The organism is Niabella aquatica (assembly GCF_054779315.1).
The window spans coordinates 430998-488668 of the sequence record NZ_BAAGYM010000038.1 but is presented as its reverse complement, the minus strand read 5'-3'; the positions used below and the strand labels follow the sequence as shown (position 1 = coordinate 488668).

Here is a 57671-nt window from a genome sequence, read left to right as displayed (position 1 = left end):
GCAGATACCTACGAATTTTCCGGTATGCAGCTGGTAGTGCTGGCTATTGTAAATGCCTATATTAATATGATCCTGGACCAGGATGAGGCCTATGCACCTTTTACCATAACAGGACTGGAGGAAAAGGTAACCGCCGAAATACCTTTCGAATTAAATGGCGCACCGCAAAGTATCCGGGTTAAAGGTATTATTGACAGAATTGATGAAAAGAACGGCATTACCAGAATTGTAGATTATAAAACCGGCAGTGATAAGCTGGAGTTTCATACAGATACCGGAAAACTTTTTGACACCAATGACAAACATATTAATAAGGCACTTATACAAACCATGATTTATTCTCACATATATGAGCAAACAAAAAACAAGACCAATATACAACCCGTATTATATGTTGTAAAAACTATGAATAAAGAGGGCATTTATTTCAAAAACAAAAACGGCGCTCTCGGGCCCGAAGCGCTTGCCGAACTGAAGCCCCTGTTTATGCAGGAACTCGGAAATAAGCTGGCTGAGCTTTTTGATGAAAACACGCCTTTTTGTTCAAGTGAATTACCCGATAACTATACTTATTCTATTTATAAAACGCTTTTTGGCGGATAGTACGCTGGTTGCGCTGCAAAGCCCTATCTAATTTAACAAATCCTTCTGCGCGATAAATATTTACTTCGATCATTAATAATATAACTTTATATATGCTTATCAGGGCTTATATTTTATTGTTTCTAACGCTCCTTATTTCAGCTTCATCTTCGGGTCAGGGCCGGCTGATAGGAAAAGTTAATAACTATATGTACGACAGTATTGCTCCGTTGCCTTTTGCAACAGTTACCAATACCACATCAGGTGAAACAGCCCGGTCAGATCAAAACGGGTATTACAGCATAAAGGCCCGGGAAAAGGACCAGGTGATCTTTTCCAATATTAATTTTACCAGCGATACTATAACAGTTGAAGAGCAGCTGCTTGTTTCAGGTTACGATGCAGCGCTTATCGAAAAAAGTTTGTTTTTAAGCAATGTAACCGTACAGTCAAGCTACAGTATCGACTCTATGCAAAGACGAAAAGAGTATCAGCATGCTTTTGAAAAACCCGTTGGCATTACAGGCAGTAACACCCCCGCTGCCGGCGCTGGTATAGTACTGAGCCCTATTAGTCACTTTTCCAAAGAAGCCAAACAGGACCGGCGTCTCAGAAAAAGGCTATTAAAAGAAGAGGAGGAGCATTATATTGACTATGTTTTTTCAGCAGCCAGGGTAAGCGCATTAACGGGCCTCCAAAACGATTCCCTCCAAACCTTTATGTACACCTATCGCCCTTCCTATAAACTAGCCCGGAAGCTTGACCATACGGGTATGACGGTTTACATTAACAATAAGTTCCAGGAATTTAAAAAGCGCAACTCTGTCAAAACTGAAAAATAAATGGCAGAGAAACAGCAGGCAAGCAGTAAAAAATTTATACATCCGCTGATTATAGCAGGGTTTCAGCCTTTCTGCGCCTTTGCAGCTCTTTCCGTATCAAGCTGAGCTCCCTTCCTGTTTGTCCTTTTACAGAAGTGTTCTCCTGCGCCCTGCGCATCAGGTAGGGGATTACATCTTCAATCGGTCCAAAAGGTAAATACTTACTTACATTACATCCTGCCCTGGCAAGGTTAAATGTAATATTATCGCTCATACCATAAAGCTGGCTAAAGCTTACGTGCGGGTGGTTAAGAGGAAGGTGCAGCTCCTGCATTTTCTTCACAGCACGCATATTACTGTTTTCGTTATGAGAAGCCACCAGCATTCCCACATGTTCTAAATTATTGATACATAAATTTACACCTGCATCAAAATCCCTGTCGCAGCTGGCCTTGTCTGGTTGTATAGGCGAAGGATAGCCTTTTACTTCAGCACGCTGCCGCTCCTTTTCCATATAAGCACCCCTCACCAGTTTTACACCCAGTAAAAAGTTTCTCTCCTTTGCAGCATCAATACAATCCTTTAAAAAATAAAGCCTGCCATGCCGGTAATGCTGTACTGTGTTATAAATAACAATACGCTCTTTATTAAACGTATCCATCATCAGCATTACCAGGGCATCAACCGGGTCCTGTATCCAGGATTCCTCGGCATCTATCAGCACCCCTATATTCTTCTCAGCTGCTTTTTCGCAAACCCGCTTCATCCTCAGCCTTACCCGGTGCCATTCTTCACGGTCGGCAATGGGAAGCTGCTCCAGCGCGCCCAAATATCTTTTTATTAATGATCCCTGCTTTTTATGCATCAGCTCATCCAGCTTTTCCAGTAAAGGAAACCGGGTAAGCCCGGTAACTTTTACACTCATAAAGGGAATATTAGGCTGTGTAGCTGCATACTCAATGACTTTAATAAACTCAGTAGCTGCATGATCGTATTCAGCATCACCGCCTTCTCCGCCTTCCACGCCATAATCAAGAATAACATCCACATTATACTGAGCCAGCACCTGCGCCACACCGGCTGTTTGCTCTAATGTTTCGCCACCGGCAAATTGCCTGAAGATGGTATTCCGGATAAGGCCCTTTACAGGTAGCTTAGCTTTGATCGCCCAGGGAACAAGACAGGTTCCCAGCTTTACCAGCAAAGGGTTGCTCATCATTCCAAATAACCTGCGTGCTTCTTTCAGCTCTTTACCGGTCTTGTATTGAAAAGCAAACTCGGTATTATTAAAGGAGATTACGGGTACGCTCATATAAACAAAAATAATGCGAAGCAGCAATATCTTTTATGTAATTTTTATCACATAAGAAGCTGATGGATATCAGCTATGAGATACATTATATTGCCCTGGTCCGAAATAATACGCTTTAGGATAGCCGAAAGCCAGTTTGATTTATTTGTATTGTTCAATATCCGATCCAAATGAGTACTCCGAGCCTATGGAGCGCTTGCCGGATTACTAATCATTGAACCGTTAGCCTTCGCTAGCAACTCTTCTGCTTGAAAGTCTTTCCGGCTAGCTGAGTATAACATCAGGCCGCCAGGAACAGCATCTTTCAGCAATATATGATTAGCCTACATTAAATCAAACCCGCCAGTTCCAGGCTTTTCTTCCTGATCTTCCGCTCTTCCACGCTTTCCAGGATGGCATCAGGCTCCAGTATCAGCGAAGTGCCATTTTCTTTCCACCAGGTACTGCCTTTCAGCTTCCTTAAGGCTATTACGCCCGACAGGTATTTCCGGTTTTCCTGGGCGTGCCATTGTTCGATCCATTCAAAATCATCGGTGGGGATATTTTTAATATCACTAAAACTTATATACACTCTTAAAAAAACATCTTCATTTAGCTGGTTAGGTTCATGGTGATACCGCTTTTTGTATTCGTATTTGTAGCCATAGCGCAACGCAGATAAATCGCTTAACACAGCCGACGCGGTAGGAAAGCTGCCGGCGCCCTTACCATAAAAAAACTGCTGATCAGCAAAGCCACTCTCAATCACTACGCCGTTATACTCATTTTTCACAAAAGATAACGGGCTGTCGGCCGGTACAAACTGGGGTAAAACAAAAGCCGCCACACCGCCATCCACCAGTTTTTTTGCCTGGGCTACCAACCGTATCTGCTGCCCGCGCGCCTGGGCTACTGCAGCATCTGAGTGATGAATATTCTGGATACCTGTAAATAAAATTTTATCAGGTTCTGCTACAATGCCGTAAGCATGGCAAAGGAAAATGGTCCACTTATTCAGCGCGTCAAATCCCTCCACATCCAGGGTAGGGTTACTTTCTGCAAAGCCTAACTGCTGTGCCAGCAATAAAGCCTCCCTAAAGTTAAGATGATCGTCAAACATCTTTGTTAAGATAAAATTCGTACTGCCGTTTACAATAGCCCTGATACTGTGCAGCAGGTCATTATCATAATATTCTTCCAGGTTCCTGATAGCGGGTATAGAGGCACAGGCAGAAGACTCATACAAAAACGAGCGACCCGTTTTTTGCTGCAGGTCTAAAAGCTCCTGCAAATGCTCGGCTATCATTTTTTTGCTGGAGCTTACTACTTCTTTTCCATGCTCCAGGGCTGTTCTTACAATATCAAATGCTGCCTCAGAATCATCAATCACCTCTACAATTACATTAATCTCTTTATCCTCCAGTAATTCATTTTTATCTGTAGTAAATAAAAATTCAGGCGCATTCCTCTTTTTCGAGGGATGCTTGATACACACCCTCCTGATAGTAGCATTTAATGACGGCGTCTGCTCCAGCACTTTGTAAAGTCCTTCTCCTACTACACCAAACCCGAACATACCTATTACTAATTTTCTATGCTTGCTCATTTTATTACGAATTGTTAATGATTCATTTTTAATCAATGACTGGTCATCAATAGCAAGTAGCAGTTATAACCTGACGCACTATTTTATTATTTACTATTCTCACTGCTTCCTTTACCGACCCAGGAAATTTTTGATTGCTTCCGTTAATTGTTCAAACTCCAATAAAAAGCCATCGTGTCCATAATTCGACAAGATCAGCTTTACATGTGCATCAGGAATATTCCCTGCTATAAACTCCTGCTCATAAGGCGGAAATAAAATATCGCCTTCCATGCTTAAAGCAAGGGTTTTAGCCTTAATAGTATTTAATGCCTGAACCACTCCTCCTCTACCTCTTCCAAGATTATGCGAATCCATGCTTTTGGTAAGCACATAATAGCTAAACGCATTAAACCTTGCCGATAGCTTTGAACCCTGGTACCGTTGGTAGCTTTCACTTTTAAACCCTTCAATAAGATCGTCGGTAGCTTCAGACTGGGTTTTATTATATGCCATATCTGTTCTGTATGAAAGCAGTGCTATGCTTCTTGCCACTTCCAGTCCTCTACGTCCTGCATCAACGGTTTTATTGAGCCAGGTAGCGTCTGCCTCTATCGCAAACCTTTGAGAAGCATTGAAAGCCTTGCCCCAGGGCGAATGCATGGCATTGGTAGCTATGGGGAAAATATATTCAAATAGCTCAGGGGCCTGTACCGCCCACTCCATCAGTTGCTGGCCTCCGGTACTGCCGCCAATACCAATCTTTATCTTGGTTATACCCAGGTCTGCCTGTAACAAACGATAGGCATGCACCATATCCCTTATTGTAAAAAAAGGAAAATCGTGATAATATGAATTACCCGTTTTAGGATTCACATCCAAAGGGCTGATGCTTCCGTAACAGCTGCCGGGCATATTTACACAAATGATAAAATGCTTTCCTGGATCAAATACTTTCCCGGCTCCTATCATTTCGGGCCACCACTCATGTGGACAACTATTGGCCGTAAGCGCATGAAATATCCAAACCACATTATCCCCGGCCTCATTGAGCGTTCCATAAGTTGTATATGCCAGGTGCAGATGATGCAAAACCGCTCCGCTCTCTAAAGTAAATGGCGCAGTATATCTAAAAACCTCTTGATTCATATTCATAAAAAACTGTTCCGGTACAGAGTAACGACCGGAACAGTTTTGATTTTATTTTACGCAAAAACTGCTGCAAAAGCCTGCTCAAAATCGGCCTTTATATCCTCTATATATTCAATACCTACGCTTATGCGGATCAGGTTATCTAAAACACCTGCATTCTTTCTTTCTTCTTCCGTTAATTGCTCGTGCGTGGTAGATGCGGGATGTATGGCCAGTGTTTTGGCATCACCCACGTTTGCCAGGTGGCTTACCAGTTTTAACGAATTGATGAACTTCCGCCCGTTTTCCAGTCCTCCTTTTATACCAAACTGTAATACGCCTCCAAAACCATTAGTGAAATATTTTTTCGCCAGCTGGTGGTATTCGCTGCTTTCCAGGCCAGGATACCATACAAAGTCTACGTTCTTATGCTCTTCCAGCCATTGTGCCAGCGCCAGGGTATTATCTACAGTACGCTGTACCCTTAATGAAAGGGTTTCCACACCCTGCAGCAACAGGAAAGAATTGAACGGGCTGATAGCAGGTCCCAGATCCCTCAATCCTTCCACACGCGCCCGTATTGCAAAAGCAATATTAGGCAGGCCCAAAGGATTCCCTTCACCAAATACTTCCCAGAATTTCAGCCCGTGATATCCTTCAGAAGGTTCGGTAAACTGGGGAAATTTCCCGTTGCCCCAATTATAATTACCCCCGTCAATGATAATACCGCCAACGCTGGTACCGTGTCCGCCGATCCATTTAGTTGCCGAATGCACTACCACGTTGGCGCCATGTTTAATAGGCTGGAATAAATAGCCGCCAGCTCCAAAAGTGTTATCCACTATTAACGGTAAATCCACTTCTTTTGCCAGTGCAGCAATTTTTTCAAAATCCGGGACATTCAGTTTGGGATTACCCAACGTTTCAATATAGATGGCTTTCGTTTTTTCATCAATGAGTTTTTTGAAATGCTCGGGGTTATCATCTTCTGCAAAACGCACTTCTATACCAAGGCGCTTAAAGGCAACTTTGAATTGATTATAGGTACCTCCATACAGGTAAGGAGAAGTAACAAAATTTTCTCCCGCCTGCAACATATTAGCAATAGTAAGGAACTGAGCTGCCTGTCCGGAAGAAGTAGCCAGTCCTGCTACCCCGCCTTCCAGAGCGGCTATGCGTTGCTCAAATACATCGGTGGTAGGATTCATAATGCGGGTATAAATATTGCCGAACTCCCGCAGGCCAAAAAGATTCGCTGCTTGTGCTGCATCTTTAAACTGGTAAGAAGTGGTTTGGTAAAGAGGCACAGCACGGCTGCCCGTTGTTGGATCCGGTTGCTGACCGGCGTGTACCTGAAGCGTATCAAAATGTAACGCGTTGCTCATAAAATAAAAAATTTAATCATTAAATAATAAGTATGTTAACCGTTAAAGTACCAAAAAGGCTGATAAAGCCGGTAGAAAATATATTATGCCCCGAAAGGCATACAATGCCTGTTACCATACGTTGTAAGTACAGTACCAGCAGGGGTTGTATGATATTGCAGTTGTAACATTTCTCTAAAATTTTCTCACTTCCTGTTATTTCAAATTCGTATAAGATGATTCTACTAGCTCCCGAATACGTACCAGGCATATACAAAAAAGCCCCCCTGTAAGCAGGAGGGCTTCGCATTTATTTTTAATATATTTATTAAACTGAAACTTCCGGCTTATCTTTCTACGTTTACAAACGTAGTAGGAATTGGCACCTTGTTCCAATGTTAAGAGAACAGGTTGCCAAGGCTTCACAGGGCCCATACCCTCTGCCTTTCTTGATAAGTATTTTAAAGAACCTTGCCTGTTATTGGCGAAACGCAAATATATAACAGTGCCGTCAAATAAAAAAGTATTACCAAAATAACATATTTTCATTCCAATTGTTTCAGAACTTGTACTGCAAGATAGCTGTAATACTTTTTAGAATTTGTACCCAAAAGAAATTCCAAAGCCGATATTTTTTAATATATCCCCGGTTTTGTTATCGTCAACTTTTGGGGCAATATTTATTAATCCTAATTGCCCGTTTAACTGAAACGATAGTTTTTTAGCAAACTCATATCCTGTAAGAACGTTTGCTCCAAAATCTAATGGCTTCCCATAGGTAAACTTCGCACCGGGTGAAATCCGGTAATAATTATCAGTTGCAGCAGCATCAGTAAATTGTAAATTTCCGTTCCACTCCGGCTGGATATTAGGCCAGTTATTTTCATTGGGCGGTGTACTCCATCTTCCTCCTAGCCCATAACCCAGGTAAGGCCCGGCGCCCAATAAAATGATTCCTTCACCGAGCTGAAGCTTATAAACAAAATTTAACGGCAACTCCAAATAATAGGCGGTTGCATTTAATTTAACCGCCTCAGCATCCTTGTAGCCCTTAGAACTGAAGAGCAAAGCTGGTTGAATATAAATCTTATCTGTTATCGGTATATCAACATTTCCACCCACATGAAACCCCGCTTTTATTTTTGGTGCAACATTCTGGTTGCTTTTTGTAAAACTTACATTTGTAAAATTCACCCCTGCACGTATCCCCCATTGAGCCTGCGAATAAACCTTAACAGTCATTAGTATCATGGCCGGCATTAAGCATAAAATCATTTTTTTCCTCATAAAAATCAAGTTTAATATAAGGCTAAAATATAAGATATTACATGAAAAAGCCGCTTTAAATAAGCGGCTTTTAACATTACGGATCAGTATTTCTTTAGAATTTATACCCTATAGTAACCCCAAAAGAGGTATTATTAATGGTCTTCGGATTATCTGTATCCGGCAATTTAACCAAGCCAAGATTCGCATTCAGGTTTAAAGATAAACCATTGCTTAACTGGTAGCCCGCTAACAGCTTTCCACCTGCATCCAATTTCTTAAGTCCTGCATCATCCCAGTCTCCCTTTCCAGAGAAGTTACCGATGTCTCCTTTTACTTTTCCAACGCCCATGCCCACATAAGGTCCAACGCCTAATAACAGGTTACCATTACCTAACTCCGGCTGGTATTGAAAGGTAACAGGCAGCTGCAGGTAATTCAAGTGAAGTTTGGAATCTACCAATCCTTCATATTTAGCCCCGTTTTGCACATAGCTTAAACCAGGCTGAATTACAAAATCATCTGCAATGCCAATATCATAGGTTATACCAGCCTGGAACCCGGTTTTTAACTTATTGTCATCAGGAGCATCTTTTCCTGTAATATTCGAGAAGTTCACACCGGCATTAACACCGAAGCGACCAGCCTGCGCATGAGATTCCACAGCAGCAAAACTGAACGCTGCAAATAACACCCCACCAAACAATAATTTCTTCATTTTCATAAATATAGATTTAAAATTTTAATAAATTAGATAGGTAAACGAATACCATAATCATTTACTTTAATGGTAAGCCGGAATTTATTTAGTGCCGGCTTCTTTTGCGGCATCTGATTTCATTTTTTCATTGGCAGTGATCAGGAACTCAACGCGACGGTTCTGAGCACGGCCTTCAGGTGTATCATTGGTGTATTTAGGGTTTCTTAAACCATATCCCACTGTGCTTAATCTTTGTAAGCCAATACCCTGGTCGCTTAAATAGTTAGATACTACAGAAGCTCTTCTTTCAGACAGTGCCTGGTTATACTTTTCGGTACCTGTATTATCTGTATGGCCCTGGATCTCCACATCTGTATCGGGATATTTATTCAATATAGTGATCAGGTCATTTAAAGTGGATTTAGACTGTGGAGTAAGAGCTGCCTGATCAAATCCGAAAAGCACAGCGCTGCTGAATTCTACTACAATACCCTCTTCCACCCGCTCTACTTTTGCCCCGGGTACTTCCTGTTTGATCTCTTCGGCCTGCTTATCCATTTTTTTACCAATGATAGCTCCTGCGGTGCCTCCTACTGCCGCACCAATAATGGCTCCCAGGCCTGCGTTACCGGCGGCTTTACCAATAACAGCGCCTACCGCCGCACCACCACCCACACCTATAGCAGCACCTTTCTGTGTTCGGGTAGCTGTTTCGCAGCCAGCTAGCGCAAGTCCTGCAAAAGCAGCAGCAAATAATGTTGTTTTTACGATTTTCATTAGTATTGTTTTAAAAAATTTAAAAGATTTATGACTGCAAAGTAAATCACTATATCCTGATAAACATCAGTTTACTTTCAAATCAGCCAAACTCATCAGCCATTTATCAAAATATATGCCAACGAATTTTACTATAGACAGGCCGTTACGTAAAAAGGCTGCCTCTAAGGCAACCTTTTTTTATTTCTTAACCCGGATCAAGCCTTATTACCGGCTTTTAGGGGCAGCGGCCAGATCTACGATTTTGGTAAGGATGTAATTCGTTCCCTTTTCACCTACCTGTTTTTTCGTATTTTTTTTATCTTGATTTTTGGCTATAGCTGCTGAGCTGTCATATGCGGCATCTGCCGAAACTACTTCTGAACTGTCAGTTTCTTCAATTTCAGGAAAAACAACAGCAGGATCGTCCTCGTTAAACCTGCCGCCAAGATTTACATATAATTTATTGCTGGCAGAATCGAATATTATAGTTCCTTCTTTTAACGACTTGCCGGAGTAGCGGGCACCGGTGTGAGCGGTTGCAGTATGGTCTTCCTGCATTGCCGGCTCTTCCCCTGCATCGTTAAGCAATGTTTTCTGTACAGGAATTTTATACGTAGCCGGCGAAGCTTTGAGATCTGCCTTAAAGCGGCCCTGCGGCATACCATTTATCCATATCACCCCTTTATTTTCACTATCCCTCGTTACTGTTACCGGCGAAACTTCTCCTTCTTTATCGGTGTATTCATATCTGCCCAGTACGGGAAAGATCATTTCATCCGTAAGCTCACCAGGCATAGGGAGCAGTTCTTTAGCCTGCGGTTTATAATTTTTAGGTACTTCGGGAGCAGTAGATACCTGCGCCAGCGATACTGTAGTTATTGACACAGAAAGCGCCATCATCAATAAGTAATTTTTTTTCATCTGTTTGTTTTTTTATGCCTGCCGGATTATCCGGGTAAGGCGAGGTTTAAATGGTTGGCCTGATATATGATTATATAGGTGCGCCGGTAAATTCAGATTCGGGATGATAAAAAGAAATTATTATGCCAAAATTTATTTATAGGCTATTAAACCTTTATTTTAGATTTTAGTTATGAATGAGACCGATCTTAAACTTATATGACCAGATCTTCAAAAACAGCAATCAAAAAATTGGAAACGAAAGATTTACAAACAATAACCGTAACAGGTGCCAGGGTACACAACCTGAAAAATATAGATATATCTATTCCTAAAAATCAGCTGGTGGTGATCACAGGTATCAGCGGAAGCGGTAAATCATCGCTGGCTTTTGATACTATTTACTCCGAAGGGCAGCGCCGTTACATGGAAACCTTCGGGGCGTATGCGCGGCAGTTCATCGGCGATATGGAACGGCCCGATGTGGACCAGATCACTGGCCTTTCGCCGGTTATTTCTATAGAGCAAAAAACCACCAACAAAAATCCCCGATCCACAGTGGGCACCGTTACCGAAGTGTACGATTTTTTCCGTTTACTATTTGCACGCGTTGGAGAAGCCTATTCGTATAACACCGGCAAAAAAATGGTAAAATGGAGCGAGGAAGAAATTGTTGAAAATATTTTCCAAAGATTCTGTAACCAGAAAATAAACATACTGGCACCGTTGGTACGTGGCCGTAAAGGGCATTACCGGGAGCTGTTCGAAGACGTGCGCAAGAAAGGCTTTCTCAAAGTGCGTGTAGATGGAGAAATAAAAGATATCACGGCTAAAATGCAGGTAGACCGTTATAAGATCCACGATATAGAACTGGTAGTAGATCGCCTGCAGGTAACAGACGACCTGAAAGCAAGACTGAGCCAAAGCGTACAGCAGTCGCTGAAACTGGGTAAAGACCTGATCTTCGTTTTAGAGAACGGCCAAACCGAAATAACGCAATATTCCAAAATGCTGATGTGTGAAGATACAGGCATCAGCTACGAAGAGCCTTCGCCCAACTCTTTTTCCTTTAACTCTCCCTATGGAGCCTGTCCTTATTGCCGGGGCCTGGGCACAAGCTCGGTTATTAACATGGATGCAGTATTGCCCGATATGTCAAAAAACATTAAAGAAGGGGGTATTGCACCTTTGGGGGAAGAACGCAGCGCCAGCGTGTATCAGCAGGTAGAAGCCTTTGCCCGGAAATATAAAATAAGCTTAAGCAAGCCATTAAAAGATATATCACAGGATCAGCTCGACCTGTTGTTATACGGAGATGGAGGCGCACAAAAAATATTATATCTCGACGGCACCGATGAGTCCATCCCTGATTATTATACCGGTAGCTATGAAGGCATCATCCCTATGCTCAAGCGCTGGTACCTTTCTACACAAAGCACCGAGGTGCTGCGCGACTGGGTAGAAAAATTTATGGAGTTGCAGCCCTGCCCTGCCTGCAATGGCGACCGCCTGAAGAAAGAAAGCCTCTGGTTCAAGATCGATGGTAAAAATATTGCCTATCTCAGCCATCTTAATTTAGATAACCTGGCGGCATGGCTCGATGGCATTGAGCTGCGCCTGAGTAAAAAACAAAATGCCATTGCAAAAGATATTTTAAAAGAAATAAGGGAACGCCTGGGATTTTTGCTGGATGTGGGGCTTACCTATTTATCACTAAACCGGCCCAGCCGTACATTGAGCGGCGGCGAATCGCAGCGCATCAGGCTGGCCACACAAATAGGATCGCAGCTGCAGGGCATTACCTATATACTGGATGAGCCTTCTATTGGCTTACATCAAAGAGACAACCAGCGCCTTATTACCTCGCTGCAAAACCTGCGCGATATCGGCAACAGCGTATTGGTGGTAGAGCATGATAAAGACATTATGCTGGCGGCCGATTATTTAATCGACATCGGGCCCAAAGCCGGTTATCACGGAGGTCGTATTGTAGCCCAGGGCACCCCCAAACAAATTTTAAAATTAGATACCATTACAGCAGGTTACCTGAACGGGCATTTAAAGATCGAAACGCCCGTGGAAAGAAGAAAGGGCAACGGGAAATTTATTGAATTAAAAGGGGTAACCGGCAACAACCTGCAAAACGTAAACATACAATTCCCCCTGGGTAAAATGATCGTTGTTACAGGAGTGAGCGGCAGTGGCAAATCGACACTGATTAATGAAACCCTGTATCCTGTTTTAAGCAATCATTGTTTCCCGGCAAGTAAAATGCAGCCCATGCCTCATAAATCAGTAAAAGGCCTGGAGTATATTGATAAAGTGGTGGAAATAGACCAGTCGCCTATCGGCCGTACGCCGAGAAGCAACCCCGCTACCTACTGCGGCTTTTTTACAGATATAAGATCATTGTTTGCGTCGGTACCGGAAGCAAAAATACGCGGCTATAATGCAGGCCGTTTTTCGTTTAATGTAAAAACCGGCCGCTGCGATGTGTGCGAGGGCGGTGGTATGCGGGTAATTGAAATGAATTTTTTACCAGACGTGTATGTGCCCTGCGAAAAATGTAATGGGAAAAGATACAACCGCGAAACGCTGGAAATCCGCTATAAAGGAAAATCCATTTCTGATGTGCTGGATATGACGGTAGACGATGCAGTAGCATTTTTCCAGGCAGTTCCCAGTATTTACAGGAAAATAAAAACCTTGCAGGACGTAGGCCTGGGTTACATCACTTTAGGACAAAGCGCAGTAACCCTTAGTGGCGGCGAGGCCCAGCGGGTAAAACTGAGCACCGAGCTTTCAAAGAAAGATACCGGCAAAACTTTTTATATCTTAGATGAGCCAACTACCGGCCTGCATTTTGAAGACATCAGGCACCTGCTCGGGGTATTAGACAAATTAACTGACAGGGGAAATACGGTTTTAGTAATAGAACATAATATGGATGTGATTAAAGTAGCAGATCATATTATTGACCTGGGCCCTGAAGGCGGCGATGGCGGCGGCCAGATCTTGTTTGAAGGCACACCGGAAGAGCTGGTAAAAAATAAAGAAAGCTATACCGGGTTTTATTTGAAACAGGAACTCAATTAATAGATTATGCGCATTGATACATTAAGCGATTTACCGGATTGGGAAGATGATCCATTTGGCAGGGAAGATGAAGAAGGCGAAGAATGGAAGCCTAATCCTACCCGAGAAGCCTGTAAGGCCCTTTACCTGAAATGGAAGGAAATAGTAATGATGCTGAACGGCGTGCTGGAAACAGGCGGAGATAAAGAAGATACAGAAGACCTCACCGAACTTTCTTATTTAACAGCACACAAGCAAATGCTTTTAGGAGATGCTTATGAAACAGGTGCCAAAATAAGAAGCTCGGAAGCAGGAGGCATATATGTATTGCGTATGGAGAATGCCGCCATCATCAGGAAGAATGCGCAGCACATCGCCAGCTCACTGTTGCTTTTTGGTACTGAAGACCAGGTGGACGACCACTACGTAGAGCTGATACGCACCGAAATTGACCAGTTCAGGGAGCTTTTTAAGGCATGGGTCAATACCTTTGAAAAAGATGAATATACCGATGACTGGGGGCTGTTTGCATAAAGAATTGCCGGCATTACCACTAGTCATTAAAAAGCTCATTGATCGCACAACCAACCCGGTAAAACAACAAAGGCCAGGCACAAGAAGGATGCTCCTTTTCGGGCAGCGATATTTTACGCGATTTTTGTTCGACTTTACACCTGTTTTATTTAAATCCGGGATCTTACACGCCGTTTATTGCATGAGTCAGAAGCAAGGCTATAATGAACTGGCTTTTTCAGATTTCTCTATAAGGCTGTTCCAGACCACCGCACTTAGTATGGCTCCCAAAACCGGTGCCACTATAAAAAGCCAGAGCTGAGAAATCGCTTCCCCTCCAGCCAGCAAAGCAGGCCCGATGCTTCTGGCCGGATTAACAGATACCCCTGTTACCGGGATGCCTACAATATGGATCAATACCAGGCTTAGTCCAATACTTAGCCCGGCAAAGCCCCCGTTGATATTTTTAGTGGATGTTGAGCCAAATATAACCAACAGGAAAATAAATGTGAACACTACTTCAGCAATAAGCCCGCTTACTAAATTATACTTCTGAGGAGAAAGCTCGCCATAACCATTCTGTCCCAGACCTCCGGCATAGTCGGCCTTTCCCGAAGCGATAAGGTATAGAACACCCGCTCCTATGAGACCTCCTACTATCTGCGCTACAATATAATATGCCGCTTCCCCTGCTTTCATACGGCCGGCCAGTACCATTCCTATAGATATGGCGGGGTTAATATGGCAGCCGGAAATATGTCCTATCGCATAGGCCATTGCCACAACGCTAAGGCCGAACGCAAAGGCTATACCTAACAGTCCAACCCCGGTTGTTCCATCGGCGCCGGCAATTACAGCACTTCCGCAACCCATAAGTACCAACACCATTGTACCGATCATTTCGGCAATAAATTTTGAAGTAGTAGTTGCTTTCATTTTTTTAGTTTTGTTTTATGCATTTAAATATACTACAAAAATCAAATATATTAGCCGTATTATTCAGGGGATGCCATTTAAATTTTCGCAGGCAGCAAATACACAGCCGGTGAAAACACCGGCTGCAGATGCATTCGATTATTGCTTTTTAAAAATAAACCCGTCTTTTATATACCATTCTTTTTGATAGCCCATTAGCATTCTGCCTGTAATAACTTAGCCACCTTATTTTCCAGGTCTTCCAGATTAAAGGGTTTGGCGAGGAAAGCCTGGGCATTGGCCTGCTCGGCAAGTGAACGTATCTCTCGGTTTGCAGAACAATAGATAACAGGAATATGTTTGCAGTCAGGATCAGCCTTCAGCATTTGTGTAGCCTTAAGCCCTCCAACCCCAGGTATCCAGTTGTCCATAATAATAATATCCGGATTCACCGACCTGGTTTTTTCAATAATATTGTCGGAGGTCTGGCTTAATTCTACGCGGTATCCTGAAGCTTCAAGAACAATTCTAAATATGTCCAGGATGTTAGCATCATCATCAAAAACAAGTACTGTTTTATGATTCATAAATCTATTGTTTAGTATTCAGCTGATTAATAAAATGAGCCATATTTTCAGGCGTTAATATTTGGTGTACTTTCATATGAAGCAATACCTGTTTAGGCATATAGTCTACTTCGGCAGTACGGGGGTCCTGCAAAAGCACTGTTCCTCCATACCCGGCCACATAACCCAATCCTTCCACGCCGTCGTTATTCGCTCCGGATAATAATAAAGCAGTAGTATTGGCTTTAAATATGTATGCTGCTGACCGGAAACTAACATCTATTGATGGCCTGGAATAATTGACCTTTTCTGAAAGATCTAATACGACCTCCGTCTTGTCCTCAAATAAAAGATGATAGTCGGCCGGGGCCAGATAGATGCGGCTGCGAGAAATGTTCAGTTTATCATATGCTTCAATAACAGGCAGGCTGCTGTAAGCGCTCAATAATTCTTGCAGGATGCCTTCATTACCTGCTTTTCTGTGTAAAACGATCACAACAGGGAAAGGAAGCTCTTTATCCAGGTAAGGCAGCAATTTTAAAAGCACCGAAATGCTGCCTGCGGAACCGCCGATCATCAATATTTCCGTTTGGTTGTAATTTTTTGTCATCAGGGTTCCGGACTGATTTTTTTCCATATTTTCTCGTTGTTCAACTGTTTGTATTTATGGTTAAGAAGAGAAAAACGGAGTGTTTCTTTTGCTCCCAGCGCAAGATAACCCAATGGCTGCAAGCTGTCATCAAATAATTTAAAAACACGGTTTTGAAGGTCCTTATCAAAATAAATGAGCACATTCCTGCACAGGATCAATTGAAATTCATTAAATGATGCATCAGATACCAGGTTATGGGTAGAAAAAATCATTTTGGTATTGAATTCGGAATGGAACCGGACCCGGTCATATAACGCAACATAATAGGATGAAAAATCTTTGCTGCCTCCGGACAGTATATAATTCTCAGCATATTGTTTCATAGGACCGACAGGGAAAATTCCTTTGGATGCTTTTTCCAGCACTCCCGGATTGATGTCGGTGGCATAAATAAGCGACCGGTCGTATAAACCCGCTTCTTTTAGCAGGATAGCCAGCGAATACACCTCTTCTCCTGTTGAACATCCTGCGATCCATATCCGTATAAAGGGATGGGTTCCCAATACCGGCAGTATATCTTTTCTTAATGTTTTATAGAAGTACGGGTCTCTGAACATCTCGGTAACATTCACTGTAATCTCTTCTATAAAATGGGGCAGATAAGATGCATCATTGACCAGCCTGTATCTCAGCTCTGCAAAGCTTGTAAACTTATCGATGATGCAGAGCCTGTTCAGGCGCCTTTTGATAGAAGCCCTGCTATATTGTGTAAAGTCATAGTCATATATGCTGGAAATATCATTCAGTAATATTTCCATCTCTATATCTTTAACAATATCCGGTTCCATCATTATAACCATTTTTCAATTACTGCGACCAGCTTATCAACATCTATCGGCTTTGCAATGTATTCATCAGCTCCGGCTTCCAAACATTTTTCTTTATCGCCATTCATTGCGTTTGCTGTAACAGCAATAACAGGTATAGCGGCATACCTTCCGGAAGAGCGGATCTTCCGTATTGTTTCATATCCGTCCATTTCAGGCATCATCATGTCCATTAATACCAACCCAATTCCCGGATCATTTTGCAACAACTGTAACCCTTCCCAAGCACTCTGGCAGGATATATAATTATAGTTCCTGGCTTTCAGCGTTAATTGCAGCGCAAATATATTACGGCTGTCGTCGTCAATAATCAAAATTGTTTTTACTTTATTCATTCTTCTTTTTCTACATTAATTTTCGTATAGCCAAACACGCAGCAGCGATAAAAGCTGATCTCTGTCTACCGGTTTGGAAATGTAATCTGATGCGCCTGACCGAATGCACTTTTCCCTGTCTCCTGTCATCGCTTTTGCAGTAATGGCAATAATAGGGATTCTGGCATGCTGTGGCATGCTCCTGATGCGCTGCATGGTCTCATACCCGTCCATTTCAGGCATCATTATATCCATCAGGATAGCCGAAATTTCAGGATGAAGGTGCAGCTGCTGCAAAGCTTCTTTGCCATCTGTGGCAGAAACTACTTTCATCTGATAATCTTCGAGGGTTTTTGTTATGGAGAAAATATTTCTCACATCATCATCGGCAATTAATATGGTTTTACCTTTCAATATTTCAACAAGAGATCCGGATTTAGTTACCTTCTTTTTCTCCGGTAATGTATGTTCTTCTACCAGGTGCAGGAACAATCCTACTTCATCAAGAATCCGCTGAAAAGAATGAGCCGTTTTAATAACAATTGAACCGGCATATTGCTTTATCCGCAATTCTTCTGCATGAGAAAGCTTATTTCCGGTAAAAATAATGATGGGCAGATCTTCCAGCCCGGGTTCGTGCTTAATAGCCTCTAATGTTTCATAGCCGGTTTTGTCAGGAACGCCCATATCCAGGATCACACAATTCACCCTGTCTGACAGTAAAGAGGTAATGCTGTCCTGTACATTATTTTTGATTTCTGATGCAATATTAAAGTTGCTGAGAAAGTAAGAAAGTGCCGTAGCGTGCTTGGCATTTTCTTCTACAATGAGCACTTTCCTGGGATTGGTGGTAAGCGCTTCTTCTATTTTTTTAAACACTTTTCCAAGCTCTTCCACAGCAACCGGCTTATTGATAAAATCAATCGCCCCTTTCATCAGGCTTTCTTTTTTTACCTGTATAGACGACATCACATGTACGGGTATATGCCGGGTTTTAGGGTTTTGCTTAATTTCGTCCATTACTTCCCAGCCGTTTTTTACCGGCAGCTGGATATCCAGCAAAATAGCAAGTGGCTGGTATTGTTCTGCGGCCTGCGCTGCCATATCTCCCCTTACAATAACAATTCCTTTATACCCCTGCTGGTTACTGAATTTTAAAAGAGCGCCGGCAAAGTGTATATCATCCTCGACGATCAATATCACTTTATCATTTGGATGAATATTGTTTCTGTCATCAGGAATCTCTTCTGGAATACCGGCAACGGTCCACTGCTGTTTTTCCTGTTCAGGTGGTATCGAATCATTCCTGCTTCCGGCTATAACACCAGGTTCGTTATCCGGCTTTACAGAAGCAGGAATAGTAAGGGTAAACGTACTGCCAACTTCCGGCCTACTTTCTACAGTTATTTCACCGCCAAGCAAACGGGCAAGCTCCCGGCTTATAGATAAGCCAAGTCCTGTACCGCCAAACTTGCGCCGGGTAGAGCCATCAGCCTGCTGGAAGGCCTCAAATATGATTTTCTGGTTCTCTTCACTAATACCGATACCTGTATCCCGGACAATAAACTGTACATCATCTGCAGCATCTGCATATTTTATGCTTAAAGAAACCCCGCCGTTTTGTGTGAATTTTATAGCATTGGAAAGCAGGTTACGCAGTACTTGCTCCAGCCGTTGCTTGTCAGTTACCAGGTTTTTACCTGCGCCTGCGGCAACATCAATCGTTAGATAAAGCCCTTTATTTCGGGCAAGCGGCTCGAACATGCTGAGCAGATCTTTTTCCAGCGCCTCCAGAGAAACATCATGGTAGTCGAGCTCCATTTTCCCTGCTTCGATCTTGGATAGATCAAGGATCTCATCAATCAGGCTCAACAGGCTGCTGCCGGAGCTTTGAATCACTTTTGCAGATTCTACCTGGTCCTCGTTCAGATTCTTGTCTGCATTTTCCGCCATGAGCCTGGATAATAACAGGATGGAATTTAAAGGAGTTCGCAACTCGTGAGACATATTGGCCAGGAATTCTGATTTGTATTTAGTACTTAATTCAAGCTCTTCTGCTTTTTTTTGTATTTCCCTGTTGCGAATGCTGATAAGCTCGTTCTTTTCTTCCAACATTTTTGAACGTTCTTCCAATTCCTGGTTAGACTGTAATAGTTCTTCCTGCTGTACACGCAGCTCTTCTTCAGAAGCCTGCAGTTTCTGGGTTTGCGCTTCCAGCTCGGTATTCAGATTTTCGAGTTCTGCATGCTGGGCCTGCAGCTCTTCGGCCTGCGACTGTGTTTCTTCCAGTAGCATTTGCACCTGCTTTCTTCTCCTGGCTGCCAGTATCTCAAGCGTAATGGCGTTGCAGGCATCCTGCAGAAAATTAATTTCCACATCCTTAAAGCTTTCTGAGCTGCCCAGCTCAATCACACCAATACAAAGCCCCTCCACATGCAGCGGGAGCCATAACAGATGGCTTATCCGGATCTGGCCGGTGGAGCAGGTGGTTACATAATCCGAACCGGATAAATTTTCAATTCTTTTTATTTTTTTACTTTCATATACCTGGCCTATAATGCCTTCGCCCGGGGCATATTGTTTTTTCATGTATGCCTCTAACGCATATGTACTTTGCAGCTGCAACAATTCATCATTTATAAGATAGAATGCTCCGTTCAAGTATTTTCCATAATTTACCAAATGCCTGAGTGTTTCGCGGCTCAAGATTTCTTCCGTTTTATTTCCTGCGGTCATTTCACTTAACTTAATCAAACCGCTCTGCCGCCATTCATTATCATTAATTTTTTCAAAAGAGCGCTGCAGAGAGATAGCCATTTCATTCAGCGAAGCTGCAATACTTCCAAGATCATCTTTTTGATCATCGGTTACCCTTACTGTATAATCGCCTGATGAAATTTTTTGAGCTATATGCTGAACTATATTGAGCCTTTTTGTAATGCCTTCATCTTTGTCTTTTAATGCACGCTGCATTTTTTCTCTCTGCTTGAATTCACTACGGATCTGTATATAAAAATAGATGGTAATTAATAAAGAAGCAATTGCAGCGCATATGATAAAAAGGGAAGTGGCATTTGAGCTGCGGTGCATTTGCTCACTAATCTTCTCAAGTATGACTGATTCTTCATTTGTAAAATGATCAATAAGCTTACGGCAGTTGTCCATATATTCTTTTCCATGCTCCAGTTCTTCTATGCTTATTGCTTTGCCCTCTTTTTTTGCATCAATAATTTCCTTCAGAGAGGTTAGCTGTTTGTTTACAATATGATCTAAGCTATCTATTTGCTGTATGTGATGTGTATTATTACGAACAAGGGAACGAACTTCTTTCAGCGAGAATGGCAGGGCACTTACACTATAATAATAGGGTTCAAGAAAGCTGCTCCTGCCCGTTAATAAATAACCCCGCTGGCCAGTTTCGGCATTTTGCAGATCGGTTAATATTTGATTTACCGATTGAATAAGCTGTTGGGTATGAATGACCTGGCTACGGGTAGCCATCTGCTTTTTTATACTAAGAAAGGATGCTGATGATGTTGACAGCAAAACGAAAAGTGAAAAACCAAATCCTATCTGTAATTTGCGAATAAGTTTTTTAGGCATATTGATTTAACTAAATGGTAAGGTAAAATAAAAGGTGGTTCCATGTTCGGGAGTACTTTCAACGCCGTAAGTTCCGTGATGTTGTTTGATTATTTCCGCACAAATATACAGGCCTATACCCAGCCCCTGAAATTCCACAGCCGATTCTTCGGCCCGGTAAAATTTGTCAAATACACGATCTTTCTTGTGTGCAGGAATGCCAATGCCAAAGTCCTGCACAGCTACATAAATATGATCATCTTTAACAGCGGTGTGCAATATGATTTTTTCAGCACCGGGAGCGTATTTTATAGCATTTGTAAAAAAATTGATCAACACCTGTTCAATACGTATAGCGTCTCCAATTATTTCTTTTGTTATTCGAGCCCCTTTTCTTTCTATATGAATCTTTGTATGACTGTTGGTGTTACCGATTGTTTCCACTACATTGTTAATTAATAGCTCTACATTGAATAGTTTTTTATTCATCTTGAGCTTACCATTTTCAATCTTGGATACATCCAGCAGGTCTGCAATCAAATTTTCCAGTTTACCAACCTGGTCATGCGCCCGGCTGATGTAAGAAGCCATAACACTGTCGGACTTTTTGCTTTCAATCCGCTCTAATAACTGTATGTAAGCCTTAATACTGGTTAAAGGTGTTTTAAGTTCATGACTGGCAATGCTTAAAAACTCATCTTTTTTACGCTCTTCCCGTTTTTGATCGTCAATATCAGTAAAAGTTCCTACCCAGCTTTTAACACCGGTTTTGCTTCTTATGGGCATTATACGCAGTAAATGATAACGATAGGTTGCCGAACGGATTTCCCTGATCCGCACTTCACACTCAAGAGGCTCCCCGTTTTTTATGGCATCTATCCATACATTTTCTATGCAAACGTCATCGGGATGCGTTTCAGGAAATTTATCCGCACTTTTGGAATATTGGAACCATTTACCATTGGCAAAAGTTATGCGTCCATCCATATCGGCCCGGAAAGCAATCTGAGGGAGGCTTTCTAAAGTAGAATTCAGGTCTTCTACTTTTTCTTTTAACTCCTGCTGCGCTTTTTTACGTATTTCGATTTCCTTTTCCAGTACTTTTTGAGCTTCATTAAGCGCCAGGGTTTGCTCATACAGGCGATGAAACGTAGTTACCTTTAAAAGCAGGATATCGGGATCAACCGGTTTGGTTATATAATCAATTCCTCCTGAAGCATAGCCCTTTGTAATAAATTTTTTTTCGGTATTAACAGCAGAAAGAAAAATTATGGGAATTTCTTTGGTTTTACTATACCCTGCCAAAGTCTCAGCCACTTCAAAGCCATCAATGCCGGGCATTTGCACGTCCAGAATAATTAAAGCATAATCATTTTTCAGTACTTTTCGCAGCGCTTCCTCTCCCGAAGTAGCTGTATCAACCTCAAAGTCCTGCGATTCCAGCAGCTTTTTCAAAGAAAAAATATTCCCGGGCTGATCATCAACTATTAAAACCATGAATAATTATTTATATTTTTTACAAGAGCTATCCATCGTTTTTGCAGGTCACAAAACCGTTTAAAGACAAAATCCGAAAATAGAAAAAAAAGAGAACTTTCTGATAATATTGACCATACAATCTTTTTAGAAATAATAAAGCCGATAGATTTTTACGATAAGAATTTTCTCAATATGCGCGTTTACCAGATGGACGCGATTAATGATCTGCACTGTTTCAACGCCGGCTAATTTGGTATAGTTTTAGAGCCAATTCACATTATTTACAAAATATCATCTACCACGGCTAAAAAGCCGGAAAACCCTATTCCAACCAATATGAAACCCAAGAAAATTCCCGGTGTTCCTAAACATACCAAAGGTGGCTATCACGACACCGAAAGCTGTAAATGCTTTGAACATGAAGAACGCGTTCTGGAGGAATTTGATTTATTAAAACAGCGGTTTTTCAACATCAATCACTGGAAGGAGTATGCCGGCAAAGGCAGCGCTGCCTTTTGTATGTATAACGTTGAAGGCAAACCTGCCGATAGAGCTCCTGTACAAGGTGATTATATCCGGATTGATATTCCCGCCCCCGGAAATATTGAGGCCAAAGGGTACGATTGGGTTCAGATAAAAAAAATCAGTAATGCATTTCCAAAAAAAACTGAAAAGGAGAACCTGCTGATAGAGTGCGCTCCGTCTATTGACCCTACCGGATCTGATCCTATAAATATCGCTCATTTTTACAACGAAGCGGCTACTTCCACTTTTATGATTTCGAGAAGCGAAAAATGTATCTATGCCGGTATTTATGGCAGGAACGAACAACCTAATTTTAAAAGAGCCAGCCTTCCGGATAAACTTAGAAACAGTATTATTGCTGTTGGAGGCATAATAGGATTCTCGAAAATGGAATGGAAGCCTTTGACAGAGGGACTGCTTTCATTTCAGTGAACAGCCCAATGCTGAAAATTGCTTGTAAGCAGAAATACTGCCTGATTTTTATTTTTCTTTATTCCATCTTCTTTTTAACAAACACAGCACCCCCAGCTCTTCTATCGAAAGCTTTTCATTTGTTTTGAGCAGCTTGTTGATTTCCCTTTTAAAATAGCTTAATGTTTTGCCTTGTATATAATTATCAATTATGCGCGGGTCAATATATGAGCTTCGGGCAATGGCGGGTGTATTTCCTAATTTTTCACTAACCCTGACTACAGCTTCACGGATATTTTTACTCACTCTTTTTTGCTCGCTGGCTTCTACAGCGCCTATTTCATCCAGCGCCATTGCAGCAATAACTGTTCCTGCCCATGTACGGAAATCCTTAGCCGAAAATTCTTCTCCCATTATTTCGCGGATGTATTCATTAAGATCATTACTCTTTACATCGTGAATATTTTCAGTTTCATCCACATATTTGAAAATTTCATACCCGGGCATCTCATCCAGCTCCTGTACAATTTTTGTAAGCCGTGCATCCAGTACATGCTTTTCCTGCTGCTGCCCCGACTTTCCTCTGTAAGAAAAAATCATTTCGTTGCCTACGATATCGAGGTGCTTACTTCGCAATGTGGTAAGGCCATAACTTTTATTTTCCTTAGCATAAAATTCATTACCCGGCCGGAAAAAAGCAGCTTCCAACAAGCGTACCATGGTAGCCAGTACCTTTTCGCGGCCGGGCTTTCGCTTTCGCAAATGCTGACCCGTTACACGGCGCATATGTTCCAGCTGAGCCGCAAAGCGAAGGATGCGATCAAATTTTTCCTGTTCCTGCTTTTTACGAAATTTGGTGTTATAAATATATTGTTTTCGTCCTTTTCCATCGAAGCCTGAAGCCCATATTTTAGCACGTGGTGAAGTATTAATCTCAACCTTTTCCCAAGCAGGAGGAATAACCAGTGATTTGAAATATACTTTCAATCCGGCATCCGTAACTATACAACCATCTGTATCGGTATATACAAAGCCCTTCCCTCTTTTATTTCTGTAATAGCGCATAATACAGCAGCTTTTCCTGATTATTTCACTTTATATTGTAATAGACCAAGCCTCTCAATCCAGTGGTTTACGGCCAGAAATAATATTGTATAGCACCACAATGATAGCTATAACTAACAGAATATGAATCAGGTTACCCATACCCATTCCACCACCTACGCCCATTAACCCTAATATCCAAACAATAATACATATAACGGCAACAAGCCATAATAAACTTCTCATGATTCTTTTTTTTAAATATTAAAAATATATTCTTGCTCTTTACGTGTAAGGTATCTGCTGTTATTAGTTTAGGCGACCATTGCCTGTTTACATTCATCGGCACATGCTTCACAGATTTTGGCACAGGCCTGGCAATGTTCGTGTGAGTGCTTACTACATTCTACCGCACACATCCTGCAAATTTCTTCGCACAACTGAAGGGCACCTTGTTCTGCTATTTCATGTTCCAGCAGTAAAGCTGTACTTCGGCAAACCGAAGAACAAACTATATCTGAACGGATGCATTCAGACAAGTGATGTACTTCTTCCTCTTTCAAACAGGCTGCAGCACAATAGTCGCAAGTGGCGGCGCATTGATTAAGCACACTAATTAATTGACTATGCATTTTATTGTTTTTATTTTAAAAATTCGATTGTACTATAGGCAAGATGCTGACAAGACAATCTGAACTTCCCTGAAAGAATGATAAATTAAAGCTGATTGCTGTGTTTTTTATCTTTCGCCTGATATCTTTTCAACATACATTTCAAATTTCCTGCCATTTCTGCACCGGGAATGCAGTACAGACGTATTCAATTTAATTTTTATCAAAGCAGTGATAGCAATTGCCATTGCTATAGCCCTTCCCCGTTTTCAAAGGTTCAGTATCTGCCGTATGTATGCCGTGAAAGAATATCAGCAAACAAAACATAAAAAATGGTCTTTTTTATAGACCGTCTCAATAAACGATTGAAATTACTTATGATTCAACTGCCTTCGTTTATACAAAAGATTTAAGGTCATTAATGAAATATTAATCACCAAAGAAATAGTATTGGCAGTAATAATAATGGGATCTTTCAACATTATTCCATAAACCACCCAAAATACCAGGCCAATTATAAGAATAATTAATACCCAATAAGAAATATCAGAAGCCTTCTTTTCTTTGATAGTTTTTATAAGCTGCGGAAGAAGTGATATTGCCGTGCAAGCGCTGGCAATAATACCAATAATTGTTATTGTTTGCATTTGTTAAAAATAATCTATATCCGCTTACATTAATGGAAGTTGCGGATCATACCTTTCGCTATGCAAATACTTCGTGAGCTTTAATGAGCATGCAGGAGTATAGATATTTTATAGCCTTTGTGCTGATACGAATACGATCTTTCAAACACACGGGGCCACAGAATACAAATTCTAAAGAAGTTTAATAAAAAAGATTGACTCTTCTTATTTTTTGGAAAGACCTATTCATACCCACGTTTACAAAAAAGACAGAAATTTCGGGTTGAATTTAAAACGGTTAAAAAAAGAGTTGCAGTGTTTACTGCAACTCACTGATTACCAGGTGGAGGATATCGGAGTCGAACCGACGACCTCTTGCATGCCATGCAAGCGCTCTAGCCAGCTGAGCTAATCCCCCTGCTCTTAAGCGAGGGCGAAATTAAAGGAAACGCACTATTTCTCCAACAACCGGCATTATTTTATTTTCCCGCATTTTTTTCTCCTGACAGATCAGGCATTTTTGCTGCACGTATCTTGCTTGCGGTACTCCTGAGCGCCTGTGCAATTTTTTTATCGGTTTTTACTCCCATCGTACGTACGGTTACTTCTCTAACAATAAAAGGAATAACAAGACGCGGTAACCAACCGGCACGCTTTAATAAAACTTTCCCTATCAAAAATTCGCTGGCCCGCCTGATCCCAAACTTCACAAGAGGATTAGTAGTACCGGACTGAAACATACTGCCAGCCTTTTTTTTAACACCGGAAAATGGGTTTATTTCCTGTTTGATAGCTTCAAAAGAATAACTGATTACGGCTTTGCTGGTTTTTAAACGTTCTTTAAGCCGCTTTTTTTCCGCCATCAGGTCGTCATAGTTATTAATTTCGGATTTAGTCATACATTTTGTTTATGATAATATTTCGTATGAAATTGATAATATTTTTTCTTAGTAATACTATTAAAAGCAATATAACCAGTAGGCCTCCTGCAACAATAAAGAAACCTGACACCTGACTATTTAATTGCTCTCCTATCCACCAGCTTAAACCAAGACAGCCAAAAAAGAGTGCAAAAAGCAATACGATAAAAAGGAACAGGGATATTAATAAAGATGCCCCCAGCTTACTTACTTTATCAGTAATGTTTACTACAGAGATCCTGTAATAGGTTTTTGCAATTTCTTCTATATTTTCTGCTATATCTTCTACCTTATCTTTTATTTCGAACATAGAAATACATTTATGCAGTTAAATAAAAAGGTTGCCTGCAATATCATCACAATACGATTATCATGAAAAATCTGCGGGCAACCCTTTTAAGTTAATTCAATAATTAACTCAATTTATTTTCATATTCATCAGTCAGATCAGAATAGGCATCCTGTGACTTACTTTTCACTTTTTTGAGTTTTTCTTTGGCTTTCTGAGAAAGATCAGATAAATTTTCTTTACCAGATTCTATAAGGCTCCCCAACGAATCGGCCCAGTCGTTTGTAGTATTTTTAATCCGCTTCCTTGTCTTCTTCCCTTCTTCTGTGTAAAACAATAAACCTATTGCTACGCCGGCTGCCGCAGCGCCCAAAATACCTAACAAAATCTTGTCCTTATTTTTCATAATTTAACTATTTTAGTATGAACGAATTAATTGTTTAAATTATGTACCCAAAAAATCGTACCAAAAAACTCCAGGAAACAAATAAATAATTATTTATCTGAAATAGTACCCCAATTAGTCGCCCAAATTTTGCACTTCTTTGTTCAACCAACGCTTTATGGCTGCTGTTGTTACAGATTTAGGCCTTTCCAAAGGCATGCCTAAGGCTCTGTCCCAACAAAGGCTCGAAAGCACACCCAATGCACGGCTTACTGCAAAAAGCACGGTGTAATATTCATACTCTACCATACCGTAATGTACTAATAATGCCCCGCTATGAGCATCTACATTAGGCCAGGGATTTTTTACCTTGCCCAGGCTCTCTAAAATTGGGGGTACTGTTTCGTAAATCCGCCAAACAGTGTTTACCAGGTGATCGTTGGGCATGTATTTTTTGCCAAACTCCATCTGGGCTGTAAAACGGGGATCTGTTTTACGTAATACCGCATGTCCATACCCCGGAACCACCTTACCTTCGGCCAGTGTTTTTTTCACATATTCCGCAATTTGCTCATTAGTGGGACTCTCTGTCTTGAGGTATTGCTGCATTTCAAATATCCATTTAATCACCTCCTGGTTGGCCAGGCCATGCAGCGGACCAGCCAGGCCGTTCATGCCTGCTGCATAACTCAGGTAAGGATCACTAAGCGCAGAACCTACCAGATGAGTGGTATGTGCCGATACATTACCGCCCTCATGGTCGGCATGTATCACCATATACAGGCGCATCAGGTCTTTAAATTCTTCACCCTCGTATCCCAGCATATGGGCGAAATTGCCTGCCCAGTCCAGCAGCCCGTCTGGTTGTACAGGCTTTCCATGTTTATATTTCCGATGATATACGTATGCCGCAATATGAGGGATGCGGGCGATCAGGTCCAGCGCATCTTCAAAAGTCGCAGCCCAATAGTCTTTCTTGCTCATCCCGTTTGCATATCTCCTGGCAAAATGGCTCTCACCCTGTAATGCCATTACACCCACCACAAACATTGTCATTGGATGTGTTTCTTTAGGAAGCGCGCTCATGGTGTCAAATACATAGATCGGCACATGGCTGCGACGCTGTATAATAGAAGTTAAATGTTCTACTTCTTCTTCGTTAGGTATTTCGCCGATCAGCATCAGGTAAAGCAACGCTTCCGGTAAAGGCTCGTTACCATTCTTTGCCTTTGGAAGTTTCTCCCGTAGCTCGTCAATTGAGTGCCTTCTGAACCGTATCCCTTCCTGGGCATCGAGCAACGAGGTTTCCGTGATCAGCGCCGTCATTCCTCTCATACCCTGATAAATCTGTGCGAGTGTGGTTTGCCCGATCACAGTGTCTCCATGTTCTTTTAATATAACCTTGATTTCTTCGCCCAACTTATCTGCCTGAGCTTTGAACTTTTGTTTCAGCGATTCCATAACACGTAAAAAAATTTGTTCTTGTTTAAAAGATAAGCATTTGCGCTAAAGATAATTAAAGCGAAATAGTTCAGCAAATTATATTATATATTTAACCGCAGGGTAATTACGGGAACGTTTGCGTGAATATTTTTGCTTTACCCCGCATTGAAATTCAGGATTTCCCTGCTGTAATAAAAGTATTCACTCCTCTCCGGCTGGGCATGTGCCTGTAGTTTTTGAGCCTGCTACACGCAAAACATCATAAACCTGTAAAATCATTCCTAAAATATATAGCATCCTGCTTTAAATCTTAAAATTCATCTATTTTTGGCGGCTGAATGAAAATACTCGACTGGTTCATATTAAAACGCCTGCTGGTAACCTTTGTTTTTTGCATGTTACTATTTACGGTAATTGCAGTGGCTGTTGACAGCAGCGAGAAAACAGACGACTTTGTAAAGACGGGCTTAAGCAACTGGGAAATTTTCAGGCAGTATTATATGGGATTTATTCCTTTTATCTGGAGCCTGCTATTTCCCCTGTTCGTATTTATTGCCGTAATATTTTTTACCAGTAAAATGGCAATGCGCAGTGAAGTGATCGCTATACTGGCCAGTGGCACTACGTTTAACAGATTCCTAAGACCTTATATCGCCGGGGGCATTCTTCTTGCCCTCGTTTTATTTGCGGGGAGGTTCTACTTTATCCCGAAGGCTAATGTGTTATATACTACCTTCATGCAGGAAAAGCTGGACAAGCACAACCCCTTAAAGAACAGGCAGGGGAACAGCTGTTTCAACTGTTTTTATAAAAGAATTGACAGCTCCTCTTATATGGGTGTAAAAAATTACCGGCCCGATACAAAGACCAGCGACATGTTCTTCATGGAACGTATAAAGAAAGGAAAAGTGGTTTATAACCTGAGGGCTGAATCAATAAAATGGGATACCACCGGCCAAAAAAGAAGATGGGTAGCTATTAAAGCCGTAGAACGTATTGTAGACAGCCTTGGCGAACGTGTAAAATTTTATGAGGAGAAAGTGGTAAAACTCAATATCCTGCCTTCGGAACTTATACGCGACGAATATCAAAAAGATAAGCTTACCACCCCTCAGCTACGAGATTTTATAAAGAAGGAAGAGCTGAGAGGCACTGAGGGCCTAAACAGCCTGAAAGTGGAATTATACAAACGTACTGCTACGCCCTTTACAGTTATATTGCTAACTATTATCGGCGCCGTTATTGCCTGCCGTAAAACACGCGGGGGAAGCGGGCTGCATCTTGCCCTTGGTATTTTAATAGCCGCTATATTTATTATAGCGGACCAGTTCTCCACCGTTTTTTCTGTAAAAGGAAATTTTTCCCCCTTCCTGGCGGCATGGCTACCGAATTTTGTTTTTTCACTGGTAGCTTTAAGATTATATTTTACTACGCCTAAGTAGCGGTCAGAAAACCATTGATAAAGGATCGTTGACAGGCAATGACCCATGCACCAGCACCACTGTCATCTGCCAGCTAAGAGTTGTCTACCCTCGTGGAATTTTTGCCGGCCTACTATAACCGGGCCTTCAGCCTCACGATCATTTCCGTTTTCCATTGAGCATAATCACCGTCAATAATATGCTTGCGTGCCTCTGCTACCAGCCACAGGTAAAAGCTAAGATTATGCACACTGGCAATGGTAAGCGCCAGCAGTTCCCCGGCTTTAAATAAATGCCTCAGGTAAGCCTTGGAATAATAACGGCTCATTTCACAGGGCAGCCCTTCATCGATAGGTGAAAAATCATATTCCCATTTCTTATTGTCAATATTAATTACTCCCTGTGTGGTAAACAGCATGGCATTACGGCCATTGCGTGTAGGCATTACACAATCAAACATATCAATACCCATACCAATACACTCCAGGATATTCCAGGGAGTGCCTACCCCCATTAAATAACGCGGTTTCTCTTTGGGTAAATGCTGGCAGCACCAGTCGCAGATCTCGTACATCACTGGTTCCGGCTCGCCAACACTTAGTCCGCCAATAGCATTACCCGGTGCATCTTTAGAAGCTATATGATCGCAGGATTGTTTCCTCAGATCCTTGTAAGTAGCCCCCTGCACAATAGGAAAAAGATTCTGGGTATATCCGTATTTATCAGGCGTAGAAAGAAACTGCTCCAAACACCTGTCCAGCCAGCGGTGGGTAAGCTCCATACTTTTATGCGCATAGGTATACTCGCTTCCACCAGGGGGGCATTCGTCAAAAGCCATGATGATATCTCCGCCGATGCTCCGCTGGATGTCCATCACTCTTTCAGGTGTAAATAAGTGCTTACTGCCATCTATATGCGACCGGAAGGTAACCCCTTCTTCTTTTATTTTCCTGGTTCCGGCTAATGAAAAAACCTGGAAGCCACCACTGTCTGTAAGAATAGGCTTATCCCAGTGGTTGAAGCGGTGCAACCCACCGGCTTTTTCCAGAACACTGGTGCCCGGCCTCAGGTATAAATGATACGTATTTCCCAGGATAATCCGGGCCTGTACATCATTTACCAGCTGCTGTTGTGTAACGCCCTTTACACTGCCCGCAGTTCCAACCGGCATGAAAACAGGAGTTTGTATAGAGCCGTGATCGGTGGTAATGACACCCGCACGGGCGTTAGAACTGATATCTGTGTGCTGTAAATCGAAGCTTAATCTTGCCATGTGAGCGCAAAAGTAACAAGTTAGGTAATATATTTGCTTCTATGCCTTTCACTATTACAACTATACTGTTTTATACTTTCGCTTTCGTCAGCTGCATTTTGGTATTGTACTACCTTTATTTTTTTGCAAGGTTAGCCTTTTATAAATCTCAGCATAAGGCGCCTGAGAATCCACCTTCCTTATCCATCATTGTTTGCGCCAGGAATGAAGAAAAGAACCTGGAACAAAATGTGCCGGTATTGCTGGAGCAGGAGTATAAAGCACCACATGAGCTGCTGATTGTAAACGACAATTCAGAGGATAATACCAAAATGATCATGCAATGGATGGCAAGAGAAAGAAAAGGATTGCAACTGATCAATATGGAGCGGGAAGCCAAACTGAATATTGGCAAGAAATACCCGCTATCTATAGGCATCAGGGAATCGAAATACAACCACCTGCTATTAACAGATGCAGATTGCGTACCCGCATCGAATCAATGGGCTGCCAAAATGCAAAGCGCCTTTGAGCCGGGCATTGAAATAGTATTAGGCTACGGCCCTTATGAAAAGAAGGAAGGCTGGCTGAACAGGATCATACGCTTTGAAACCTTTCACAGCGCCCTGCAATATTTGTCCTATGCACTGGCAGGGCTGGCTTATATGGGTGTAGGCAGAAACCTGAGCTATACCAAAGAATTATTTTCGAGGCATAAAGGCTTTGCCTCTATCAATCACCTGCCCGGCGGCGATGATGACCTGTTCATTAAGAAAGCAGCAACCACCCATAACACGGCCATCATGATTGATGCAGAGGCTCATACCATCAGCCAGCCTAAAAAAACATGGAGCGACTGGAGACGGCAAAAGACAAGGCATTACAGCACTTCCAAGTATTATAAGTTTCATCACAAATTTTTACTGGGCTTATACAGCTTTTCCCAATTTTTGTTTTACCCGCTGCTGATAACTGTGGCCATTCTATTCAGCTGGCAGGTTGCAGCAGGTGTATTCATTGTTAAATCTGCCATTCAATATATCGTGTTTTCTAAGGCCATGAAAAAGCTGAACGAAGCCGACCTTATAAAATGGATATTGGTAATGGACCTGTGGATGTTTTTTTATTACCTGCTCTTTGCTCATACGCTTTGGAAGAAGGAGAAGAGAGCCTGGTAATACGTTTATTTCTTTTACGGTAAAATATGTGTCACTTTTTACTATATGCACATCAGGATCTCTAAAATTTTTGATCTCCTGTCAAACATATAGATTAAAACGCTTGATTAGCGCTTTAAAAAACTATTTGCTATCTGAAAAGCCGGATGCAAAAATTGTAAGCGAAAATGCCCTGATTGACATTAATCACACTACCATATACACATACATGCGTACGCAAAAATCTTTTCAGAAAATTAAGCAGTTAATAAGTACATAACTCAACCGTTATTCATTCTAACCCTGCTTTCAAAGCCTCAACAGCCTGTATAAGTTCTGTTTTGTCCATAGATGCGAAACCCAACCGGAATGCATTTTGTTGTGCATACCACCTGATAATTTTAAACTGCGTATTGGCAGCAAGCCGGACGATAGAATAGCAGGGATTTAGTTTTACCCAGATAGCCATTCCGCCTGTTGGCAACGTATAAGAAACGGAGCCGCCTAATTTTTCTTTCAGCAACACATCTAAAAAGTCCCTGCGTTCGTGATAACATTTTTTTGATTTTTTCAGATGTCTTTTAAGTTCGCCCCCTTTTATCAATATAGCCAAAGCGTTCTGCATATAGCCATCGCCACCTACATCTATTATTTTTCTGAAAGCCGTACACTGTTCAATAAAATTTTTAGGAGCTACCATAAAACCGATACGCAAAGCAGGGTCTAATATCTTGGAAAAAGAGCCGATATAAATCACATTTCCGTTATGATTGCCACTTGCCAAAGGCAGGTAAGGCGAAGAGGTGTAATGATAATCATAGTCGTAATCATCTTCAATAATGGTAAATGAAAACTGTTTGGAAAGTTCCAATAATTTTACGCGCCTTTCCACGCTTAACGTTACGGTTGTAGGGTAATGATGATGCGGAATTACATACACGGCATCAATTTTTTTCTGTTTACAGATCCTCTCAATGGCATCTGCATCAATACCCTTGTCATCTTCGTTTACCTCGATGATTTTTGCTCCGGTTGCTTCAAAGGTTTTATTGGCAACAGGATAATTAGGCTTGCCCACGATGATTTTAGACGAATGCCCTAAAAGCAGTTGAGCAGACAAATAAATACTCATTTGTGCCCCGTGAGTAATCAGAATATTGTCAACCGAAATGTTTAGCCCCCTTGTTACCGACAGGTAATTCGCCAGTTCTTCCCGGAGTTTCAAAGTTCCCTGCGTTGTTCCGATACTTGCGTTTTTAATAGCATACTTTTTTGAAGTAAGCGAGCGGTATGTTTTCAATAAATCATCTATTGGCGATAATCGTACGTCGGGATGCCCGTCATCAATAACAATATCGGGATAAGAAGCCTCATTTTTGCTAATGGTATTTTCTTCGATAATCCTAAAAGGTACGTTCAGGTCATTTTCGTAAGATGTCAATACATTAGGTTCGCCCCATTTTTGAGGTTTCAGCAAAGGGATATGCCCCGAAACGGCGACATGCTTTCTTGGAACAATCATAATCCAGTCTTGTGCGTCCAGCTCCTCATAACCTGCAATTACGGTCTTGCGGTGTACACCCAGCGTTTTAGCCAATTCACGACTGCCTGGCAAATACGTCCCCGCTTTTAAGGTACCGTTTCTGATAGCATTAATGATTGAAACGGCGATCTGCCTGTAAACAGGAATTTTGCTTTGCTTATCTATAATGATGATGCGTTCGTAGGGTAACATTCTGGACTACCTTTTATCTATGAATTGGACTACAAAGATAGTCCTGCTGAAAATTAACTTTGCAATTTCAATAAAACTAATTTAAAGCAATGGAGTACCACATCAAAAAAGCAGGGCTGGAAGATTTAGATACAACAGCAGAATTATTTAACCGCTATCGGGTGTTTTATCGTCAGGCAGACGATTACGAAAAATGTAAAAAATTCATTAAAGAACGATTGGACAATGAGCAATCGCATATTTTTGTCTTGCACACAGGTAATAAAGCTGCCGGGTTTGTTCAGCTGTACAAACTTTATCATTACATTAAACTGGAGAAGCAATGGTTATTGAGTGATTTGTTTGTTCATCCCGACTACAGAGGCAAGGGGCTTTCGGTAGCATTAATAGACCGGGCAAAACAATGGTGCAATGAAACCGGAGCTTGCGGACTAATGCTTGAAACCGAAAAAACAAACGATATAGGCAACAAATTATATCCACGTTGCGGTTTTGAGTACGACGGGAATCACAATTATTACTATTGGTGGAAGTAACCAAAACGACGGACTAAATCGGTTCGCCTTTTTTCCTTAAATTGTTTGTATTATGGTTACATTAGCTATACAGCCCATACTGGAAAACGAAAAAGTAATCCTTTATCCTTTGCAGGAAAAAGATTTTGAGGCGCTATATGCTGTGGCGGCAGACCCGCAAATATGGGAGCAGCACCCAAACAAAGACCGCTGGAAAAAAGAAGTATTTAAAATATTTTTTGACGGAGCAATGCAAAGCAAAGGAGCTTTTAAAATCGTAGATAAAGCCAAAAGCGACACGATAGGCAGTACACGGATTTACGATTACAATGAACAGGAAAACAGTATATTCATCGGCTATACTTTCTATGCTACACCATATTGGGGAACAGGCATCAATCGTTCTGTAAAATCAATGATGCTGGATTATATCTTTCAATTCGTTTCAAAAGTCTGTTTTCATATCGGAGCAAACAATATCCGTTCGCAGGTGGCCATCAGTCGCATCGGTGCCGAAAAAACTGCAGAGCAGGAAGTAACCTATTTTGGCGAAGCACCGCGATTGAATTTTGTGTACGAAATCAGTAAAGATAAATGGCAAAGACTAAACAAGAATGAATGTATCTGACCTTATTATAAACGACAAAGAATCGATATCTTTAAACGATATATTTCTGAATGAAGCCGCCAGGAAGCAGGTGGTACAACTTATCAGAGAGCATCATTATATTGAAGCACTGACCCCCTACGGCCTGCCTGTTAATAATAAAGTATTGCTGCACGGCAGTTCGGGATGTGGTAAAACAATGACCGCCAAGGCCATCGCAAATGCATTAAGCAAAAATATTTTTATACTCAATTTGAGCAATGTGGTTTGTTCACGCATTGGCGAAACCTCGCAGAACATACAACAGGTATTTAACAAAGCAGGAAAAGAAAAGGCGGTTTTATTTTTAGACGAATTTGACCAGATAGGTAAAGCACGTGGCAATGATGACAAAGATGTAGGTGAAATGCGGAGACTGGTAAATACCCTTATTCAGCTGACAGATTATTTTCCGGATAATGCTTTACTGATCTGTGCCTCCAATCATCCCGAAATTATTGATACCGCCTTATTAAGACGGTTCCAGTTGAGGATATATTTTGAGATGCCGGCACCCAAAGTTTTAGACAGGTATTATGATCAGTTATTGTCCCGCTTTCCAAAATATATACAAGAGGTAGAACGTAAATACAACATATCATTTGCAGAAGCCAAAGACCACCTGTTTACCCATGTAAAAGCGGCATTGATCGGCGAATGGGAAGCTCGGCAAAAAAAGCAGGGCATATAAGCAGCAAAAACAATAATAAAAGAATTTTTTAACTATAAAAAAACATACAGGTGAAACAACGTATTAATATCAAAGAATTAGAGCCCGACGCCTACAAGGTATTGTTTGACATGGAAAAATATCTTTCAAAAACAGATATAAGTTTAGCTCTTAGAGAACTTATTAAAATAAGGGTATCACAGATAAACAAATGCGCGTTCTGTCTTGAAATGCACACTCAAGATGCCAGAAAAGCAGGTGAAACAGAGCAAAGAATTTATGCACTATCTGCCTGGGAAGAAACCCCGCTGTTCAGTGAAGAGGAAAAAGCTGTATTGGCTTTGGCAGAAGAAATAACACTTATATCAAAACACGGAGTTAGTGATGCTACCTTTCAAAAAGCACAACAGTATTTTACCAACAACCAGGTAGCGCAAATAATCATTACTATTAACCAGATAAATTTCTGGAACAGGATTGCAGTAAGTACCAAACTGTTTCATCAGCAATAGCATTATAAAAATCCAATGAGTGAACAAATTTTAAGCAATATTGCCATCATAAAAGAGCGGATAGGTAATGCCTGTAAACAGAACGGCAGACATCCCGATGAGGTAAAACTATTACTGGCCACCAAAACCGTACCTGCAGAACGTATTAAAATTGCGTTACAGGCAGGACATACACTGATGGCAGAAAACAAGGTACAGGAGCTTAAAGAAAAATACGAAGCACTAAAGAAAGTGCCACACACGAATCACTTCATCGGTCACCTGCAAACCAATAAAATAAAGGATATACTAAAGTATGATGTGGCCTGCATACAATCGCTCGATCGTTTGGAACTGGCCGAAAAGCTGCACCAGCGGTTAATGTTTGAAAACAGGACCATAGAAGTATTGATACAGGTAAATACATCCGATGAGGAAAGCAAGTTCGGCGTACGCCCTGATAAAGCTATTGAATTAGTAAAAGAGGTGGCACAATTGGGAACGCTGAAAATAAAAGGGTTAATGACGATTGGCCTGTTCAGCGCTGAAAGAGAAAAAGTACGTCCGTATTTCCGCCTGCTTAAAAACATTCAGCAACAGATCATTGCTATGAATATTCCCAATGCAGATATGAAAGATCTGTCGATGGGAATGAGCAGTGACCTGGAAACCGCTATTGAAGAGGGAGCTACTATAGTTCGCGTAGGAACCGCTATTTTTGGGAAAAGGATGTACCCGGACAGTTACTATTGGAATGAAGCAAAGTCAGGAGAATGATCTTGATAATTGCGAAAAATAATAGTTTTCATGATGTATAATGTTTTGCCGCTATTTTTCTTATTTTGAAAATTGATTGAATGCTTAAATCAGAATGAATAAGGGTAAAACGATATTTGAAGAATCGCTCATTCACAGGTATCATCGTTTTTTGGATGAAGCCGGTGATACGACTTTTTATGGAAAAGGGAAAACACCTATCATCGGCACTGATGGGGTGTCGTCTTATTTTCTTCTGGGAATGTTGATATTGAACGAGCCGGTGGCAGAAGTAAGAAAGAAAATAATTGATTTGCAAACCTACGTTGCTAATGATGCCTATTTCAAAGCTGTACCAAGCATTCAAAAAAAGAAAAGTAAATCCGCTTATTTTCTTCATGCTAAGGATGATGTGCCGGAGGTCAGGAAAATGGCATTTGAGCTAATCACAAAAATTGATTGCCATTTTGATGCTGTGATTGCAAGAAAAAATTATGGTATCTATGAGAAAAAGCATAATGGTAATCAATCAGAATTTTATGCAGATATGTTTTCTCATTTGCTGATCGATAAGTTTAATGATCACGAAAAACTTGTACTTAATATTGCACATCGGAGTAAATGTACCACACATAAGAATTTGGAAAAGGGCTTGGGTAAAGCAGCAACTATTGCGGCAAATAAATATCCGGGAAGCAGTAATCGCTGCCGGATGGTTTTCAATGTTCAGCAACCTACTTCGGAGCCGATCATAAATATTGCTGATTATTTTTTATGGGCACTGCAAAGGAAATGGGAAAGGAATGAGAGCCGGTATGTTGATTTTCTCGGAAATAAAATCCGGTCAATTCAAAGTTTATATACTAAAGATGAAGAAAGTTAACTGCATAAAAAAAGCCCATCATCACACTAAGAAAGATACCTTTCAACGGCTTGAAGCCGACCTTTATGTGATACAGGCAGTACAAATATAACATTTTTTGAAGAAATACAGTTTATCTTGATTGCGCTTTTTTCCCAGCCAGGTCTCATTAATGGAAATGAGCAGTGACCTGGAAACCGCTATTGAAGAGGGAGCTACTATAGTTCGCGTAGGAACCGCTATTTTTGGGAAAAGGATGTACCCGGACAGTTACTATTGGAATGAAAATACAAATAAGCAATGAAAGTACATTACCTGCAACATGTATCTTTTGAGGGATTAGGATATATAGAGACCTGGCTAAAAGCGCATGATCATGATATTACGTCAACCCGTTTTTTTGAGAAGTCGTATCATTTGCCAAACGTTGAGGAAATAGAGGCGTTGATCGTAATGGGCGGACCAATGGGCGTATATGACGAAACTAAATTTCCATTTTTAAAGGAAGAAAAAGCATTTATTAAAAATTGCATCCGGGAAGGCAAAAAAATATTGGGCATTTGCCTGGGAGCCCAACTGCTCGCAGATTGCCTTGGGGCCAAAGTAAATAAGGCCCCGTATACAGAAATAGGCTGGTTTCCTGTAACGCCCACAGCAGAAAGCAGGCAAATTTCATGGTTTAACGAACTTTTCAAGAACACGCCAACAGTTTTCCACTGGCATGGAGACAGGTTCGAAATTCCCGAAGGAAGTATTAACCTGCTTTCATCCGAGGCCAATACCAACCAGGCATTTTATTACAGCAAAAAAATAATCGGCCTGCAATTCCACCTCGAAGTAACACAAGACACAATAATGCTGATGTTAAAAAATGGCGTATCCGAATTACAGGAGGGGTCTTATCAGCAAACCACAACACTTATTCAAAGCGGGGCAAAAAATACCAGGAAGTGTAATGAAATAATGAACAACCTCTTACATCAATGGCTGAATGGTTAGCTCTATTATTTTCCTGCTATGACCACGAACAAAAAAGATGGATTAATAATGGAAAATCTAAAAAGAAAAGGAGCAAGAAGTAGCAAAGAAATCCCGCAGGATATTCTGGAACAGTTAAATCACGGCGAGATCGAAACAGCAAACCTGGTAGAATGGCTCGCCGTTGATCAGCAGCTTTTACTGGAGCACCTGCTCAAACAAAACGGCCGGGCACATTACCTGGCGCATATTATAGCATCCGTTGCACAGTTAAAAAAGCAAACCGTAAACACAATAAATGAAGCCATAGGAACAGCACTTTCTGAGCAGGCAATAAAAAATGGTGATAGCGGCTTCTTCATACTATTGTCGAACCATAAGTCTGATCTGGTTCGTTGCTGGGCTACATATACCATTGGTAATAATCAAGAGTTAAGTATGGAAGAAACGCTGGAACAAATTCAAATATTCGCAGCAGATAAACATTTTGCAGTTCGGGAAATTTGCTGGATGGCCATAAGAAAAAAAATAGCTGCTGATCTGGAAAAGAGCATTGCCATTCTTTCTACCTGGACCGCAAACAAAGATGAAAATATAAGAAGGTTTACCACAGAAGCAACCCGACCCCGTGGTGTCTGGTGCGAACATATTGAAGTTTTGAAGCAAAATCCTGAATTAGCATTATCCATCTTAGAACCGTTAAGATCCGACCCTGCAAGATACGTTCAGGACAGCGTGGGCAACTGGCTTAACGATGCCGGTAAAACACAACCCGGTTTTGTAAGCTCGCTTTGCCAGCGCTGGGAAAAAGAAAGCCGGACAAAAGAGACCCAATATATTGTCAAAAAAGCACTCCGGACTATTAATAAGCTATAGTTGCAACACTGTAAAAACCATGCAAACCTGTACAACTCCGGTATACCCCAAAAGCACTCTGGACAAAAAGCCTTCAATGGCCTCTAAAAAATGCGCAAAAGAGCAAAGGAATTGTAATTCCGGGAAACTGGCTTTCTAACTACTTCAAAAAGCAAAACCGGCACTGTTCCATTTACGCGTTACTCTGTTGCTGCTCCCTGGTCATAGCACTACTATACCAGCGTATGTTTCTTGCCCAGCTTCAATAGGTCTCCGTATGCCATGGCAGCTTTATGTACCTGAACCGTCCAGTCTTCAGCGGCATTGTCATCGGCACCGTCTGAAATATATTTGAGACAAAGAAACGGGATATTTTCTTTCATGGCAATCATAGCTAAAGCATAGGCTTCCATATCAACTATATTATAAGCCGTCACAACATGCCGCATTTCAAAATTATCGCCGGTTCCGCAAATACCTTCTCTTATTCCTTCCATTGCCAGGCCATATTCGAGCACAGGAGGTAACCCGGATAAAGGAGTCTCGTATAGCTCATATCCCAGCCCTCTTACATCCATATCCCGCTGCACAAATTTTGTACAGCAAACCACTTCTCCCCTGACAAAGTAATTGCTCCCTGCCGACCCAAGGTTTACGACTAATGACGGTCTTTTGTTCTGTATCGCTTTCGCCAGTTCATATGCTGCGTTTACTTTGCCGATCCCGGTAATTAAATAATTATATCCTTCAAAAACCCCAGCAGCCTCAGAAGCCAATGCAAATGAGAACAGCACATTTTCAACAGGAAAGGAATATTCCTGATCAATTTTTATCATCAGTTTTTTCAATTTTTTCTAACATAAGCACTTTTTCTGAAATATGCTGTGAATATTATTTCTTTTAAGAAATAAACGATAACACACTGAGGGGGGGTTGACCCAAAAGTAATACCAGCATGATGTCACAGTGAGCTTGCCGAACTGTTGACGAAGGCTAACTTCTTGATTGTCTATATTTCTTCCTCCCGATAGATTATCGGGACAATATGACAATCAAGGAAGCTTTTTGGTAACCCGCAAGATATTAAAGATAAAGCAGCTATTAAGTTTTTCATAAGCATCTGTTAGAAACGGAATACTTACTTTTGATACAGTTTCAATACCGTAATACTAAAATGAAAAGTAATGTCAGGCATATTTTAATTAAAACCTTCATCGTTCTGATGGCTGTTTTTATTTGTCTGCCCTGCGCTCTGAAGAGAGAGATCAAACAAGCTTTACATATTCCTGTAGCATCGTTAAACCATGCTGAAAAGCCCGATAAAACCGGGATTTGTCAGACACCGGTACAGGAAGAGCATCGAAAAATTTCAGTTTCTTTTCATAAGAAAGACATACAAAAATATGGTGCCGGCTTTGGACCGGATGTTTATTCAGCATTTTCAATACCGCACAATATTATTCCCCTTACAGGAATAAATGTTTTCGCATCCATACCTATTTATATAATTCACGAACAATACCGGATCTGATCTTTGATTGGAACTAACAGATATTCCCCAATCTCCTGTTTTGGCATTTTCACCAATCTTTTTTACTAATTAAAATTCAGATCACAATGAATAACCAGGCATATTATTCTACCGGTGTACTTACAACGGCTTTGCGATGGGTAACCGGTTGGACCTACTTTTCTGCTTTTTGGCGGCGATTAATTTTAGAGAACAAGCTCAACGCTGATGAAGCAGGATATATCGGCGAAAAATTCAATCACTTTTTGCCTAATGCTTTAGTCATTAAACCTGTTATTGAATATTTAGTTGCTCAGCCTGATAGCCTTTGGTGGGCCATGATTATATTTACCATTGTAGAGGGAATTGTGGGCTTTTTATTTATGGCCGGATTGTTTACGCGATTAATGAGCATAGGTGTTTTCAGCCTGGCCGTCGGTATTCTTTTAGGTGCAGGCTGGCTGGGAACCACTTGCTTAGATGAATGGCAAATCGGCGTTTTAGGCGTGGCAGCAGGGTTTACCATTTACTTTTCAGGTGGCGGAACATATTCGTTAGATGCATACTTTGCAAGGAAAGGGCAATCTTTTACGCTTAAAAAATGGTTTGGATTTTTAGGATCGGGTATGTTGAACATCAAGCAAAATCTTTTAAGGAAAATTGTTTTATTCGGTTCAATATGCATCATCGGGTTAACACTATTCACGAACCAGCACTTTCATGGCGGTGTATGGGGCACATTGCACAATAAATCTGTAAAGCCCAAGATAGAAATATCAAATGCTGCACTCCAAAAATCGGCTTTAACCTTTGAGGTTTACAGAACAGAGGGCGCCGACGTATATGGATCTTTTCTTATCGGTATACAAATTTTAAATAGCAAGGGAGAAATAGTTCAGGAATGGAACGGAGCAGCGCTTTCCCGGTTTCGGGATGAGCATATTAAAAATCGTTATGTTGCCAAAGTAAAACCGGGCAAACACAGCCTGTTGATCCCTTTAGGAGCCAGGGCCTCGTTAACCATTCCGGTTGATGCTGTTTTTGAGCCTGAAGACACCTATACACTAAAGCTGATAGATATCAGCGGAATAGAATGGACCGCTGATATGGCCTGTTTACATGAACTTAAAACACATATAACATGACGGGAGAAAGCAGGTTGCAGAAATTAAAAGAAATTGCTTTTTCCTGTCTGAAATTGGGAACGATTGGTTTTGGCGGTATTGCAGGAATGGTAGCCACTATAGAAAATGAAATGGTGGTCCGGCGAAAATGGATCGATCATCAGCATTTTATGGATGTACTAAGCACTTCTTATATCATACCCGGCCCCAATGCCGTGGAAGTTGTCATGCACTGCGGAAAAGAACGGGGCGGCCGTTTGGGATTAGTGGTAGCAGGAGTTTGTTACATACTTCCGGCCATGCTGATCTGCCTCCTTTTTGGATATTTCTACAAACGGTACAGCGCCTTACCAGATGTGCAACGTTTTATTTTCGGCATCAGGCCTGCTACAACGGCATTGGTTATTGGCACTGTGTTCCGGCTCTGGAATAAGACATTAAAGAACAATATTACGCTTATCCTGCTCTGCCTTTTGGTATTTGCAGGTTCCCTCTATGGCATGAATGAGGTGCTGCTGATCATTGGCGCAGGCCTGATAAATTATCTTATATATGCAGCAAAAAACAAATTGTCCTTATTTACCGGGGGGATATTTCTTACTCCGTTCTTTTTGCAGGTAAGTAACAAATTTTCAGACAGCAAACTCTTCTTTATTTTTCTCAAGATCGGAGCGGTGCTATATGGAAGCGGTTATGTGCTTTTTGCATATATGGATGAGTCTCTTGTACGAAAAAATCATTGGCTTAACCATCAGCAATTGATGGATGCCATTGCCGTAGGACAGATTACTCCTGGCCCGATATTATCAGGCGCCACATTCGCCGGCTACCTGATCAACGGGGTCACCGGAGGTGTATTAGCAACTGTGGGGATTTTTTTGCCCTCTTTTTTCATTTCCTTTTTCCTGCATAAACTGCTCTCTTCTGCCCGCACGAGCCAGAAGCTGAGGCTTTTTTTAGATGGTCTCAGTGCTGCATCAGTTTCAATTATAGCAGTAGTAGGCTTTCATTTATTTACATCATCGGTACAGGAGTGGCAGGGAACAGTAATTTTAGGAGTATGCCTTACCCTAACGCTTTTCTGGAAAAGGGTGAGTACTGTGATCATCATACTGGCGGGTAGTATAGGCGGCTTTCTATTGCTCAAAATATGAGACAGGAAAACTAATATCTGCGTATTATAATAGCAGAAAAGTATGCCCTATATCTTAAAAATCTAAAGATTTTGAATACATCTTGGCGGCAATATATCCGGGCGGTATTGGACGGACGGGCAAAAATCATTTAGCATACCCGACAACTTAATTGAAAGCTTAACAATAGTTATATTTAGCAGCAATCATTTTTTTCCGAGCTTCTTTACCACCCAGGGAAGTGATAGTCCCTGTCCCAGCAGGGAAAATAATACTACGGCAATAGAAAGGAATATAATTTCATTCCGCATGGGGAAAGGTGTTCCATCGCCAAGTTCTACGGGAAGGCCAATCGCAATAGCTAAAGAAACGATACCCCGCATACCAGACCAGGTGATAATAAAGCTCGTGCGGGAATCAAATAATGCGTCCTCGCTGATGCGGCGTTTTCCTTCAAAAGCCCTTTGAAGATTGAATTGCTGCAAATAAACCCGTACCATCCTGATCCCCAAAGCCACCAATGTAATAAGTGCCGCATAACCAATATACGTCCATATCTGTGCAGGATCCATCTTTTTTAATACGATAGGAAATTGCAGACCGATCAATAAAAAGATAAACCCGTTGAGCAGGAAAATAATAATATCCCAAAAATTCTTTGACTGTTGTTTGATCCTTTCAGGAAACTTATGGCGGCTCAGCCTTGACATACTCAGTCCCAATATGACCACCGCAATCACTCCCGATACTTCAAAATGCTCGGCAACAAGATAGGTTACAAATGGCATCAACAGCATAAAGCTGATAATAGCCATATCATTGCTACGGAAAAAACGAAGGATCCAGGCCAGTACTACCCCGGTAATCATGCCAACCAGAAATCCACCTCCTAAAACCAGCAGGAATTGCAGGGAAGCCTTCCACCACACAAAAGCGATACCGGTAACCGCAGCTATTGCAAAACGATAAGCAATCAGCGCCGAAGCATCATTAACCAGGCTTTCACCTTCCAGTATAGCTATCGTTTTATGTGGCAGCCCCAGCCCCTTTGTAATACCAATCGCCGCTACGGCATCGGTCGCAGAAAGAATAGCCCCAAGTACAAAAGCAAGCGGCCAGCTCATATCCGGTATCAGGTAACGGGCAACAACAGCAATGCCTACGGTAGTAATAAATACCAACCCTACTGACAGCGTGTTAATGGTATGGATATTGGTTTTAAAATCCTTAAATGAAATATTAAATGCGGCATCATACAGCAACGGCGGAAGGAAGAGGAGCATCACAATTTCCGGGTTCAGCTCAATACCAGGCATGGCAGGTAAAAACCCAACACCTATTCCCACCAGTAATAGTAATACAGGAGCCGGGAGCTTGATTTTATCCGCTATACCTGATGCGCCAATCATCAGCGACATTATAACCAGTACAATAGTATAATTTTCCATCCGGTACCAAAACTATTCTAAATAAACCATGTATAAAAATAGGCGGCTGATTAAATTATCCGTACTGTAAATAATCACACTTATGCAATTGGTATATCCATCTTTTGCTGTAAAAAAAATTATTAATGTATTAGTGCGCTTCTTTCACCTGGTTAAAAAATGCCACCATTTGTGCCAATCCGTTTCCGGAGAACATTCTTTCGGAGTTTTCCAGGGTGTTTTGTGTGGCCTGCGCTCCTCTTTCGATCATTTGTTTTTCAAAATGAGAGATGGCAGTCTTTATGTTCGGGAATTGATTACCGGCTAAATTTTTAGCTAATTCAAAAGCATCCTGTAATGCTACATTTGCTCCTTCACCGGCATAAGGCGGCATCCGGTGAGCCGCGTCGCCAATCATTGTCAGATTCTCCTGTGTTTCCCAAGTTTGATCAAATGGAAAATAATATTGCGGACGCGGAATAAAATGCACGCCTTCATTCGTAAAAAATTCATGCCACTCATCGCTCCATCCTGAAAATGCTGTTTTAAACCACTCAAAAACCTGCTCCCTGTTGCTAAAATCAATACTGCTTTGAGAAAGCCAGTTCTCAGCTATTTTGAAACTGGCCACAAACATAATAGAGCCATCCCCTTTAATGCCGTAACCTATAAATTGTTCGTCATCAAAAGCCATTACTTTTCCTCCCTTTGCAAAGGAAAAAAGGCCCGGTGTATGTTTTTCAGCATTGTAAATATTTCCCTCAATCAACGTGATCCCCGAATAGACCGGCTTAGTATCACTCAGGTACGGACGAACTTTGGAGTTTGCCCCATCTGCGGCGATCACTAGATCGGCATATATGCTTGTTTCGTTTTTGAAATGTACACGCCAGCCGCTTTTCTCTTTTTCCATTGAAACAAAATGACTATCCCAAACAACAGTACCGGGCTTAAGCGAATTCAATAAAATGTCCCGTAAAGGAGCACGATCAATTTCGGGTCGGCTTTCTGACGTAATAGTTGCCAGGTGGTGATCGTCAAATACGACATTGAGCTTCCCGTCTGTAAGGCGCATTTTACTTGCCTCCGGGCGGTGATGTTTATAAAATGCATCCAGCAAACCAGCCCGTTTCAATGCTTCCAACCCTGTGCCTTCGTGCAAATCAAGCGTTGCGCCCTGTACCCGCACCCCGCGGTCAACATCTCTTTCATAAACGCTTACCTCCCCGTTTTTTATTTGTAATAACCGGGCCAAAGCCAGCCCTGCCGGGCCGCCACCAATAATGGCGATCTTTTTATTTTTGAATAAAGTCATTTTATTTTTATTTACGAAGCAGGCAATACCCATGCGAAGCAGCAAGTCGGTTCCGCCTTGGAACAGCCTTTATCAATTTAAATTTTTTTGAAAAAACATCAGTTATATATTCAGGAATTATTTTAATATCTGATGGCAAAATATCCCCAGACAAGATAAGTGCCGTGGCTTTTAATACCCTTGCCCGTTCATTCACCTATTTATTTTTTCCTGCTGTATCCAGGCAATGGAAGTAACCAATATCGAACGAAACATCCAATTGCGAATGAATGTTATTCAGATCCGTTGCATCTTCTACCACGAAGTGTGGTTGCTGCATTTTTCCTGCATACCGCTTTTTTTATTTTGCTGAGTGCTAAGCTTAGATTCTTAAACAGATTTTTGAGAAGGGTATGGATCAATATTCCATAAGATCTGTATACAATCCGTACAGACGTTTACGCAGGTATTTTACAGCATAATGTTTTCGGGACAACAAGGTATTGACAGGTATATTCATTGTTGCGGCTACTTCTTTCACCGGAAGCCCCTCTAATTCTGTAAGCTCAAAAGCCGCTCTTTGATCCGGAGGCATTTCCAACAGGGCAGCTTCCAGCTCCTTCCACACTAATGAGCGCATATATTCCGTTTCAGGGGTCGGGAGATCATTATTAAACAGGATTTCTGAGAACGTTTCCAGCACATGCCCTTCATCATTATACCGGGTAGCCGGCAGCGATGCTTCGTGCTTTTTCCTGCCTTTATTAATGATGATGTTCCGGGCTACACGGTATAACCAGGCCGTAACCTGCTCAATAGGACTGAGGTTATTTTCAACGGTTTTTATTAACTGATAAAAGACATCCTGCAAAATATCTTCTGCGTCTTCCTTATTGGAGACCCTTTTCCAAATAAACGATTTCAGGCGCGCCTGGTGTTCTTTTACCAGCTGTTCAACATCTGGTTTCCCGGTATGTTCATTTATCCCCATCACCGTGATGTGCTTGCGCTCCCTTATCAAAATGTTCCATTCCGAAAGGATCACCCCAACCGAAACTCCGTCTTCGGTTAATAAATTCTTTACGTTGCTCCGGAGTCATATTCCTCCATTTATCCCGAATATGATTTCTCCTTTCGTGCATCATCCTGTTCCTGCTAAATCCGAAACGCCCGAAAAGAATACGTGCCAGCAGGAACAATCCTAAGGCCTGCCAGAAATTAATGACAGTTAGCCCGAAAATACCCGGAACCAGCCAGTTCCACAACAGCATAATAACAGTGCTTACTGCAGCCAATGCTGCAGCACCCATTAAAGCTATTTTTACACCTCTTTGTTTCATCTTTTAAATATCATTTGATCAAACAAACCACATAATCACATAGTATCCTGCTATTTAATGCAAAAAAACGATGCTCTTATGTGGTTGGTTATTCTTATTAACATGCATGTTCCCCAAAACCCCGGATACCCTGCATTCTGCTTTCAAAAGCCTTTTTGCGCTCATCCACGAATGCCTGCTTTTCTCCGGCAGACATTTTTGTCCATTTTTCGCAAAGCTCATCCAATTTCTCTACAGAAAACCGGTCTTCTCCTATATTCCCGAACCGCTCATTCGCAAATTCAAGTTTCTCACTGTCAGACATTTTCGCCCATTTTTCCTGGAACTGTTTTCTTTCATTTTTATCGAAAGGGCTTCTTCCAAAGAATCCCATTCCAAAACCTTTTGTTATCATAATTTTCTTAATTTTTACCTGATTATTTGTTTCTTTAAGAACGTTCTTACTTATGAAGACAACTGAAGAGGAAAAATATTTTATGAAAAGTTGATTTTTTTCCGGTATAGTTAAAAAGAACATAAATCATTACCAATTCTGGCAGGTAAGATTTTCCCTCCGGTTTCTATTTCTTACCAATTACAAAAAGGCTTGTGTAAACAGGGATTTTAACCAGCAGGATTTTTGCCAGGCGTTACGCCTGCATTTGCCGATACCCGCAATTATTTTCTCCAACTAAAAAAGTCAAACTAAAATAGAGTTTGACTTTTCAAATAATGGTATGTATGCTGCTGTTTAACTTATCTGCTGCTGTTTGTTGTAATAGATATAGGAAACCACCAGCACTGCCAAAAAGATCAACGGCATTACCGATATATTAAAAGGATCGCCTTTTGAACTATGAGCAATAAAAGCAGAGGTTAAATTAATCGTAAAACCAGCATAAGCAAATTGTTTAAAGCCCTTGGGGACGAACGGTAACACCAGGGCTAATGCTCCTAAAATTTTTGCCACAGCCAGTTCGATCCTGAAATAATCCGGAAATCCTAAATGTACAAAAGCCTCCTTAAGCTCAGGTGCAGTGAAATAATTGTACCCCGAGAACAGCATCATTAAGGAAAATATACCTGTTGCAGCCCAGTAAATGATTTTTTTGTTTTTCATTTTATCACAATTTTAATGATTGAAAGACAAAGTTAAAACAGATTTGTTTATATTTGAAACATAGTAACTAAAAGTAACAGTAACATTTAGGTAACCAAGTAACTATGACAGGAAAAATAGCAACTCACCAGGAGTGTAAAAAGCATACTATGGCTGTACATGATGCTATGTACGTGCTGAGCGGTAAATGGAAAATATCTATTATTGCAACATTGCTTTACAACAAACATAGAAGGTTTTCTGACATCCTGAATGATGTGAAGGGCATATCCAATAAAATGCTGAGCAAAGAATTAAAAGAACTGGAAATGAACAAGCTTATTAAAAGAACCGTATTGAGTACACAGCCAGTAACCGTTCAATATGAACTAACTGAACACGGCAGGAAGCTGGAATCGGTAATCAGCAGCCTTTCTGACTGGGGCACTGCTCACCGCAGAGAAATTATCAAACGGGGATAAATGGTATGAACAGATTTATACATGATCTTAAGAGACATTTGCTTAAGCTGCTATAACGAAGCGCGTACTCAACAAAAAAGGATATCTTTGTGTCACAAAAATAAAGTAGCGAAAATGTAGCCCATTATTCCTTTCGGACAAATAAGAACGACAATCACTAAAACGATTGCCGGATTGTTTAATCTTTTAAAAGGAATAAATCGTGCTTACAATTCAAAATTTATCCTATACACATCTCAACAAAGATTTACTGTTCAGCCAAATTAATCTGACTGTAAACATTCACAACAAAATAGCTTTAATTGGTAACAACGGCATAGGAAAATCTACGTTATTGAAAATTATTGCAAAAGAACGGCAGCCGTCAGACGGGCAAATAAGCATTAATGTTGAGCCCTATTATATACCACAAATTTTCGGGCAGTTCAACCATTTAACTATAGCACAGGCGCTGCGGATTGAAGGCAAGCTGCACGCATTGAAAGACATTCTGAACGGAAATGCAAGTGAAAAAAATTTCAGTTTACTTAATGATGACTGGACGATAGAAGACCGTTGTAAAGAAGCTTTGGACTACTGGCACTTATCCGGTCTGGACCTGTCGCAAAAAATGGGAACATTGAGTGGCGGGCAAAAAACAAAAGTTTTCCTTGCGGGTATTGACATTCATCAACCTGAATTGGTTTTGCTGGACGAACCAAGCAATCACCTGGATATTTCGGGCAGACAATTGTTGTATGATTTCATACGCTCCACAAAAATCACGCTAATTATCGTAAGCCACGACAGGAAATTGCTGAACCTTCTGGATACCATTTGTGAATTGAACAAAAACGGGATTAAAGTCTATGGCGGTAATTTCGATTTTTACCAGGAGCAAAAACAAATGGAGGATAATGCTTTAAGCCAGGGCATTCAAAGCAAAGAAAAAGCACTGAGAAGAGCGAAAGAGCAGGAACGGGGAACTTTGGAACGGCAACAAAAATTAAATAGCCGGGGGAAAGCCAAACAGGAGAAATCGGGCATTGCCCGGATAATGATGAACACTTTGCGGAACAATGCTGAAAAGAGTACGGCAAAACTAAAAAGTGTTCATGCGGAAAAAATCGGGAGCATCAGGCAAGAGCTACAGGACCTGCGTTCTTCTCTTCCGGAAACCGATCAAATGAAGGTTGGTTTTGACCATTCAAAACTGCACAGAGGAAAAAATCTTTTCATTGCTGATAATATCAATTTTTCCTACGAAAAAGAAAAATATTTATGGCAGGAGCACCTGAATTTTCAAATCGTTAGCGGGGAGCGTATTGTCATAAAAGGCGCAAATGGTTCAGGCAAAACGACTTTAATAAAAGTGATCCTGGGAAACCTCACACCGCAAACCGGAAGTGTTTTTATTGCAGCAAACAAATCGGTTTATATCGACCAGGATTATTCTTTAATAAACACTCACCTGAAAATTTACGAGCAGGCACAACTGTTTAATACCTCCGTATTGCAGGAGCACGAGATAAAAATAAGATTGAACCGCTTCCTGTTTACAAAGGCAGACTGGGACAAACCCTGCAGCGCTTTGAGTGGCGGGGAAAGAATGCGTTTAATGCTGTGTTGTTTAAGTATTGGCCATCAGTCGCCCGACATCATTGTCCTGGACGAACCAACCAATAACCTGGATATTCAGAATATAGAAATACTAACAAACGCCATCAACAATTACAGGGGAACATTGCTGGCCATTTCACACGATGAAACTTTTTTAGAACAAATCAATATTGAGCGGACAATTAAACTCTGAGGAACAGGAAGTATTAAAACCGTGTTGAGTATTTTTGGTAATTGCAAGTTGCAGTATAGCTTAATGGGAAGTTATGAGTAAGTAAATTCAATCTTACACTATACCATCCAGCATTGGCGAAAATATAATTAGTTATTATTTTTTGCCGGGAACCTGCCTGTCTGGTATACGGGGAACTTGTATAAAATTTTTCATTCATCTTTTGTGTACGCGCCTGCCGGAACGCACAGGTTTTGTGAATGAAAAATTTCATGTACGTTTGCCGGATGATCGAATTGGATAAAAAACAGATTCGGATAGCTGTTTTGGATTTGAATGCAGGATATCCGAACCAGGGCATGAGGTGTATTAATGAAATTGTACATGCATGGGCTTTTGAAAACGATTACAGCATTTTGTATAAAGTATTTGATGTAAGGGTAAAAAATGAGGTGCCTGATACTTCCTATGATATTTATATATCGAGCGGTGGCCCGGGCGATCCGCTGAATACACGCTTTGACGATTGGGATATCAACTGGAACCGATGGTTTGGAGATATACTGAGATGGAATGAGAATCCTTCCAACTCTGTAAAAAAATTTGTATTCCTGATATGTCATTCTTTCCAGCTGGCATGCAGGTATTTCAACGCCGGGCTGCTCTGTAAAAGACGATCTACTTCCTTTGGTACATTTCCCATACATATTTTACCAGAGGCCATGGAAGACCCTGTTTTCCAGCATCTTAAAAATCCTTTTTACGCTGTTGACAGCCGCGATTTTCAGTTAATACAACCCAATCTTGAGCTGCTGCACGATATGGGTTCTTATGTTACCTGTATAGAAAAAGAACGTCCGCATGTACCTTACGAGCGGGCGGTAATGGGCATCCGCTTTAACAATTTTATCTTCGGTACTCAATTTCATCCTGAAGCTGATGCCGTGGGCATGAGCAGGCACTTCCAGGACCAGGAAAGGCGCGATATGGTTATAAAGAACCACGGTGCGGCTAAGCTGCAAAGTATGCTGGAGCACCTTGACGATCCTGATAAAATTCACTGGACCAACAAAAACCTGATCCCGAATTTTTTAAATGAAGCGTACCGTCATTTAATGGTGGAGGCAACAGCTGAAGCATAAAGTGGTCTCTCCTATTTTTTAAAGCCGGTCTTTTAATATCCTTAGCTCCCTGGGATAATAATTATTAACCCGGTTGGGTAAAACGTTAACCCAGCCCAGGACCTGGTTTTGATAAGTTATAAGCTTCCAGCCGGTACCGGCGTTCGTTAATTCTATATTATTTCTCTGGAGGTAAGCTATTGCTTTAGTAATATCAACCTCTTCCCGGGACCAGTCTTTATTAACCAGAGGGCTCATGGCCAGTGCATGATCCGGAATAAACTTCTGATGCGCCATCTCGCCCAACAAAACTCCCGAGTAAATGATCCTGAGGTTTTGCAGCAGCAGGTCAAAATCGCTGAAAAGCAGGCCGGGCCAGCCATACACTTTATTATTAACGCTCATCAGCTCATACCCGTCAATGGTTGCCCATTTTTCAACCAGGACCTTTAATGGCTTTGCTGCAGGTTTTGTTACAGGCCGGCTTTTATTTTTATGAATGGCTTCCTCATTTTTACGGAATGCCGCCATAAAAAAACCCTCCCCTTTTACAAGATGCGGCCAAAAACGATAGCCATAGTTTTGAAGCCGTGTTTCCACTTCAGTTATATGCCAGTTACTGTCTATTTGAAATTGAATATTTGAAATCTGAAATTCATCAGTAAGCCAATCCAGTATATCTTCATCTTCCTGTTTCGAATAGGAGCAGGTTGAATATATCAGCACTCCATTTTTCTTTAATGCAGGCATTACATCAGCCAGTATCCTCTGCTGGCGCTGGCTGCATAACATTACATTATTTTCGCTCCATTCATTAATAGCTTCCGCATCTCTTCTGAATAATCCGCTTCCGCTACACGGGGCATCTACAACAACTACATCAAAATAGCCTCTAAGCTTTGCAAAATCTTTCGGGTCGTTATTGGTTACCACCACGTTGCCGCTTCCCCATTTCACCATATTATCTTTTAAAATATGAGCACGCTGTCTTATTACCTCATTACTCACCAACAAACTGTCTTTTGATAGTAATGATTGTATATGCGTGGATTTACCGCCCGGAGCGGCGCACAGGTCCAGCACTTTTAAGGAGCCGGAAAGATCAGCTGTTTGTTTTAATGCCTGCTCGATAAACATGCTGCTGGCTTCCTGCACATAATAACAGCCCGCATGAAATAAAGGATCAAATGTAAAAGAAGGACGCTCGGATAAGTAATATCCGTATGCAGACCAGGGAACAGCTGCGCTACGTTCTCCTCCGAAAAAAGAGGCCTCCGCAACAGCGGCCCGTTTTTGCGGATGGATGCGGATGGAAGTTACTTTCTCACTGCCCGCATGCACCTGCCGGAAAGCCCCTTCATTAAAGTCTTTGAGCCCCTGCAGCGAGTCGACTAATGCTGATGGTAATTGCACGCTACAAAAATAAATAAAGCCAAATGAAATAATGCAGCTTGCCGGTATTTAAATGCTGCTCTTACAGAGGAACGTCATGAACCTGGGGTTAATCATTGTACATTGGCGTATTGAACATGTTCCCCCTTAAACCCTCACGCTAAAATGCTGCTTTTCTTTAAACTGCTTCCTGAAACTGATGATACCAATATAAAAAAGATCAATATCGCAGGCTACGGCTTCATGCTGCACTATATTTTTCCAGGCTGTTTCCATTTCTTTGCTCCAGTGAATATCATCAAATATCAGCAGGCTATCGTTATGTATATAAGGCAGCAACTGGTAGAAATACCGCTCGGTAGGCTCCTGGCGGTGATTGCCATCGATAAATGCCAAATCAATTTCAGGGTTTTGCCGTAACACTCCCTCAAGCGTATCATCAAAATTCCCTTCAACAATCCTGACATTTTCAATATCCAGCTTTTGAAAATTTTCCTGCGCCTTAGCAGCGATTTCTGGAGCGCCTTCCATTGTAGTAACAGAAGCATCGGGCCTGGCAAGCGCCAGATAGCTGGTAGTAATACCCAGCGATGTGCCTAATTCAAGAATGGTTTTTGGCTGATAGTACTTTACGATCCGGTATAACAGCTGGCCAAACTTTTTAGGCTTGGCAGCATTTTTAGCAATAGATGCTATGGACCTTTTATCGGACGATGTTCTGGCAGATCCGGCACCCATATCTTTTACCTCCAGTTCGGTGGTATCCTTCAGCAACGCTTTACGCAGCCCTTCTACCTTTGCATATTCTTCATATAGAGTAAAATCGTTCATTACTTTGGTTATGAACTCAAATACGAAAGGAGAATGTACACCATGTCCTTTGCTGTTGGCAGCATGTACATAATACTTAAAATATTTGGCGGCAGCCTGTAAAGGAGAGTAAACCATGGGAATGTAAAATGATAAATGTAGAATATTAAATTTTAAATGTGGAAGGCCGGATGTCAGGTGTACGATGTACGTTTTACATTATCAAATTATCACATCATCACATTTATTAATTCACTAATTACCTCCGCTCCCAAAGTTCATAAGCATAATTAAACGCATGTTTTTCATCAGCTGTATTTTTTATGCTGCTAACCAGCTGCCATTCTTTTTCTTCAATAGCGGGGAAATACGTATCGCCTTCCACAACTGCATCTACACGGGTGATATATATCTTATTAGCTTTTGGATAATACATTTTGTATATCTCGCCGCCCCCTATTACCATCAGCTCTTTCACGTCCATTTCTTTTACCATAAACTCCACGTCTTTCATAGTGTTCAGCACAATGGCACCATTGATCTTTAACCCCTTCTGATTGCTTAGCACAATATTTTTTCTGCCGGGTAATGGTCTCTTAAAGCTCTCAAAAGTTTTACGGCCCATCACTACCGGCATCCCCCAGGTTACATTTTTAAAATGGCGCATATCATCGGGCAGGTTCCATACCAGGCGGTTATCCTTACCTATTACGTTATTTTCAGATGCTGCTACTACTAAAGAGATAATCATAAATATTAAATGTAGAATATTAAATATTAATTTTTTTTAGTGTCACTTAGCTCCCGGTTTCTTTTTGCTGTTGTTACACTTGCGTTAAATATCGCAATAAGCTCATTACATTCTTTTTAAAGTGATAGCTATGCAATCATGAACAACAACGGGCTTCTCCATAATTATTCTCAGGTTAGCCCTTGTTTCTCTCAGTTCCTTCAAAGCACACTTCATTTATGTATAAAACCTGCCTGCGATTCAGCTGCTAAAACTTCACCATACATTAATGCCGGGGCAGTCCCACTTTTAGATAATTGATGTTCTAAATTGCCTCCTGTTTTGGTATTAGGTAATACATCACAAACGCTCAATACCATTACTGCAAATTTTATCAGGCGATCTTCCAGGTCATATTTTCTTGTTGTATTCGTCATTTTACATTTAAAATTCAACATTCAATATTTTACATTCTTCACTTCAAACCGCTACAGGCGCTTTGATAGCCGGATGGCACTGATAATTTTCGAGCTTAAAATCATCATATTTAAATTCAAAAATATCTTTTATATCAGGATTGATCTTCATTACCGGTAACGGATAGGGCTCACGGCTTAGTTGCAGGTTTACCTGTTCCAGGTGATTATTATAAATATGCGCATCGCCGAAGGTATGCACAAAATCCCCTGCGTCTAAACCGCATACCTGTGCTATCATCATGGTAAGCAAAGCATAAGAAGCTATATTAAAGGGTACGCCGAGGAAAGCATCAGCACTACGCTGGTACAACTGGCAGCTCAGCTTTCCCCCCGCTACATAAAACTGGAACAAAGCATGGCAGGGCATTAAAGCCATTTCAGGAAGCTCGCCCACATTCCAGGCGCTTATAATAAGGCGCCGGCTGTCGGGCGTTTTTTTGATCTGGGTGATAAGGTCTGCCATCTGGTCCACCACTTTCCCGTCTTTTCCCTCCCAGCTGCGCCATTGCTTGCCATACACAGGGCCAAGATCCCCGTTTTCATCGGCCCATTCATCCCAGATACTCACCCCATTTTCTTTCAGATAAGCAATATTGGTATCCCCCTTTAAAAACCACAATAGCTCATGGATAATGCTCCGAAGATGGATCTTCTTCGTGGTAACCAGGGGGAACCCTTTTTGCAGGTCAAAGCGCATCTGGTAGCCAAATACGCTGATAGTACCGGTACCTGTACGATCTGTTTTTTGTGTGCCGTTATCAAGAATATGTTGCAGGAAATCTAAATACTGTTGCATAGTGCAAGATATACAATATTCATTTTAATAAAGAAATACATTACAATGAATGTGCGAAACCTGTCAATTTTATCATAAAGAATTATAATCAGATTGGGGACCACGGGCCGAAAATCCTTTCCACTAATAATAAGAAAAGCCCAACGTTTCCGACAGGGCAGCTTAAATTGATACTTAATGTCAATCGAATTATAGTTCTAAAGCCATAAGTTCAGAGCCCAGATTATGAAGGGCCTTTTCAATCTTTTTACATCGTTCGGGGCGAGGTTTTTTAAGGCCTGTTGAATAGTGCTGCAAATATTTCTGATCTATGCCGGTGATGCGCTCCAAAGAGGCCAGAGTAAAGATTCCTTTATAATAGTTTAACAAACTCTGGGCATCAAATTTAAAGGATATTGTATAATCGCCTTTTAGTATCGCCGGAAGGTTTTCAGGAGCGTTATACTTTTTCAATAACTCAATTGCCTCCAGTATTGATTTTTTAGCCTCCTCCGGTGTTTCTCCTGCACCGTATACTCCTTTTGCATTAGTAGCATACGCACTATAATGGTCGGAGGTCTTTTCGATTGTAATGTTTAATATTTTCATGCTTCGTAAGAAATTTAAAAGGAGGAACTATATAAGCCCCCATATCCTTTGTAATTTTAAGTTGTAGCCCTTTACCGATTTCCTTTGCCCCATGGTAAGGTACCGGATAACGAATGCCTTCCTTTTCGTAAATGTAGTGACTACCCTCCAATTTGACATATCACCATCCGTTGTGCTTCACAATTTTGTGAAATTCCCGGTATTTCATTTGTTAGCTTTAAAACCTAATGTAATTGTCAATTCAAAGGTGGTAAAATACTACCTTATACCAAGTGTTTTCAACCTTATTCAGAGCTAAAGGTTGGGTGTGGGCTGCATTTAAAAACGCTGCAAACCCCTTAATCAAAGTGCAGCCTTTACATGCATTGAATGTAAAATGTTCCGACAGCATCCGGTATCCAATAACAATGTGGTACAGAAATTCTATACAATAATCAACGGCCAATGTTCACCGGGATTGGCCATGAACTATTAGCAGAATCAAGCATCCAGCTACCAGCATCCAGCGTAAAAGCCGAAGGCTAAAAGCAGAGAGCTCTCTTTATTACGATTGAATATTGATGTATTGAAAATTGATTATTGAATATTTCCCTCTTATGTATAGCATATCCGAACACTCAATATTCAATGCTCAACAATCAATGTTCAATTTCATCGGGATTAGCCATGAACTATGAACCAT

62 protein-coding genes, 1 tRNA gene and 1 riboswitch (1 of these 64 only partly in view) are annotated in these 57671 nt (G+C 41.2%); of the genes, 22 read left to right on the top strand and 41 right to left on the bottom strand.

All coding sequences use genetic code 11. The annotated features are described in order from the left end of the window. Together ACYVBM_RS21810 and ACYVBM_RS21805 are read left to right on the top strand one after the other, a co-directional pair. A protein-coding gene (locus ACYVBM_RS21810; protein WP_460687820.1) for a PD-(D/E)XK nuclease family protein crosses the window boundary here: on the top strand, window positions 1-603 show its 3' end. Its footprint begins 2277 nt before the window's first position; 603 of the gene's 2880 nt are visible here — the last part of the coding sequence; the start codon falls outside the window, past its left edge; the stop codon is at window positions 601-603. Between the two features lie 92 nt (window positions 604-695). Then, window positions 696-1424, top strand: a complete 729-nt coding sequence (locus ACYVBM_RS21805; protein WP_460687819.1) for a peptidase associated/transthyretin-like domain-containing protein — start codon at window positions 696-698, stop codon at window positions 1422-1424. Between the two features lie 49 nt (window positions 1425-1473). On the opposite strand, the gene ACYVBM_RS21800 is transcribed toward ACYVBM_RS21805, so the two are convergent. The 8 genes from ACYVBM_RS21800 to ACYVBM_RS21765 form a co-directional block, all read right to left on the bottom strand. Beyond that, a complete protein-coding gene (locus ACYVBM_RS21800; protein WP_460687818.1) occupies window positions 1474-2715 on the bottom strand; it encodes a proline dehydrogenase family protein in 1242 nt (413 codons plus the stop codon). 328 nt (window positions 2716-3043) lie between these two features. Next, window positions 3044-4300 carry a homoserine dehydrogenase gene (locus tag ACYVBM_RS21795; RefSeq protein WP_460687817.1) on the bottom strand — a complete coding sequence of 419 codons (1257 nt, stop codon included), beginning with the start codon at window positions 4298-4300 and terminating at the stop codon, window positions 3044-3046. 111 nt (window positions 4301-4411) lie between these two features. Next, entirely contained in the window at window positions 4412-5434 is a 1023-nt protein-coding gene (locus ACYVBM_RS21790; RefSeq protein ID WP_460687816.1) for a homoserine O-acetyltransferase family protein, read from the bottom strand. Window positions 5435-5484: 50 nt separating this feature from the next. Continuing rightward, window positions 5485-6795, bottom strand: coding sequence for an O-acetylhomoserine aminocarboxypropyltransferase/cysteine synthase family protein (locus tag ACYVBM_RS21785; protein WP_460687815.1), 1311 nt, complete (start codon window positions 6793-6795; stop codon window positions 5485-5487). A gap of 323 nt (window positions 6796-7118) precedes the next feature. After that, window positions 7119-7233, bottom strand: a riboswitch (SAM riboswitch). A gap of 135 nt (window positions 7234-7368) precedes the next feature. After that, the gene (locus ACYVBM_RS21780; RefSeq protein WP_460687814.1) at window positions 7369-8061 is read right to left on the bottom strand and encodes a porin family protein; all 693 of its coding nucleotides are present in this window, start codon (window positions 8059-8061) and stop codon (window positions 7369-7371) included. A gap of 94 nt (window positions 8062-8155) precedes the next feature. Then, window positions 8156-8764 (bottom strand): porin family protein, encoded by a 609-nt coding sequence (locus tag ACYVBM_RS21775; RefSeq protein WP_460687813.1) that lies wholly within the window; start codon window positions 8762-8764, stop codon window positions 8156-8158. A 78-nt stretch (window positions 8765-8842) separates the two neighbouring features. Further along, complete coding sequence (locus ACYVBM_RS21770) at window positions 8843-9517, bottom strand: OmpA family protein (protein WP_460687812.1); 675 nt, start codon at window positions 9515-9517, stop codon at window positions 8843-8845. A gap of 207 nt (window positions 9518-9724) precedes the next feature. Beyond that, the gene (locus ACYVBM_RS21765; protein ID WP_460687811.1) at window positions 9725-10420 is read right to left on the bottom strand and encodes a hypothetical protein; all 696 of its coding nucleotides are present in this window, start codon (window positions 10418-10420) and stop codon (window positions 9725-9727) included. Window positions 10421-10618: 198 nt separating this feature from the next. On the opposite strand from ACYVBM_RS21765, the gene uvrA reads away from it, so the two are divergent. Further along, entirely contained in the window at window positions 10619-13495 is a 2877-nt protein-coding gene (uvrA, locus tag ACYVBM_RS21760; protein WP_460687810.1) for an excinuclease ABC subunit UvrA, read from the top strand. Window positions 13496-13501: 6 nt separating this feature from the next. Then, window positions 13502-14008: a hypothetical protein gene (locus tag ACYVBM_RS21755; RefSeq protein ID WP_460687809.1), complete on the top strand. Its 507-nt coding sequence runs from the start codon at window positions 13502-13504 to the stop codon at window positions 14006-14008. 198 nt (window positions 14009-14206) lie between these two features. On the opposite strand, the gene aqpZ is transcribed toward ACYVBM_RS21755, so the two are convergent. From aqpZ to ACYVBM_RS21720, 7 genes are all read right to left on the bottom strand, one after another. Continuing rightward, window positions 14207-14923 (bottom strand): aquaporin Z, encoded by a 717-nt coding sequence (gene aqpZ / locus ACYVBM_RS21750; RefSeq protein WP_460687808.1) that lies wholly within the window; start codon window positions 14921-14923, stop codon window positions 14207-14209. A gap of 194 nt (window positions 14924-15117) precedes the next feature. Further along, window positions 15118-15489: a response regulator gene (locus ACYVBM_RS21745; RefSeq protein ID WP_460687807.1), complete on the bottom strand. Its 372-nt coding sequence runs from the start codon at window positions 15487-15489 to the stop codon at window positions 15118-15120. A 4-nt stretch (window positions 15490-15493) separates the two neighbouring features. Beyond that, complete coding sequence (locus ACYVBM_RS21740; protein WP_460687806.1) at window positions 15494-16078, bottom strand: chemotaxis protein CheB; 585 nt, start codon at window positions 16076-16078, stop codon at window positions 15494-15496. Then, on the bottom strand, window positions 16078-16911 hold the full coding sequence (locus tag ACYVBM_RS21735; protein ID WP_460687805.1) for a CheR family methyltransferase: 834 nt from the start codon (window positions 16909-16911) through the stop codon (window positions 16078-16080). Before ACYVBM_RS21735 ends, ACYVBM_RS21740 begins: the two co-directional genes overlap by 1 nt. Continuing rightward, window positions 16911-17282: a response regulator gene (locus ACYVBM_RS21730; protein ID WP_460687804.1), complete on the bottom strand. Its 372-nt coding sequence runs from the start codon at window positions 17280-17282 to the stop codon at window positions 16911-16913. The genes ACYVBM_RS21735 and ACYVBM_RS21730 overlap by 1 nt, the downstream gene beginning before the upstream one ends. A gap of 15 nt (window positions 17283-17297) precedes the next feature. Next, on the bottom strand, window positions 17298-20762 hold the full coding sequence (locus ACYVBM_RS21725; protein WP_460687803.1) for a response regulator: 3465 nt from the start codon (window positions 20760-20762) through the stop codon (window positions 17298-17300). 108 nt (window positions 20763-20870) lie between these two features. Beyond that, window positions 20871-22340 (bottom strand): ATP-binding response regulator, encoded by a 1470-nt coding sequence (locus ACYVBM_RS21720; protein WP_460687802.1) that lies wholly within the window; start codon window positions 22338-22340, stop codon window positions 20871-20873. Between the two features lie 318 nt (window positions 22341-22658). Between ACYVBM_RS21720 and ACYVBM_RS21715 the strand changes: the two genes are divergently transcribed. Next, a complete protein-coding gene (locus ACYVBM_RS21715; protein WP_460687801.1) occupies window positions 22659-23279 on the top strand; it encodes a hypothetical protein in 621 nt (206 codons plus the stop codon). Between the two features lie 48 nt (window positions 23280-23327). Here the strand turns inward: ACYVBM_RS21715 and ACYVBM_RS21710 are convergent, their stop codons facing one another. From ACYVBM_RS21710 to ACYVBM_RS21670, 9 genes are all read right to left on the bottom strand, one after another. Then, window positions 23328-24323 carry a DNA topoisomerase IB gene (locus ACYVBM_RS21710; protein WP_460687800.1) on the bottom strand — a complete coding sequence of 332 codons (996 nt, stop codon included), beginning with the start codon at window positions 24321-24323 and terminating at the stop codon, window positions 23328-23330. Window positions 24324-24377: 54 nt separating this feature from the next. Continuing rightward, window positions 24378-24548 (bottom strand): lmo0937 family membrane protein, encoded by a 171-nt coding sequence (locus tag ACYVBM_RS21705; protein WP_460687799.1) that lies wholly within the window; start codon window positions 24546-24548, stop codon window positions 24378-24380. 68 nt (window positions 24549-24616) lie between these two features. Continuing rightward, window positions 24617-24721: a four-helix bundle copper-binding protein gene (locus ACYVBM_RS21700; protein WP_460687851.1), complete on the bottom strand. Its 105-nt coding sequence runs from the start codon at window positions 24719-24721 to the stop codon at window positions 24617-24619. A 563-nt stretch (window positions 24722-25284) separates the two neighbouring features. After that, entirely contained in the window at window positions 25285-25560 is a 276-nt protein-coding gene (locus tag ACYVBM_RS21695) for a SemiSWEET family sugar transporter (protein ID WP_460687798.1), read from the bottom strand. A 323-nt stretch (window positions 25561-25883) separates the two neighbouring features. Continuing rightward, window positions 25884-25957 (bottom strand) — tRNA-Ala (locus tag ACYVBM_RS21690). A gap of 61 nt (window positions 25958-26018) precedes the next feature. Then, complete coding sequence (locus tag ACYVBM_RS21685; protein WP_460687797.1) at window positions 26019-26438, bottom strand: hypothetical protein; 420 nt, start codon at window positions 26436-26438, stop codon at window positions 26019-26021. Continuing rightward, window positions 26431-26769: a phage holin family protein gene (locus ACYVBM_RS21680; RefSeq protein WP_460687796.1), complete on the bottom strand. Its 339-nt coding sequence runs from the start codon at window positions 26767-26769 to the stop codon at window positions 26431-26433. The genes ACYVBM_RS21685 and ACYVBM_RS21680 overlap by 8 nt, the downstream gene beginning before the upstream one ends. Window positions 26770-26872: 103 nt before the next feature. Further along, entirely contained in the window at window positions 26873-27154 is a 282-nt protein-coding gene (locus ACYVBM_RS21675) for a YtxH domain-containing protein (protein WP_460687795.1), read from the bottom strand. 114 nt (window positions 27155-27268) lie between these two features. Beyond that, the gene (locus tag ACYVBM_RS21670) at window positions 27269-28594 is read right to left on the bottom strand and encodes a citrate (Si)-synthase (RefSeq protein ID WP_460687794.1); all 1326 of its coding nucleotides are present in this window, start codon (window positions 28592-28594) and stop codon (window positions 27269-27271) included. Between the two features lie 320 nt (window positions 28595-28914). Here ACYVBM_RS21670 and ACYVBM_RS21665 point away from each other — a divergent pair, with 320 nt between their 5' ends. Further along, on the top strand, window positions 28915-30018 hold the full coding sequence (locus ACYVBM_RS21665; RefSeq protein ID WP_460687793.1) for an LptF/LptG family permease: 1104 nt from the start codon (window positions 28915-28917) through the stop codon (window positions 30016-30018). 112 nt (window positions 30019-30130) lie between these two features. Here ACYVBM_RS21665 and tgt read toward each other — a convergent pair whose 3' ends face one another. After that, the gene (gene tgt, locus ACYVBM_RS21660; RefSeq protein ID WP_460687792.1) at window positions 30131-31270 is read right to left on the bottom strand and encodes a tRNA guanosine(34) transglycosylase Tgt; all 1140 of its coding nucleotides are present in this window, start codon (window positions 31268-31270) and stop codon (window positions 30131-30133) included. 41 nt (window positions 31271-31311) lie between these two features. On the opposite strand from tgt, the gene ACYVBM_RS21655 reads away from it, so the two are divergent. Then, a complete protein-coding gene (locus tag ACYVBM_RS21655; protein WP_460687791.1) occupies window positions 31312-32427 on the top strand; it encodes a glycosyltransferase in 1116 nt (371 codons plus the stop codon). A gap of 271 nt (window positions 32428-32698) precedes the next feature. Here ACYVBM_RS21655 and ACYVBM_RS21650 read toward each other — a convergent pair whose 3' ends face one another. After that, window positions 32699-34141, bottom strand: coding sequence for an aminotransferase-like domain-containing protein (locus ACYVBM_RS21650; RefSeq protein ID WP_460687790.1), 1443 nt, complete (start codon window positions 34139-34141; stop codon window positions 32699-32701). Window positions 34142-34230: 89 nt separating this feature from the next. On the opposite strand from ACYVBM_RS21650, the gene ACYVBM_RS21645 reads away from it, so the two are divergent. The 9 genes from ACYVBM_RS21645 to ACYVBM_RS21605 all read left to right on the top strand — a co-directional run bounded on the left by ACYVBM_RS21645 (window position 34231) and on the right by ACYVBM_RS21605 (window position 39935). Continuing rightward, the gene (locus ACYVBM_RS21645) at window positions 34231-34677 is read left to right on the top strand and encodes a GNAT family N-acetyltransferase (RefSeq protein ID WP_460687789.1); all 447 of its coding nucleotides are present in this window, start codon (window positions 34231-34233) and stop codon (window positions 34675-34677) included. 52 nt (window positions 34678-34729) lie between these two features. Further along, window positions 34730-35284: a GNAT family N-acetyltransferase gene (locus ACYVBM_RS21640; protein WP_460687788.1), complete on the top strand. Its 555-nt coding sequence runs from the start codon at window positions 34730-34732 to the stop codon at window positions 35282-35284. Continuing rightward, window positions 35271-35993, top strand: coding sequence for an AAA family ATPase (locus ACYVBM_RS21635; protein WP_460687787.1), 723 nt, complete (start codon window positions 35271-35273; stop codon window positions 35991-35993). The genes ACYVBM_RS21640 and ACYVBM_RS21635 overlap by 14 nt, the downstream gene beginning before the upstream one ends. 50 nt (window positions 35994-36043) lie before the next feature. Then, window positions 36044-36484, top strand: coding sequence for a carboxymuconolactone decarboxylase family protein (locus ACYVBM_RS21630; protein WP_460687786.1), 441 nt, complete (start codon window positions 36044-36046; stop codon window positions 36482-36484). Window positions 36485-36499: 15 nt separating this feature from the next. Then, entirely contained in the window at window positions 36500-37240 is a 741-nt protein-coding gene (locus ACYVBM_RS21625; RefSeq protein WP_460687785.1) for a YggS family pyridoxal phosphate-dependent enzyme, read from the top strand. A gap of 94 nt (window positions 37241-37334) precedes the next feature. Then, on the top strand, window positions 37335-38102 hold the full coding sequence (locus ACYVBM_RS21620; protein WP_460687784.1) for a DUF3800 domain-containing protein: 768 nt from the start codon (window positions 37335-37337) through the stop codon (window positions 38100-38102). A 151-nt stretch (window positions 38103-38253) separates the two neighbouring features. After that, window positions 38254-38385, top strand: a complete 132-nt coding sequence (locus tag ACYVBM_RS21615; protein WP_460687783.1) for a hypothetical protein — start codon at window positions 38254-38256, stop codon at window positions 38383-38385. Further along, window positions 38382-39080, top strand: coding sequence for a type 1 glutamine amidotransferase (locus ACYVBM_RS21610; protein ID WP_460687782.1), 699 nt, complete (start codon window positions 38382-38384; stop codon window positions 39078-39080). Before ACYVBM_RS21615 ends, ACYVBM_RS21610 begins: the two co-directional genes overlap by 4 nt. Window positions 39081-39098: 18 nt before the next feature. Then, window positions 39099-39935, top strand: a complete 837-nt coding sequence (locus tag ACYVBM_RS21605) for a DNA alkylation repair protein (protein WP_460687781.1) — start codon at window positions 39099-39101, stop codon at window positions 39933-39935. A 212-nt stretch (window positions 39936-40147) separates the two neighbouring features. Here ACYVBM_RS21605 and ACYVBM_RS21600 read toward each other — a convergent pair whose 3' ends face one another. Continuing rightward, entirely contained in the window at window positions 40148-40750 is a 603-nt protein-coding gene (locus ACYVBM_RS21600) for a 5'-methylthioadenosine/S-adenosylhomocysteine nucleosidase family protein (protein ID WP_460687780.1), read from the bottom strand. 386 nt (window positions 40751-41136) lie between these two features. Here ACYVBM_RS21600 and ACYVBM_RS21595 point away from each other — a divergent pair, with 386 nt between their 5' ends. From ACYVBM_RS21595 to chrA, 3 genes are all read left to right on the top strand, one after another. Further along, the gene (locus ACYVBM_RS21595) at window positions 41137-41445 is read left to right on the top strand and encodes a hypothetical protein (protein ID WP_460687779.1); all 309 of its coding nucleotides are present in this window, start codon (window positions 41137-41139) and stop codon (window positions 41443-41445) included. A gap of 86 nt (window positions 41446-41531) precedes the next feature. Continuing rightward, window positions 41532-42569: a TQO small subunit DoxD gene (locus tag ACYVBM_RS21590; protein WP_460687778.1), complete on the top strand. Its 1038-nt coding sequence runs from the start codon at window positions 41532-41534 to the stop codon at window positions 42567-42569. After that, window positions 42566-43702 (top strand): chromate efflux transporter, encoded by a 1137-nt coding sequence (chrA, locus tag ACYVBM_RS21585; RefSeq protein ID WP_460687777.1) that lies wholly within the window; start codon window positions 42566-42568, stop codon window positions 43700-43702. The genes ACYVBM_RS21590 and chrA overlap by 4 nt, the downstream gene beginning before the upstream one ends. Before the next feature lie 185 nt (window positions 43703-43887). On the opposite strand, the gene ACYVBM_RS21580 is transcribed toward chrA, so the two are convergent. The 7 genes from ACYVBM_RS21580 to ACYVBM_RS21550 all read right to left on the bottom strand — a co-directional run bounded on the left by ACYVBM_RS21580 (window position 43888) and on the right by ACYVBM_RS21550 (window position 48841). After that, the gene (locus tag ACYVBM_RS21580; RefSeq protein ID WP_460687776.1) at window positions 43888-45129 is read right to left on the bottom strand and encodes a Na+/H+ antiporter; all 1242 of its coding nucleotides are present in this window, start codon (window positions 45127-45129) and stop codon (window positions 43888-43890) included. A gap of 130 nt (window positions 45130-45259) precedes the next feature. Further along, entirely contained in the window at window positions 45260-46423 is a 1164-nt protein-coding gene (locus tag ACYVBM_RS21575) for an FAD-dependent oxidoreductase (protein ID WP_460687775.1), read from the bottom strand. Between the two features lie 196 nt (window positions 46424-46619). After that, window positions 46620-46742, bottom strand: coding sequence for a hypothetical protein (locus ACYVBM_RS21570; protein ID WP_460687774.1), 123 nt, complete (start codon window positions 46740-46742; stop codon window positions 46620-46622). A gap of 78 nt (window positions 46743-46820) precedes the next feature. Next, window positions 46821-47393 carry an RNA polymerase sigma factor gene (locus ACYVBM_RS21565; protein ID WP_460687850.1) on the bottom strand — a complete coding sequence of 191 codons (573 nt, stop codon included), beginning with the start codon at window positions 47391-47393 and terminating at the stop codon, window positions 46821-46823. Beyond that, window positions 47380-47742, bottom strand: a complete 363-nt coding sequence (locus ACYVBM_RS21560) for a hypothetical protein (protein WP_460687773.1) — start codon at window positions 47740-47742, stop codon at window positions 47380-47382. Before ACYVBM_RS21560 ends, ACYVBM_RS21565 begins: the two co-directional genes overlap by 14 nt. Before the next feature lie 97 nt (window positions 47743-47839). Further along, window positions 47840-48136, bottom strand: coding sequence for a hypothetical protein (locus ACYVBM_RS21555; protein ID WP_460687772.1), 297 nt, complete (start codon window positions 48134-48136; stop codon window positions 47840-47842). Window positions 48137-48472: 336 nt separating this feature from the next. Beyond that, window positions 48473-48841, bottom strand: a complete 369-nt coding sequence (locus tag ACYVBM_RS21550; RefSeq protein ID WP_460687771.1) for a DoxX family protein — start codon at window positions 48839-48841, stop codon at window positions 48473-48475. A 104-nt stretch (window positions 48842-48945) separates the two neighbouring features. Here ACYVBM_RS21550 and ACYVBM_RS21545 point away from each other — a divergent pair, with 104 nt between their 5' ends. From ACYVBM_RS21545 to ACYVBM_RS21535, 3 genes are all read left to right on the top strand, one after another. Further along, window positions 48946-49302 (top strand): winged helix-turn-helix transcriptional regulator, encoded by a 357-nt coding sequence (locus ACYVBM_RS21545; RefSeq protein ID WP_460687770.1) that lies wholly within the window; start codon window positions 48946-48948, stop codon window positions 49300-49302. A 202-nt stretch (window positions 49303-49504) separates the two neighbouring features. Then, window positions 49505-51094: an ABC-F family ATP-binding cassette domain-containing protein gene (locus ACYVBM_RS21540; protein ID WP_460687769.1), complete on the top strand. Its 1590-nt coding sequence runs from the start codon at window positions 49505-49507 to the stop codon at window positions 51092-51094. A 266-nt stretch (window positions 51095-51360) separates the two neighbouring features. After that, window positions 51361-52215 carry a GMP synthase gene (locus ACYVBM_RS21535; RefSeq protein WP_460687768.1) on the top strand — a complete coding sequence of 285 codons (855 nt, stop codon included), beginning with the start codon at window positions 51361-51363 and terminating at the stop codon, window positions 52213-52215. Window positions 52216-52233: 18 nt separating this feature from the next. Here ACYVBM_RS21535 and ACYVBM_RS21530 read toward each other — a convergent pair whose 3' ends face one another. The 7 genes from ACYVBM_RS21530 to ACYVBM_RS21500 form a co-directional block, all read right to left on the bottom strand. Continuing rightward, window positions 52234-53607 (bottom strand): RsmF rRNA methyltransferase first C-terminal domain-containing protein, encoded by a 1374-nt coding sequence (locus tag ACYVBM_RS21530; RefSeq protein ID WP_460687767.1) that lies wholly within the window; start codon window positions 53605-53607, stop codon window positions 52234-52236. Between the two features lie 126 nt (window positions 53608-53733). Next, entirely contained in the window at window positions 53734-54534 is an 801-nt protein-coding gene (locus ACYVBM_RS21525; RefSeq protein ID WP_460687766.1) for an O-methyltransferase, read from the bottom strand. 121 nt (window positions 54535-54655) lie between these two features. Then, complete coding sequence (locus ACYVBM_RS21520) at window positions 54656-55147, bottom strand: dihydrofolate reductase (protein ID WP_460687765.1); 492 nt, start codon at window positions 55145-55147, stop codon at window positions 54656-54658. Between the two features lie 212 nt (window positions 55148-55359). Further along, a complete protein-coding gene (locus ACYVBM_RS21515; RefSeq protein WP_460687764.1) occupies window positions 55360-55563 on the bottom strand; it encodes a hypothetical protein in 204 nt (67 codons plus the stop codon). Between the two features lie 43 nt (window positions 55564-55606). Further along, window positions 55607-56401 (bottom strand): thymidylate synthase, encoded by a 795-nt coding sequence (locus ACYVBM_RS21510; protein WP_460687763.1) that lies wholly within the window; start codon window positions 56399-56401, stop codon window positions 55607-55609. A 189-nt stretch (window positions 56402-56590) separates the two neighbouring features. After that, window positions 56591-56989 carry a type II toxin-antitoxin system HicB family antitoxin gene (locus ACYVBM_RS21505; protein WP_460687762.1) on the bottom strand — a complete coding sequence of 133 codons (399 nt, stop codon included), beginning with the start codon at window positions 56987-56989 and terminating at the stop codon, window positions 56591-56593. Continuing rightward, window positions 56943-57140: a type II toxin-antitoxin system HicA family toxin gene (locus ACYVBM_RS21500; RefSeq protein ID WP_460687761.1), complete on the bottom strand. Its 198-nt coding sequence runs from the start codon at window positions 57138-57140 to the stop codon at window positions 56943-56945. The genes ACYVBM_RS21505 and ACYVBM_RS21500 overlap by 47 nt, the downstream gene beginning before the upstream one ends. Between the last annotated feature and the right edge of the window lie 531 nt (window positions 57141-57671).

Coding starts and splice junctions, on each gene's coding strand:
- ACYVBM_RS21590 (WP_460687778.1), top strand. CDS start 41,532: ATGAATAACCAGGCATATTATTCTACCGGTGTACTTACAACGGCTTTG.
- ACYVBM_RS21800 (WP_460687818.1), bottom strand. CDS start 2,715: ATGAGCGTACCCGTAATCTCCTTTAATAATACCGAGTTTGCTTTTCAA.
- ACYVBM_RS21730 (WP_460687804.1), bottom strand. CDS start 17,282: ATGAATAAAGTAAAAACAATTTTGATTATTGACGACGACAGCCGTAAT.
- ACYVBM_RS21795 (WP_460687817.1), bottom strand. CDS start 4,300: ATGAGCAAGCATAGAAAATTAGTAATAGGTATGTTCGGGTTTGGTGTA.
- ACYVBM_RS21675 (WP_460687795.1), bottom strand. CDS start 27,154: ATGAAAAATAAGGACAAGATTTTGTTAGGTATTTTGGGCGCTGCGGCA.
- ACYVBM_RS21655 (WP_460687791.1), top strand. CDS start 31,312: ATGCCTTTCACTATTACAACTATACTGTTTTATACTTTCGCTTTCGTC.
- ACYVBM_RS21595 (WP_460687779.1), top strand. CDS start 41,137: ATGGCTGTTTTTATTTGTCTGCCCTGCGCTCTGAAGAGAGAGATCAAA.
- ACYVBM_RS21650 (WP_460687790.1), bottom strand. CDS start 34,141: ATGTTACCCTACGAACGCATCATCATTATAGATAAGCAAAGCAAAATT.
- ACYVBM_RS21710 (WP_460687800.1), bottom strand. CDS start 24,323: ATGCGCTATTACAGAAATAAAAGAGGGAAGGGCTTTGTATATACCGAT.
- tgt (WP_460687792.1), bottom strand. CDS start 31,270: ATGGCAAGATTAAGCTTCGATTTACAGCACACAGATATCAGTTCTAAC.
- ACYVBM_RS21725 (WP_460687803.1), bottom strand. CDS start 20,762: ATGGCTACCCGTAGCCAGGTCATTCATACCCAACAGCTTATTCAATCG.
- ACYVBM_RS21535 (WP_460687768.1), top strand. CDS start 51,361: ATGATCGAATTGGATAAAAAACAGATTCGGATAGCTGTTTTGGATTTG.
- ACYVBM_RS21545 (WP_460687770.1), top strand. CDS start 48,946: ATGACAGGAAAAATAGCAACTCACCAGGAGTGTAAAAAGCATACTATG.
- ACYVBM_RS21740 (WP_460687806.1), bottom strand. CDS start 16,078: ATGACAAAAAATTACAACCAAACGGAAATATTGATGATCGGCGGTTCC.
- ACYVBM_RS21600 (WP_460687780.1), bottom strand. CDS start 40,750: ATGATAAAAATTGATCAGGAATATTCCTTTCCTGTTGAAAATGTGCTG.
- ACYVBM_RS21575 (WP_460687775.1), bottom strand. CDS start 46,423: ATGACTTTATTCAAAAATAAAAAGATCGCCATTATTGGTGGCGGCCCG.
- ACYVBM_RS21640 (WP_460687788.1), top strand. CDS start 34,730: ATGGTTACATTAGCTATACAGCCCATACTGGAAAACGAAAAAGTAATC.
- ACYVBM_RS21550 (WP_460687771.1), bottom strand. CDS start 48,841: ATGAAAAACAAAAAAATCATTTACTGGGCTGCAACAGGTATATTTTCC.
- ACYVBM_RS21805 (WP_460687819.1), top strand. CDS start 696: ATGCTTATCAGGGCTTATATTTTATTGTTTCTAACGCTCCTTATTTCA.
- ACYVBM_RS21525 (WP_460687766.1), bottom strand. CDS start 54,534: ATGGTTTACTCTCCTTTACAGGCTGCCGCCAAATATTTTAAGTATTAT.
- ACYVBM_RS21510 (WP_460687763.1), bottom strand. CDS start 56,401: ATGCAACAGTATTTAGATTTCCTGCAACATATTCTTGATAACGGCACA.
- ACYVBM_RS21735 (WP_460687805.1), bottom strand. CDS start 16,911: ATGATGGAACCGGATATTGTTAAAGATATAGAGATGGAAATATTACTG.
- uvrA (WP_460687810.1), top strand. CDS start 10,619: ATGACCAGATCTTCAAAAACAGCAATCAAAAAATTGGAAACGAAAGAT.
- ACYVBM_RS21505 (WP_460687762.1), bottom strand. CDS start 56,989: ATGAAAATATTAAACATTACAATCGAAAAGACCTCCGACCATTATAGT.
- ACYVBM_RS21775 (WP_460687813.1), bottom strand. CDS start 8,764: ATGAAAATGAAGAAATTATTGTTTGGTGGGGTGTTATTTGCAGCGTTC.
- ACYVBM_RS21695 (WP_460687798.1), bottom strand. CDS start 25,560: ATGCAAACAATAACAATTATTGGTATTATTGCCAGCGCTTGCACGGCA.
- ACYVBM_RS21755 (WP_460687809.1), top strand. CDS start 13,502: ATGCGCATTGATACATTAAGCGATTTACCGGATTGGGAAGATGATCCA.
- ACYVBM_RS21515 (WP_460687764.1), bottom strand. CDS start 55,563: ATGACGAATACAACAAGAAAATATGACCTGGAAGATCGCCTGATAAAA.
- aqpZ (WP_460687808.1), bottom strand. CDS start 14,923: ATGAAAGCAACTACTACTTCAAAATTTATTGCCGAAATGATCGGTACA.
- ACYVBM_RS21645 (WP_460687789.1), top strand. CDS start 34,231: ATGGAGTACCACATCAAAAAAGCAGGGCTGGAAGATTTAGATACAACA.
- ACYVBM_RS21670 (WP_460687794.1), bottom strand. CDS start 28,594: ATGGAATCGCTGAAACAAAAGTTCAAAGCTCAGGCAGATAAGTTGGGC.
- ACYVBM_RS21610 (WP_460687782.1), top strand. CDS start 38,382: ATGAAAGTACATTACCTGCAACATGTATCTTTTGAGGGATTAGGATAT.
- ACYVBM_RS21770 (WP_460687812.1), bottom strand. CDS start 9,517: ATGAAAATCGTAAAAACAACATTATTTGCTGCTGCTTTTGCAGGACTT.
- ACYVBM_RS21565 (WP_460687850.1), bottom strand. CDS start 47,393: ATGGGGATAAATGAACATACCGGGAAACCAGATGTTGAACAGCTGGTA.
- ACYVBM_RS21625 (WP_460687785.1), top strand. CDS start 36,500: ATGAGTGAACAAATTTTAAGCAATATTGCCATCATAAAAGAGCGGATA.
- ACYVBM_RS21790 (WP_460687816.1), bottom strand. CDS start 5,434: ATGAATATGAATCAAGAGGTTTTTAGATATACTGCGCCATTTACTTTA.
- ACYVBM_RS21580 (WP_460687776.1), bottom strand. CDS start 45,129: ATGGAAAATTATACTATTGTACTGGTTATAATGTCGCTGATGATTGGC.
- ACYVBM_RS21555 (WP_460687772.1), bottom strand. CDS start 48,136: ATGATAACAAAAGGTTTTGGAATGGGATTCTTTGGAAGAAGCCCTTTC.
- ACYVBM_RS21780 (WP_460687814.1), bottom strand. CDS start 8,061: ATGAGGAAAAAAATGATTTTATGCTTAATGCCGGCCATGATACTAATG.
- ACYVBM_RS21665 (WP_460687793.1), top strand. CDS start 28,915: ATGAAAATACTCGACTGGTTCATATTAAAACGCCTGCTGGTAACCTTT.
- ACYVBM_RS21705 (WP_460687799.1), bottom strand. CDS start 24,548: ATGAGAAGTTTATTATGGCTTGTTGCCGTTATATGTATTATTGTTTGG.
- ACYVBM_RS21520 (WP_460687765.1), bottom strand. CDS start 55,147: ATGATTATCTCTTTAGTAGTAGCAGCATCTGAAAATAACGTAATAGGT.
- ACYVBM_RS21785 (WP_460687815.1), bottom strand. CDS start 6,795: ATGAGCAACGCGTTACATTTTGATACGCTTCAGGTACACGCCGGTCAG.
- ACYVBM_RS21680 (WP_460687796.1), bottom strand. CDS start 26,769: ATGTTCGAAATAAAAGATAAGGTAGAAGATATAGCAGAAAATATAGAA.
- ACYVBM_RS21560 (WP_460687773.1), bottom strand. CDS start 47,742: ATGAAACAAAGAGGTGTAAAAATAGCTTTAATGGGTGCTGCAGCATTG.
- ACYVBM_RS21720 (WP_460687802.1), bottom strand. CDS start 22,340: ATGGTTTTAATAGTTGATGATCAGCCCGGGAATATTTTTTCTTTGAAA.
- ACYVBM_RS21745 (WP_460687807.1), bottom strand. CDS start 15,489: ATGAATCATAAAACAGTACTTGTTTTTGATGATGATGCTAACATCCTG.
- ACYVBM_RS21615 (WP_460687783.1), top strand. CDS start 38,254: ATGGAAATGAGCAGTGACCTGGAAACCGCTATTGAAGAGGGAGCTACT.
- ACYVBM_RS21685 (WP_460687797.1), bottom strand. CDS start 26,438: ATGACTAAATCCGAAATTAATAACTATGACGACCTGATGGCGGAAAAA.
- ACYVBM_RS21700 (WP_460687851.1), bottom strand. CDS start 24,721: ATGTGTGCGGTAGAATGTAGTAAGCACTCACACGAACATTGCCAGGCC.
- ACYVBM_RS21635 (WP_460687787.1), top strand. CDS start 35,271: ATGAATGTATCTGACCTTATTATAAACGACAAAGAATCGATATCTTTA.
- ACYVBM_RS21765 (WP_460687811.1), bottom strand. CDS start 10,420: ATGAAAAAAAATTACTTATTGATGATGGCGCTTTCTGTGTCAATAACT.
- ACYVBM_RS21620 (WP_460687784.1), top strand. CDS start 37,335: ATGAATAAGGGTAAAACGATATTTGAAGAATCGCTCATTCACAGGTAT.
- chrA (WP_460687777.1), top strand. CDS start 42,566: ATGACGGGAGAAAGCAGGTTGCAGAAATTAAAAGAAATTGCTTTTTCC.
- ACYVBM_RS21570 (WP_460687774.1), bottom strand. CDS start 46,742: ATGCAGCAACCACACTTCGTGGTAGAAGATGCAACGGATCTGAATAAC.
- ACYVBM_RS21605 (WP_460687781.1), top strand. CDS start 39,099: ATGACCACGAACAAAAAAGATGGATTAATAATGGAAAATCTAAAAAGA.
- ACYVBM_RS21715 (WP_460687801.1), top strand. CDS start 22,659: ATGAAACCCAAGAAAATTCCCGGTGTTCCTAAACATACCAAAGGTGGC.